Source organism: Kribbella sp. NPDC058245 (genome assembly GCF_042882005.1).
Classification (GTDB): Bacteria; Actinomycetota; Actinomycetes; order Propionibacteriales; family Kribbellaceae; genus Kribbella.
In genome coordinates this window covers 167,420-221,111 of record NZ_JBHVWY010000012.1, presented here as the reverse complement: position 1 = coordinate 221,111, position 53,692 = coordinate 167,420, and the positions used below count along the sequence as shown (strand labels likewise).

63 protein-coding genes and 1 tRNA gene (2 of these 64 cut by a window edge) are annotated in these 53,692 nt (G+C 67.6%); 28 read left to right on the top strand and 36 right to left on the bottom strand.

Annotated features, from left to right (window positions below; translation table 11 throughout):
• Positions 1–813, bottom strand: partial view of an ATP-binding cassette domain-containing protein gene (locus ACFVWG_RS27215; protein WP_391546247.1) — the 5' portion only. The gene continues 108 nt to the left of window position 1, outside the view; the window shows 813 of its 921 coding nt (coding positions 1–813); the start codon lies at positions 811–813; the stop codon falls past the left edge of the window.
• A gap of 62 nt (positions 814–875) precedes the next feature.
• Between ACFVWG_RS27215 and ACFVWG_RS27210 the strand changes: the two genes are divergently transcribed.
• On the top strand, positions 876–1,811 hold the full coding sequence (locus ACFVWG_RS27210; protein WP_391546246.1) for a helix-turn-helix transcriptional regulator: 936 nt from the start codon (positions 876–878) through the stop codon (positions 1,809–1,811).
• Positions 1,812–1,863: 52 nt separating this feature from the next.
• On the opposite strand, the gene ACFVWG_RS27205 is transcribed toward ACFVWG_RS27210, so the two are convergent.
• The 8 genes from ACFVWG_RS27205 to ACFVWG_RS27170 form a co-directional block, all read right to left on the bottom strand.
• A complete protein-coding gene (locus ACFVWG_RS27205; protein WP_391546245.1) occupies positions 1,864–2,388 on the bottom strand; it encodes a PASTA domain-containing protein in 525 nt (174 codons plus the stop codon).
• Positions 2,389–2,458: 70 nt separating this feature from the next.
• Positions 2,459–3,760, bottom strand: coding sequence for a replication-associated recombination protein A (locus tag ACFVWG_RS27200; protein ID WP_391546244.1), 1,302 nt, complete (start codon positions 3,758–3,760; stop codon positions 2,459–2,461).
• The gene (locus tag ACFVWG_RS27195; RefSeq protein ID WP_391546243.1) at positions 3,760–4,110 is read right to left on the bottom strand and encodes an MmcQ/YjbR family DNA-binding protein; all 351 of its coding nucleotides are present in this window, start codon (positions 4,108–4,110) and stop codon (positions 3,760–3,762) included. Before ACFVWG_RS27195 ends, ACFVWG_RS27200 begins: the two co-directional genes overlap by 1 nt.
• Before the next feature lie 76 nt (positions 4,111–4,186).
• Complete coding sequence (locus ACFVWG_RS27190) at positions 4,187–4,879, bottom strand: DUF5984 family protein (protein WP_391546242.1); 693 nt, start codon at positions 4,877–4,879, stop codon at positions 4,187–4,189.
• 58 nt (positions 4,880–4,937) lie between these two features.
• Positions 4,938–5,771 (bottom strand): GSU2403 family nucleotidyltransferase fold protein, encoded by an 834-nt coding sequence (locus ACFVWG_RS27185; protein WP_391546241.1) that lies wholly within the window; start codon positions 5,769–5,771, stop codon positions 4,938–4,940.
• Positions 5,771–6,751 (bottom strand): helix-turn-helix domain-containing protein, encoded by a 981-nt coding sequence (locus ACFVWG_RS27180; RefSeq protein ID WP_391546240.1) that lies wholly within the window; start codon positions 6,749–6,751, stop codon positions 5,771–5,773. The genes ACFVWG_RS27185 and ACFVWG_RS27180 overlap by 1 nt, the downstream gene beginning before the upstream one ends.
• 253 nt (positions 6,752–7,004) lie before the next feature.
• Positions 7,005–8,081: a redox-regulated ATPase YchF gene (gene ychF / locus ACFVWG_RS27175; RefSeq protein ID WP_391546239.1), complete on the bottom strand. Its 1,077-nt coding sequence runs from the start codon at positions 8,079–8,081 to the stop codon at positions 7,005–7,007.
• Positions 8,082–8,143: 62 nt separating this feature from the next.
• The gene (locus tag ACFVWG_RS27170; RefSeq protein WP_391546238.1) at positions 8,144–8,674 is read right to left on the bottom strand and encodes a GNAT family N-acetyltransferase; all 531 of its coding nucleotides are present in this window, start codon (positions 8,672–8,674) and stop codon (positions 8,144–8,146) included.
• 52 nt (positions 8,675–8,726) lie between these two features.
• On the opposite strand from ACFVWG_RS27170, the gene ACFVWG_RS27165 reads away from it, so the two are divergent.
• Together ACFVWG_RS27165 and ACFVWG_RS27160 are read left to right on the top strand one after the other, a co-directional pair.
• Complete coding sequence (locus tag ACFVWG_RS27165) at positions 8,727–9,653, top strand: DUF817 domain-containing protein (RefSeq protein WP_391546237.1); 927 nt, start codon at positions 8,727–8,729, stop codon at positions 9,651–9,653.
• Positions 9,654–9,724: 71 nt separating this feature from the next.
• The gene (locus tag ACFVWG_RS27160; RefSeq protein WP_391546236.1) at positions 9,725–10,531 is read left to right on the top strand and encodes a polysaccharide deacetylase family protein; all 807 of its coding nucleotides are present in this window, start codon (positions 9,725–9,727) and stop codon (positions 10,529–10,531) included.
• A gap of 69 nt (positions 10,532–10,600) precedes the next feature.
• On the opposite strand, the gene ACFVWG_RS27155 is transcribed toward ACFVWG_RS27160, so the two are convergent.
• Both ACFVWG_RS27155 and ACFVWG_RS27150 read right to left on the bottom strand, forming a co-directional pair.
• Positions 10,601–11,797 carry a DNA recombination protein RmuC gene (locus ACFVWG_RS27155; protein ID WP_391546235.1) on the bottom strand — a complete coding sequence of 399 codons (1,197 nt, stop codon included), beginning with the start codon at positions 11,795–11,797 and terminating at the stop codon, positions 10,601–10,603.
• 75 nt (positions 11,798–11,872) lie between these two features.
• On the bottom strand, positions 11,873–12,736 hold the full coding sequence (locus ACFVWG_RS27150; RefSeq protein WP_391546234.1) for a hypothetical protein: 864 nt from the start codon (positions 12,734–12,736) through the stop codon (positions 11,873–11,875).
• Positions 12,737–13,034: 298 nt separating this feature from the next.
• Between ACFVWG_RS27150 and ACFVWG_RS27145 the strand changes: the two genes are divergently transcribed.
• Entirely contained in the window at positions 13,035–14,225 is a 1,191-nt protein-coding gene (locus tag ACFVWG_RS27145; RefSeq protein WP_391546233.1) for a glycoside hydrolase family 64 protein, read from the top strand.
• Positions 14,226–14,290: 65 nt separating this feature from the next.
• Here the strand turns inward: ACFVWG_RS27145 and ACFVWG_RS27140 are convergent, their stop codons facing one another.
• Positions 14,291–14,905, bottom strand: coding sequence for an NAD(P)-dependent oxidoreductase (locus ACFVWG_RS27140; RefSeq protein ID WP_391546232.1), 615 nt, complete (start codon positions 14,903–14,905; stop codon positions 14,291–14,293).
• A gap of 87 nt (positions 14,906–14,992) precedes the next feature.
• On the opposite strand from ACFVWG_RS27140, the gene ACFVWG_RS27135 reads away from it, so the two are divergent.
• A complete protein-coding gene (locus ACFVWG_RS27135) occupies positions 14,993–15,370 on the top strand; it encodes a winged helix-turn-helix transcriptional regulator (protein ID WP_391546231.1) in 378 nt (125 codons plus the stop codon).
• Positions 15,371–15,450: 80 nt separating this feature from the next.
• Positions 15,451–16,224: a class I SAM-dependent methyltransferase gene (locus ACFVWG_RS27130; RefSeq protein WP_391546230.1), complete on the top strand. Its 774-nt coding sequence runs from the start codon at positions 15,451–15,453 to the stop codon at positions 16,222–16,224.
• Here ACFVWG_RS27130 and ACFVWG_RS27125 read toward each other — a convergent pair.
• Genes ACFVWG_RS27125 through ACFVWG_RS27115 form a run of 3 tightly spaced genes read right to left on the bottom strand, consistent with a single transcriptional unit; the run spans position 16,201 to position 18,699 of the window.
• Positions 16,201–17,148, bottom strand: coding sequence for a hypothetical protein (locus tag ACFVWG_RS27125; protein ID WP_391546229.1), 948 nt, complete (start codon positions 17,146–17,148; stop codon positions 16,201–16,203). The genes ACFVWG_RS27130 and ACFVWG_RS27125 overlap by 24 nt on opposite strands.
• Positions 17,076–17,891, bottom strand: coding sequence for a hypothetical protein (locus tag ACFVWG_RS27120; protein WP_391546228.1), 816 nt, complete (start codon positions 17,889–17,891; stop codon positions 17,076–17,078). The genes ACFVWG_RS27125 and ACFVWG_RS27120 overlap by 73 nt, the downstream gene beginning before the upstream one ends.
• Positions 17,869–18,699 (bottom strand): BTAD domain-containing putative transcriptional regulator, encoded by an 831-nt coding sequence (locus tag ACFVWG_RS27115; protein WP_391546227.1) that lies wholly within the window; start codon positions 18,697–18,699, stop codon positions 17,869–17,871. Before ACFVWG_RS27115 ends, ACFVWG_RS27120 begins: the two co-directional genes overlap by 23 nt.
• A gap of 168 nt (positions 18,700–18,867) precedes the next feature.
• Here ACFVWG_RS27115 and ACFVWG_RS27110 point away from each other — a divergent pair, with 168 nt between their 5' ends.
• From ACFVWG_RS27110 to ACFVWG_RS27095, 4 genes are read left to right on the top strand one after another with little or no spacing between them, the layout of a single operon-like run.
• Positions 18,868–19,392, top strand: a complete 525-nt coding sequence (locus ACFVWG_RS27110; protein ID WP_391546226.1) for a SigE family RNA polymerase sigma factor — start codon at positions 18,868–18,870, stop codon at positions 19,390–19,392.
• Positions 19,389–19,991, top strand: coding sequence for a hypothetical protein (locus tag ACFVWG_RS27105; RefSeq protein ID WP_391546225.1), 603 nt, complete (start codon positions 19,389–19,391; stop codon positions 19,989–19,991). Before ACFVWG_RS27110 ends, ACFVWG_RS27105 begins: the two co-directional genes overlap by 4 nt.
• Entirely contained in the window at positions 19,988–20,518 is a 531-nt protein-coding gene (locus ACFVWG_RS27100) for a SigE family RNA polymerase sigma factor (protein ID WP_391546224.1), read from the top strand. Before ACFVWG_RS27105 ends, ACFVWG_RS27100 begins: the two co-directional genes overlap by 4 nt.
• Positions 20,511–21,119: a hypothetical protein gene (locus tag ACFVWG_RS27095; RefSeq protein ID WP_391546223.1), complete on the top strand. Its 609-nt coding sequence runs from the start codon at positions 20,511–20,513 to the stop codon at positions 21,117–21,119. The genes ACFVWG_RS27100 and ACFVWG_RS27095 overlap by 8 nt, the downstream gene beginning before the upstream one ends.
• Positions 21,120–21,147: 28 nt before the next feature.
• Here the strand turns inward: ACFVWG_RS27095 and ACFVWG_RS27090 are convergent, their stop codons facing one another.
• The 4 genes from ACFVWG_RS27090 to ACFVWG_RS27075 all read right to left on the bottom strand — a co-directional run bounded on the left by ACFVWG_RS27090 (position 21,148) and on the right by ACFVWG_RS27075 (position 23,475).
• Positions 21,148–22,179 (bottom strand): 4-hydroxy-3-methylbut-2-enyl diphosphate reductase, encoded by a 1,032-nt coding sequence (locus tag ACFVWG_RS27090; RefSeq protein WP_391546222.1) that lies wholly within the window; start codon positions 22,177–22,179, stop codon positions 21,148–21,150.
• Complete coding sequence (locus ACFVWG_RS27085) at positions 22,176–22,589, bottom strand: hypothetical protein (protein WP_391546221.1); 414 nt, start codon at positions 22,587–22,589, stop codon at positions 22,176–22,178. Before ACFVWG_RS27085 ends, ACFVWG_RS27090 begins: the two co-directional genes overlap by 4 nt.
• A gap of 211 nt (positions 22,590–22,800) precedes the next feature.
• Positions 22,801–22,874 (bottom strand) — tRNA-Met (locus ACFVWG_RS27080).
• 97 nt (positions 22,875–22,971) lie between these two features.
• Positions 22,972–23,475: an HAD domain-containing protein gene (locus tag ACFVWG_RS27075; protein ID WP_391546220.1), complete on the bottom strand. Its 504-nt coding sequence runs from the start codon at positions 23,473–23,475 to the stop codon at positions 22,972–22,974.
• A gap of 74 nt (positions 23,476–23,549) precedes the next feature.
• On the opposite strand from ACFVWG_RS27075, the gene xseA reads away from it, so the two are divergent.
• The 3 genes from xseA to ACFVWG_RS27060 all read left to right on the top strand — a co-directional run bounded on the left by xseA (position 23,550) and on the right by ACFVWG_RS27060 (position 25,489).
• Positions 23,550–24,770, top strand: a complete 1,221-nt coding sequence (xseA, locus tag ACFVWG_RS27070) for an exodeoxyribonuclease VII large subunit (RefSeq protein ID WP_391546219.1) — start codon at positions 23,550–23,552, stop codon at positions 24,768–24,770.
• Between the two features lie 17 nt (positions 24,771–24,787).
• Complete coding sequence (locus ACFVWG_RS27065) at positions 24,788–24,982, top strand: exodeoxyribonuclease VII small subunit (RefSeq protein ID WP_391546337.1); 195 nt, start codon at positions 24,788–24,790, stop codon at positions 24,980–24,982.
• Between the two features lie 63 nt (positions 24,983–25,045).
• Complete coding sequence (locus ACFVWG_RS27060) at positions 25,046–25,489, top strand: GNAT family N-acetyltransferase (protein ID WP_391546218.1); 444 nt, start codon at positions 25,046–25,048, stop codon at positions 25,487–25,489.
• Here ACFVWG_RS27060 and ACFVWG_RS27055 read toward each other — a convergent pair.
• Positions 25,467–26,093, bottom strand: coding sequence for a TetR/AcrR family transcriptional regulator (locus ACFVWG_RS27055; protein WP_391546217.1), 627 nt, complete (start codon positions 26,091–26,093; stop codon positions 25,467–25,469). The two genes, ACFVWG_RS27060 and ACFVWG_RS27055, sit on opposite strands and share 23 nt — an antisense overlap.
• Before the next feature lie 38 nt (positions 26,094–26,131).
• On the opposite strand from ACFVWG_RS27055, the gene ACFVWG_RS27050 reads away from it, so the two are divergent.
• Together ACFVWG_RS27050 and ACFVWG_RS27045 are read left to right on the top strand one after the other, a co-directional pair.
• Entirely contained in the window at positions 26,132–26,731 is a 600-nt protein-coding gene (locus tag ACFVWG_RS27050) for a flavodoxin family protein (protein ID WP_391546216.1), read from the top strand.
• The gene (locus ACFVWG_RS27045; protein ID WP_391546215.1) at positions 26,731–27,051 is read left to right on the top strand and encodes a DMT family transporter; all 321 of its coding nucleotides are present in this window, start codon (positions 26,731–26,733) and stop codon (positions 27,049–27,051) included. Before ACFVWG_RS27050 ends, ACFVWG_RS27045 begins: the two co-directional genes overlap by 1 nt.
• 112 nt (positions 27,052–27,163) lie before the next feature.
• Here the strand turns inward: ACFVWG_RS27045 and ACFVWG_RS27040 are convergent, their stop codons facing one another.
• Both ACFVWG_RS27040 and ACFVWG_RS27035 read right to left on the bottom strand, forming a co-directional pair.
• Complete coding sequence (locus tag ACFVWG_RS27040) at positions 27,164–27,838, bottom strand: NTP transferase domain-containing protein (RefSeq protein WP_391546214.1); 675 nt, start codon at positions 27,836–27,838, stop codon at positions 27,164–27,166.
• A gap of 142 nt (positions 27,839–27,980) precedes the next feature.
• Positions 27,981–28,583 (bottom strand): DUF4245 domain-containing protein, encoded by a 603-nt coding sequence (locus ACFVWG_RS27035; RefSeq protein ID WP_391546213.1) that lies wholly within the window; start codon positions 28,581–28,583, stop codon positions 27,981–27,983.
• An 87-nt stretch (positions 28,584–28,670) separates the two neighbouring features.
• On the opposite strand from ACFVWG_RS27035, the gene glpX reads away from it, so the two are divergent.
• Genes glpX through ACFVWG_RS27020 form a run of 3 tightly spaced genes read left to right on the top strand, consistent with a single transcriptional unit; the run spans position 28,671 to position 31,122 of the window.
• Positions 28,671–29,705 (top strand): class II fructose-bisphosphatase, encoded by a 1,035-nt coding sequence (gene glpX / locus ACFVWG_RS27030; protein ID WP_391546212.1) that lies wholly within the window; start codon positions 28,671–28,673, stop codon positions 29,703–29,705.
• A complete protein-coding gene (locus tag ACFVWG_RS27025) occupies positions 29,702–30,649 on the top strand; it encodes a carbohydrate kinase (RefSeq protein ID WP_391546211.1) in 948 nt (315 codons plus the stop codon). Before glpX ends, ACFVWG_RS27025 begins: the two co-directional genes overlap by 4 nt.
• A complete protein-coding gene (locus tag ACFVWG_RS27020) occupies positions 30,649–31,122 on the top strand; it encodes a hypothetical protein (RefSeq protein WP_391546210.1) in 474 nt (157 codons plus the stop codon). The genes ACFVWG_RS27025 and ACFVWG_RS27020 overlap by 1 nt, the downstream gene beginning before the upstream one ends.
• On the opposite strand, the gene ACFVWG_RS27015 is transcribed toward ACFVWG_RS27020, so the two are convergent.
• A complete protein-coding gene (locus ACFVWG_RS27015; RefSeq protein WP_391546209.1) occupies positions 31,096–31,299 on the bottom strand; it encodes a hypothetical protein in 204 nt (67 codons plus the stop codon). The two genes, ACFVWG_RS27020 and ACFVWG_RS27015, sit on opposite strands and share 27 nt — an antisense overlap.
• Before the next feature lie 60 nt (positions 31,300–31,359).
• On the opposite strand from ACFVWG_RS27015, the gene ACFVWG_RS27010 reads away from it, so the two are divergent.
• Genes ACFVWG_RS27010 through ACFVWG_RS27000 form a run of 3 tightly spaced genes read left to right on the top strand, consistent with a single transcriptional unit; the run spans position 31,360 to position 32,813 of the window.
• Complete coding sequence (locus ACFVWG_RS27010) at positions 31,360–31,848, top strand: hypothetical protein (protein ID WP_391546208.1); 489 nt, start codon at positions 31,360–31,362, stop codon at positions 31,846–31,848.
• Positions 31,832–32,335, top strand: coding sequence for a hypothetical protein (locus ACFVWG_RS27005; protein WP_391546207.1), 504 nt, complete (start codon positions 31,832–31,834; stop codon positions 32,333–32,335). The genes ACFVWG_RS27010 and ACFVWG_RS27005 overlap by 17 nt, the downstream gene beginning before the upstream one ends.
• Complete coding sequence (locus tag ACFVWG_RS27000; protein ID WP_391546206.1) at positions 32,319–32,813, top strand: hypothetical protein; 495 nt, start codon at positions 32,319–32,321, stop codon at positions 32,811–32,813. Before ACFVWG_RS27005 ends, ACFVWG_RS27000 begins: the two co-directional genes overlap by 17 nt.
• On the opposite strand, the gene ACFVWG_RS26995 is transcribed toward ACFVWG_RS27000, so the two are convergent.
• From ACFVWG_RS26995 to ACFVWG_RS26985, 3 genes are read right to left on the bottom strand one after another with little or no spacing between them, the layout of a single operon-like run.
• The gene (locus ACFVWG_RS26995; RefSeq protein WP_391546205.1) at positions 32,810–33,100 is read right to left on the bottom strand and encodes a helix-turn-helix domain-containing protein; all 291 of its coding nucleotides are present in this window, start codon (positions 33,098–33,100) and stop codon (positions 32,810–32,812) included. The two genes, ACFVWG_RS27000 and ACFVWG_RS26995, sit on opposite strands and share 4 nt — an antisense overlap.
• Before the next feature lies 1 nt (position 33,101).
• Positions 33,102–33,452 (bottom strand): type II toxin-antitoxin system RelE/ParE family toxin, encoded by a 351-nt coding sequence (locus ACFVWG_RS26990; RefSeq protein WP_391546204.1) that lies wholly within the window; start codon positions 33,450–33,452, stop codon positions 33,102–33,104.
• Positions 33,453–33,509: 57 nt separating this feature from the next.
• A complete protein-coding gene (locus tag ACFVWG_RS26985; protein WP_391546203.1) occupies positions 33,510–34,181 on the bottom strand; it encodes a DUF1707 domain-containing protein in 672 nt (223 codons plus the stop codon).
• A 120-nt stretch (positions 34,182–34,301) separates the two neighbouring features.
• On the opposite strand from ACFVWG_RS26985, the gene ACFVWG_RS26980 reads away from it, so the two are divergent.
• Positions 34,302–35,963, top strand: a complete 1,662-nt coding sequence (locus ACFVWG_RS26980; RefSeq protein ID WP_391546202.1) for a fumarate hydratase — start codon at positions 34,302–34,304, stop codon at positions 35,961–35,963.
• Between the two features lie 109 nt (positions 35,964–36,072).
• Here the strand turns inward: ACFVWG_RS26980 and ACFVWG_RS26975 are convergent, their stop codons facing one another.
• Genes ACFVWG_RS26975 through ACFVWG_RS26965 form a run of 3 tightly spaced genes read right to left on the bottom strand, consistent with a single transcriptional unit; the run spans position 36,073 to position 38,676 of the window.
• Complete coding sequence (locus ACFVWG_RS26975) at positions 36,073–36,723, bottom strand: DUF402 domain-containing protein (RefSeq protein WP_391546201.1); 651 nt, start codon at positions 36,721–36,723, stop codon at positions 36,073–36,075.
• Positions 36,720–38,120, bottom strand: coding sequence for a class II fumarate hydratase (locus ACFVWG_RS26970; RefSeq protein WP_391546200.1), 1,401 nt, complete (start codon positions 38,118–38,120; stop codon positions 36,720–36,722). The genes ACFVWG_RS26975 and ACFVWG_RS26970 overlap by 4 nt, the downstream gene beginning before the upstream one ends.
• Positions 38,121–38,130: 10 nt before the next feature.
• Positions 38,131–38,676, bottom strand: a complete 546-nt coding sequence (locus ACFVWG_RS26965; protein ID WP_391546199.1) for a spermidine synthase — start codon at positions 38,674–38,676, stop codon at positions 38,131–38,133.
• 375 nt (positions 38,677–39,051) lie between these two features.
• Between ACFVWG_RS26965 and ACFVWG_RS26960 the strand changes: the two genes are divergently transcribed.
• A complete protein-coding gene (locus ACFVWG_RS26960; protein WP_391546198.1) occupies positions 39,052–39,564 on the top strand; it encodes a hypothetical protein in 513 nt (170 codons plus the stop codon).
• A gap of 30 nt (positions 39,565–39,594) precedes the next feature.
• Complete coding sequence (locus ACFVWG_RS26955) at positions 39,595–39,939, top strand: hypothetical protein (protein ID WP_391546197.1); 345 nt, start codon at positions 39,595–39,597, stop codon at positions 39,937–39,939.
• 112 nt (positions 39,940–40,051) lie between these two features.
• Here the strand turns inward: ACFVWG_RS26955 and ACFVWG_RS26950 are convergent, their stop codons facing one another.
• A complete protein-coding gene (locus tag ACFVWG_RS26950) occupies positions 40,052–40,714 on the bottom strand; it encodes a response regulator (protein WP_391546196.1) in 663 nt (220 codons plus the stop codon).
• A 4-nt stretch (positions 40,715–40,718) separates the two neighbouring features.
• Positions 40,719–41,957, bottom strand: a complete 1,239-nt coding sequence (locus ACFVWG_RS26945; RefSeq protein ID WP_391546195.1) for a sensor histidine kinase — start codon at positions 41,955–41,957, stop codon at positions 40,719–40,721.
• Between the two features lie 117 nt (positions 41,958–42,074).
• Here ACFVWG_RS26945 and ACFVWG_RS26940 point away from each other — a divergent pair, with 117 nt between their 5' ends.
• Entirely contained in the window at positions 42,075–43,637 is a 1,563-nt protein-coding gene (locus ACFVWG_RS26940) for an alpha-L-fucosidase (protein ID WP_391546194.1), read from the top strand.
• 49 nt (positions 43,638–43,686) lie between these two features.
• On the opposite strand, the gene ACFVWG_RS26935 is transcribed toward ACFVWG_RS26940, so the two are convergent.
• From ACFVWG_RS26935 to ACFVWG_RS26920, 4 genes are all read right to left on the bottom strand, one after another.
• Positions 43,687–44,370, bottom strand: coding sequence for a hypothetical protein (locus ACFVWG_RS26935; protein WP_391546193.1), 684 nt, complete (start codon positions 44,368–44,370; stop codon positions 43,687–43,689).
• Positions 44,371–44,563: 193 nt separating this feature from the next.
• Positions 44,564–45,898, bottom strand: coding sequence for a PhoH family protein (locus ACFVWG_RS26930; protein WP_391546192.1), 1,335 nt, complete (start codon positions 45,896–45,898; stop codon positions 44,564–44,566).
• A 423-nt stretch (positions 45,899–46,321) separates the two neighbouring features.
• Entirely contained in the window at positions 46,322–49,774 is a 3,453-nt protein-coding gene (locus ACFVWG_RS26925) for a phosphocholine-specific phospholipase C (RefSeq protein ID WP_391546191.1), read from the bottom strand.
• A gap of 152 nt (positions 49,775–49,926) precedes the next feature.
• Positions 49,927–50,706, bottom strand: a complete 780-nt coding sequence (locus ACFVWG_RS26920; RefSeq protein ID WP_391546190.1) for an isoprenyl transferase — start codon at positions 50,704–50,706, stop codon at positions 49,927–49,929.
• Between the two features lie 232 nt (positions 50,707–50,938).
• On the opposite strand from ACFVWG_RS26920, the gene ACFVWG_RS26915 reads away from it, so the two are divergent.
• Genes ACFVWG_RS26915 through ACFVWG_RS26905 form a run of 3 tightly spaced genes read left to right on the top strand, consistent with a single transcriptional unit; the run spans position 50,939 to position 53,378 of the window.
• The gene (locus ACFVWG_RS26915; protein ID WP_391546189.1) at positions 50,939–51,631 is read left to right on the top strand and encodes a hemolysin III family protein; all 693 of its coding nucleotides are present in this window, start codon (positions 50,939–50,941) and stop codon (positions 51,629–51,631) included.
• 48 nt (positions 51,632–51,679) lie between these two features.
• The gene (locus ACFVWG_RS26910; RefSeq protein ID WP_391546188.1) at positions 51,680–52,819 is read left to right on the top strand and encodes a phosphotransferase; all 1,140 of its coding nucleotides are present in this window, start codon (positions 51,680–51,682) and stop codon (positions 52,817–52,819) included.
• A gap of 55 nt (positions 52,820–52,874) precedes the next feature.
• A complete protein-coding gene (locus tag ACFVWG_RS26905) occupies positions 52,875–53,378 on the top strand; it encodes a hypothetical protein (protein ID WP_391546187.1) in 504 nt (167 codons plus the stop codon).
• A gap of 11 nt (positions 53,379–53,389) precedes the next feature.
• Here ACFVWG_RS26905 and ACFVWG_RS26900 read toward each other — a convergent pair whose 3' ends face one another.
• Positions 53,390–53,692: the 3' portion of a M28 family metallopeptidase gene (locus tag ACFVWG_RS26900; protein WP_391546186.1), read on the bottom strand. 1,125 nt of this gene lie beyond the right edge of the window; 303 of the gene's 1,428 nt are visible here — the last part of the coding sequence; its start codon lies off the right edge, out of view — the gene reads right to left on this strand; it ends in the stop codon at positions 53,390–53,392.

Sequence of the window (53,692 nt, the reverse complement as noted above, 5' to 3'; positions counted from 1 at the left end):
GACCTCATCCCGCGGCACCCGCAGATCCCGTACGCCGTCCCGCGTGGTGATCCGGATCAGCTTGTACGGCGACAGCCGGGCGGACAGTTCAGCCAGCGGACCGTCGTACCCGATCCGGCCCTGATCGATCAGGATCAGCCGCGGACAGAGGGACGCGACGTCCGCCATGTAGTGGCTGGTCAGCAACACCGTCGCGCCGGTGGTCCGCACGTAGTTCGCGACGAACTCGCGGATCTGACTGCCCGCGGTGACGTCCAGCCCGATCGACGGCTCGTCGAGGAACAGCACCTCCGGCCGGTAGATCAACGCCATCGCGAGCCCGACCCGCATCCGCTCGCCGAGGCTGAGGGCGCGGAGCTGACGATCCAGCTGGAGGTCGAGGAGCGCTTGCAGCTCGTCGAGAGTACGGCGGAAGTCGGCGCGTGCGACGTCGTACAGGAGCCGTTGGTACTCGAGGCTGTCCATCACGGTCAGCTCCTGCGATCCGCCAACCGGCTGGCTGCCGCGCACGAATGCGATCCGTTTCAGAAATGTGGATCGCCGCTGCCACGGAGTGTCCCCGAGAACGCTGACCCGCCCGGCGGACGGATGCAGGATGCCGGACAGGATTTTCATCGTGGTCGTCTTGCCGGCCCCGTTCGGTCCGATGAAGCCGACCACCTCGCCTTTCTCGATCGTGAACGACACCTGATCGAGTGCCTGCACGGTCTTGTACTCCCGGCGTACCAGCGAACCAAGAGCCGCCCGCAGCCCGCCTTTGCGCACCGGAGCGCGGTAGGACATGGCGAGCTCATCCACCTCGACAACAGTCATCCCGCGACCGTAGAGACAAAACACCACAGCTGGTGTCTTATTTAGGTGGCATAGTTGCCAGCATGCGTGCCGAACGGCTCCTGCGACTCCTCCTGCGCCTGCAAACCCGCGGCCGCTCCACCGTCGCCGAGCTGGCCGCCGCACTCGACGTCTCGCACCGCACGGTCCAGCGCGACCTCGACGCCCTCAGCCTGGCCGGCGTCCCCGTCTACTCCACCCGCGGCCGCGGCGGCGGCTGGTCGCTGCTCCCCGACTACCGCAGTCGCCTCACCGGCCTCACGCCGTCCGAAGTCATGTCCGTCTTCGTCGGCGCCACCGCCCACGTCCTCGCCGACCTGGGCCTCGACGCCTCCGCCGACCAGGCCGTCCTCAAGCTGATCGCCACCCTCCCCGACGCCTCCCGCCGCGACGCCGAGTACGCCCGCCAACGCCTCCTCATCGACCACGCCGGCTGGGACGACCGCCGCGAGACCCCGCGCTGGCTGGACCTCTGCCGCCAAGCCGTCTGGGAAGAACGCAACCTCTCCATCACCTACAACCGCCCCGAGGACCCCTTCACGATCTCCCCGCTCGGCCTAGTCGCCAAGAACCGCACCTGGTACCTGATAGCCGCCCGCACCGACGGCCAAATCCGCACTTACCGCCTAAGCCGCCTGACCTCAGCCACCCTCACCGAGGACCCCTTCACCCGCCCACCCGGCTTCGACCTCACCACCCACTGGTCCCAGTCCCAAGCCGCCTTCCGCGCCACCCGCCCCTCCTACCCCATCACCCTGCGCGTCCACACCGACTCCCTCCCCCGCTTCCGCCCCACCACTCCCCCCATCCCAGCCGACGCCCCCAACTGGTGGATCATCCACACCGACCTGGAAAGCCTCCCCGAAGCCCGAGCCGCCGTCCTGGCCCAAGCCGGCACCGCCATCCCCCTGGACCCACCAGCCCTCATCACCGCAGTACACGAAGCCGCCCAAGCGCTCGCCAACTCCACGGCCAGCTAGCTACGACCCGTCCGCCCGCCCAGAGAGCCACCTGCGCGGCCGGTCTCCCGGATTACTCGGTGAGGAACGTCGTCCGGTCGGGGATGTCCGGCTCGGGCGGGAGGGTCCGGACCCAGATGTTGACGACCGTCGGCGGCAGGTTGAACGAACCGGCGGCTGGGCTCTGATCGGTGACCGTGTTCTCCTCGGCGGAGCTCGTCCACTCCCACACCGTCTTCACGCCGTACCCCTGGGCCCGCAGCGTGTTGAACGCATCGACATGCGTCATCCCCACCACACCCGGTACGCCGAAGAACTCCTCCTTCTTCGCGAAGGTCGCCGCATCGGACCGACGCAGTACAAACCCCTCCGGCAGCACCCCGTTCAGCCGCGCAGCCTCCGCATCCACCACCTCGACAAGCCTTACCTGCAAGGCGGAATCCGTAACCCGCCCCACAACCTCCTGCAGCCCACCCAACTCCTTGACCTGCCCCGTCAGCACCTCACCAAGCCCCGACTCCAACTCGGCGAACAGCTCGTGACAGACCTCCTCGCCGTCAGGGCCGAGATAACAGAACCGCCAGTACGACTCCGGCATGACTCCCCCTACCTTCGAAAGAACGATGCCTCGAGTCTTCTCGGCAAGCTTCAGCCAGCCTTCAGAACGTTCACTTGGTGATACCCGCTCGCAAGGCGGCCCACTGGCGCAGGCGTTCGGTGATCTGGGATTCGTAGCCGTTGCGGGTCGGCTTGTAGTAGGCCTCGCGGTCCATGTCGTCGGGGAAGTAGTTGGCGCCGGAGAAGCCGTCGGTGGTGTCGGGGTCGTACTGGTAGTCCTTGCCGTAGCCGAGTTTCTTCATCAGGCGGGTCGGCGCGTTCAGGATGTGCGCCGGCGGCATCAGCGAGCCGGTCCGCTCGGCGGATCGGTGCGCGGCGCTGAAGCCGCGGTAGACGGCGATCGATTTGGGGGCGGTGGCGAGGTAGACGACAGCCTGCGCGATCGCCAGCTCTCCCTCGGGAGAGCCCAGTCGCTCGTAGACGTCCCACGCCGCGAGTGTCTGCTGGACTGCGTGCGGGTCGGCCATGCCGATGTCCTCGTTGGCGAAGCGGACCAGGCGTCGCGCCACGAACAGCGGGTCCTCGCCGCCGTCGAGCATGCGGGCGAGCCAGTACAGGGCCGCGTCCGGATCCGAGCCGCGCATCGACTTGTGCAGCGCGGAAATCAGGTTGTAGTGGCCCTCCTGCGACTTGTCGTACAGAGGTGCACGCTGCTGGACGAGCCGGGCGAGCGCGGTGGTGTCGAGTGGCTGCTCAGTGGTGGGCAGGGCCTGGAGTTGCTCGACCATGTTGAGCAGGTAGCGGCCGTCGCCGTCTGCCATGGCGGTCAAGGCATGGCGTGCGGTCTCGTCGAGTGGCAGGAGGCGGCCAGTGAGCTCCTCGGCTCGCTCGATGAGTGACTCCAGCGCGGCCTCGTCGAGGCGTCTGAGGACGAAGACCTGGGTGCGGGACAGGAGAGCACCGTTGAGTTCGAAACTCGGGTTCTCCGTGGTGGCTCCGACCAGGACGATCGTGCCGTCCTCGACGTACGGCAGAAAGCTGTCCTGTTGGGCACGGTTGAAGCGATGGATCTCGTCGACGAACAGCAGCGTGCCTTGTCCGACCGTGCGCCGCTGCTGAGCTGCGGCGAACACCTTCCTCAGGTCGGCGACCCCGGCGAAAGTCGCCGAGACAGGCTCGAAGTGGAGGTTGCTGCGATCGGCGAGGAGCCGCGCGATCGTCGTCTTACCGACTCCGGGCGGCCCCCACAGGACCGCGGAGACGAGGCGTTGCTGGGCAACCATCCGGCCGAGCGGAGCTTCGGGAGCGAGGAGATGTTCCTGCCCGACGACCTGGTCGAGCTCCGTCGGCCGCATCCGGTCAGCCAGCGGTCGATGCGGCTCATCGTCGAACAGCGGCAGCGTCGGTTCCATCAGCCGGCGACCACTAGGTCGTAGGAGTGCTGCACCGCATCCGCGACCATGCGCTCGGTGACTCCCTCCCCCGGTCCCACCGAGATCCAATGCCGCTTGTCGAGGTACCGACCCGGCGTGATCGACGCATACCCGCGCTGCAACACCGCGCCGTACTCGGGTTCGCACTTGACCGTGATGATCGGATTGCCCGGATCGTCCGTGACAATCAGAAACACCTTGTTGGAGACCTTGTAGACGTCGAGCGAGTCGACGAACGGCCGGCCCTCGCTGACCCCCGGCAGCGCGCCGGCCGCGTCCCGGGCCGCACGCTGGAGCCGCTCCCCCGCCGTGTGCTTCGATTTCGTCATAATTTCCATCCTGCCCGACACCACCGACAGTCGGTCGGTAAGCACCATCAAGCCAGTTGCTGTTCGACGGCGGCCGTCAGGGCAGTAGTTGGGTGGCTCCGGTTCGTACGGCGTTCCAGTCGGTTGTCTGGGTACGTGAACGGGCGCGGGTGAGCCACTGGGCGCGGTCTTGGTGTTCGCGGCGCAGGTTGGGGAGGTCGATGTCGACGCCCAGCGGTGGGGTGGCCTCGACATCGGTGATGCGGGACTCCATGGCGGCCATCAGGGTGGTGTGGAGCTCGTCGATGGCGGTGACGAAGTCGGCGACGGTGACCGTGGTTCGCAGGGCTCGGGGTTCGGCGAAGTTGGCGGGGGCGTTCCAGTCGAGGGTGAGGTGGTCGCCGATTCGCCAGCAGCGGAGGCTTGGCGATTCGCGGAGGTAGCTGAAATTCAGGCTCCGGTCGGACCAGCAGTCGATGGCGGCGTCGGCCGCTTCGGATTCGACGTCCTTCCAGTCGCTGCCATCGGATTCGAGGAAGCCGAGCAGGTCCGCCGGCACCTCTTCAACCGCAGCCGGCAACAGCGCCAGCAGGTCCTCCCACAACCGTACGACGTAGTAGTCGACGTACGGAATGTCGTAGTCAGCCGCGAACCTCAGCAGCCGCACATCACCCAGCTCGATCCAGTACCACCCATCAGTGAGCCCGAACCAATGCAAAGTCGGCTTGTCCCCACCCCACAACCCCACCTCCCCCAGCGGATGAAACCCGAACCGGAAACGAATCGGCACGGCGGTCAATCTGCGGCCCTCGAGCGCCGATCAGGAAGGTCGAGGGCCTCCACCACCGCTAAGATTCGTCACTCACAACGGACATCGCGGTGAGCAGCTCGCGCACCAGGACAACCAGGCTCGGGGCAACCGTTGGGTCGTCGCCCGAAGCGCGTGCAGCGAGCGCAGGTAGATCGTGAGCTCTCTCGGTAGCGTGGTCACGGAGGATCTGCAACCCGCGAGCTATGTCTGCTTGCGCCGCTGCACCGACATCTCTCGAGGAAAGACCTTCCGTGAATTGACTGAGCGGACAGACCTGCAGCAGGCGAAGGACATCAAGTGCGTCCTTGTCGACCACTCGTCTCGAGTTTCCGCGGCTAGCATCTGCGAGACGGTCGTCGAGCTTGATGGCCTTCGCGACGAGAAGGGCGGCCGGGCCGGCAACGCGAATCTCATGCCAGCGGGAATCTGAAGAATCCAGCGCTGCAATGACCTGCAGCGAGTTGTCAGACAACGCAAGGGCAAGACCAGGCCCGATTCTCGCAACGCTGTTCGCATGCGGGGTCAGTCGAGCAGCACGAGCCGAGGAGGACTGCCTGTTGGACTGATGTGGTGCAACCATCAGGTCGACGGCGATTCCTTGCGAGTTTTCCCAATGCCCCGGCTGTCCGGGCACGAACCCGGCCGCCCGGAGGGTTGCCGCGATCTCGGGGTCGTCAGCGAGAAGATCTGTGTCCAACGCCAGATCCGCATCCGTGGTCATCGGAGGCACATTCGCACCCTGAGTACCAGTGTGGAGGTAGACCGCCTGTGCACCGATGAGGACAAGGCTGGGACGATGCGCCGACAGGGCGTCCAGGGCGTCGAGCAAGGTCCGCCGTGCGGCAACATATTCGAGAGCAGGTTCTGCCATCACGCGCTCCAGGCGGGATCGGATTGAGCAAGCTGGTCCATGAGTTGATCCGCTAGGAGACTCTCGCGCCCAGGAAGGGTGAGGAGGTCTGCGAGGACTTGGGGTAGCGGGGCTAGTGGCAGATGGTTGCGATGTCGGGGAGATTCGATCAACTGCTGGTCGCGCGGTGCAGCGACGATCACGTTGCTCGATTGCCTGTCCACTCTGACCAAGCCGAGCTCGACCGCCAACTCGCGCGGGTCCTGTGCATACAAACTCAGTCTGGTCGCCGGCACGACGGGTACCGTTCCAGCACCCAGGTACTCGTTGCCCGCGAAACTCCCCGTCGCACAGACCTTCGACAAGGACGACAGCTGCGCAAGAACTGGAGGAAGACCCCGAGGCGCCAAGTAGTCCAGGACGACGCCGTTGCCGTTCAGGTAGCTGTAATCCTGGGTCCAACGCTCAAGCAGGGCTCGTTGTCTGATGACCACGATCCGGCCGTGCTGGTCGCGCTCGACCGCACCCGCCGCCACGAGAGTGGGCAACAGCTTGGACACCGACCCCGGGCTCTTGACGGATGCACGCTCGGCCAACTCGCGCACCCCGATGGGCGGTTGAGTCTCCAGGAGCGTTCGCAGGACGCGACCGACCGCGACGCCATTGAGCCGGGTCACCTCGTTGTTGACCCTGGGCTGAGACCGTTCGGCGCCCTCCGTACGAACGAGGATCGGCGGGTCATCCACCTTCAGAAATACCCATCCGGACTCGTCGACGTAGCTGATCCCGAGTTCCTCGCATGCCCGCCGAAGGGGTCCGTTCGTGTAATCCGTCATGAGGAGCAACGGGTTCGTGGCTCTCCGCTGCTCGCCGGCCAGTACCCCGATGACTGCCGAACTCGGGGCCGTGGTCCATCGCTTGACGACTACGTCGAGAACGCCAACGACTTCTCGCGGGCCGCGAAGAGTGATGGTGGCATCCACCGCACCGTCCACCACCATGACGACTTCCACAGCCCACGCAGGGGGCAGCAATTCACGGAGACGCTGGACCAGGGCCTGAACGAGCGTTTCCTCATCGCGCCTGTTTCTCATATCGAGAAACAGACTATTTCAGGAAACACCCTTGCGTCAAGTGACGGATCATTGCGCAGCGTATTCACCGGCCGTCGGACAGACCCCTGGAGCTCAAGCCGCACGACGGGACGCCGAGCCGCCAAAAACTGCGCTGACGCCTGCCGCGGTCTGCGATGAATCAGACGTTGAAGCGGAACTCGACTACGTCGCCGTCTTGCATGATGTAGTCCTTTCCTTCCATGCGGACCTTGCCGGCGGCGCGGGCGGCGGTCATGGTGCCGGCGGCGATGAGGTCGTCGAAGGAGACGATCTCGGCCTTGATGAAGCCGCGCTGGAAGTCGGTGTGGATGACGCCGGCGGCTTCGGGGGCGGTGGCGCCGCGCTTGATGGTCCAGGCGCGGGCTTCTTTGGGGCCGGCGGTGAGGTAGGTCTGGAGGCCGAGGGTGTCGAAGCCGACGCGGGCCAGGACGTCGAGGCCGGGCTCGTCGATGCCCATCTCCTTGAGCATCTCGAGGGCTTCGGCCTCGTCGCCGAGCTCGACGAGTTCGGCTTCGAACTTGGCATCGAGGAAGATCGCTTCGGCGGGGGCGACCAGGTCGCGCATCTGCTGCTTCAGGGGCTCGTCGGAGAGCTCGTCGGCGTCGCAGTTGAAGACGAACAGGTAGGGCTTGGCGGTCATCAGCATGAGTTCGCGGATGGCGTCGCGGTCCACGGTGGTGGCGATGATCGGCGTACCGGCCTCGAGGTGCTTCTGGGCCTCGCGGACGGCTTCGAGGGTGACCGCGGCCTCTTTCTTGAGGCGGGTCTCCTTCTCCAGGCGCGGGATCGCCTTCTCGACGGTCTGCAGGTCGGCGAGGATCAGCTCGGTCTGGATGGTCGAGATGTCGTCGGCGGGCGAGACCTTGCCGTCGACGTGCGTGACGTCGTCGTCGCGGAAGACGCGGGTGACCTGGCAGATCGCGTCGGACTCGCGGATGTGGCTGAGGAACTTGTTGCCCAGGCCCTCACCTTCGGAGGCGCCGCGGACGATGCCGGCGATGTCGACGAACTGCACCGTGGCCGGGATCACCTTGGCGGAGCTGTAGAGCGCCGCGAGCTTGTCCAGCCGCGGGTCCGGTACGCCGACGACCCCGACGTTCGGCTCGATCGTCGCGAACGGGTAGTTCGCCGCGAGCACGTTGTTCTTGGTCAGGGCGTTGAACAGGGTGGACTTGCCCGCGTTGGGGAGCCCGACGATTCCGATGCTGAGTGCCACGGGCGTCAAGAGTACGCGGCTAGGGCGTGCTGACCCCAATTCAGCCCGGGGTTGGCCCCGATTCAGATCAGGAAGGACTCCAACTCGGCGCCGTACCAGCGCGACGTACGGCCCAGTGAACGCATGCCGAGGCGGCGGCAGACGGCGAGTGATGCGCCGTTGTCGGGGCGGACGACAGCGTAGATATGTGACAGCCCCGCCTTGAACCCGTGGCCGATCGCACCGCGCGCCGCCTCGGTGGCGAGCCCGCGTCCCCAGGCGTCCGGGTGGAAGTGCCAGCCGACCTCCACCTCGCCGCGACCGTCGGTCCCGTCAGAAGGATCCGGGAGCGGGACGAGCAGCACCGTGCCGGCGACGGTCGAGGTCGCGCGTTCGTAGACGGCCCAGATCCCGTACGGCGGTTCCTGGTTGCGCTCGTTCCAGCGCTCGATCACGCGGTTCGCGCTGTCGCGATCCGTCATCACCTTCGGGTCGGCGCCGAGCCAGCGCGCCACCTCCCAGCGCCGGTAGATGTCGAACACCCGGTCACCGTCGGCGGCCGCCCAGTCACGCACGACCAACCGGTCCGTCTCGTAGACCACCTTCGGCTCCATTCTGATGATCTATCCGTCCGAACCAGGCAAGAGCAAGCAACGTCTCCAGTCTGTGACCAGTTGGAGAAAGCTCGTCCCGGATCGCTCACGCTTCGTGTTCGGTTGCCTGCAGTTCCTGCGCTTCGGCCTGCTCGAACTGGTCTCCTGCCTCTTCCCCGCGTTCCTCTTCGCCGGCCTCGCGATCTCCAAGTACGTCGAACTTCCGATCGCCCGGTACGACGCTCTGCTGGTCTACTGCCTTGGCCTGACGCTGCTGTTCTGGGTGGTGCGCCTGGAGACGTGGCGCGAGGTCGCGGTGATCTTCGGGTTCCACCTGGTGGGTCTCGGACTCGAACTCTTCAAGGTCCGGATCGGCTCGTGGCAGTACCCGGGTGACGCGGTGACGAAGTTCGCCGGCGTACCGCTCTTCGCCGGATTCATGTACGCCGCGGTCGGCAGCTACATCTGTCAGGCCTGGCGGCGGTTCGATCTGCGGGTCAGCGGCTACCGCCCGATCGCGACGACCGTGCTCGCCGTACTGATCTATGCGAACTTCTTCACCCATCGCTGGATCCCCGATCTGCGGATCCCGATCGCGATCGTGCTGCTCTGGGTGCTGCGCAAGACGTGGGTCTTCTACACCGTCGGCGTACGGCGTTATGGGATGCCGCTCGCGGTGTCGTTCGGGCTGATCGGCTTCTTCCTGTGGATCGCGGAGAACTTCGGCACGTTCCTCGATGCGTGGAACTATCCGGATCAGGTCAGCGTGTGGCGACTCGTCCATCCGGCGAAGTTCGGGGCCTGGGCGTTGCTCGTCAGCATGAGCTTCGTGTTGGTCGCGAGTGTGAAGGCGCTCGAGGGCAGGCTCTATCACCGCGGTGCGGCGGCGACTGTTGCGACACCTCATGCGACTGATGTCACAGCACCCCCGGAATGCAGTGAATATGAAGGCGCTGAGATCTCACCGCAACATCAAGATGCCAACCCTGGCAGGAGTTGAGGCGTCTTCAGGGTGTGAGGCTCCTGAGGGGGAGCAACTGGGGAACATCCGCCTGCTAGAGAGGGAGCATCATGTCCCGAAAGTTCGCCGCATTCATCGCGACCGGGGTGGCGCTGGTCGTCGTTGCCGGTGCGTTGCTGGTCCTGGCGCTGGGACACGAGCGTCAGCCACAACCGGCCGCCGCCACCACACAGACGTCACCACCGCCGCCCGTCAACCCGCCGTCGAACCAGCCGTCGGGTGAGCCGACCGAGACGCCGGGCAACAACGCGCCGCCGTCGACGCCGGGCAAGCCGGCCGACGACCCGACCGCGAACCTGGTGAAGGGCAAGAACAAGAAGGTCATCTTCTTCAGCTTCGACGACGGGCCCGACCCGTACTGGACGCCGAAAATCCTGCAGGTGCTGGCGAATCACGGCGCGCACGCGACGTTCTTCGAGCTCGGTACCATGCAGGCCGCGCACCCCGGACTGCGTGAGCAAGTGCTTGCTGCAGGCAACAGCATCGGCAGCCACTCGATCTCGCACCCGCAGCTGACCGCGATCTCGGCGGCCGAGCGGCACCACCAGATCTTCGACGGACCGCGCTCGACCTGCTTCCGCCCGCCGTACGGCGCGAGCAACCCGAAGGTCCGCGCGGACATCAAGGCGGCCGGTATGGTGCAGGTGCTCTGGGACGTCGACCCGCGCGACTGGGCCCGCCCGGGCGTCAACGCGATCGTGCAGAACATCATGAACAACGCGCACAACCACAACATCATCCTGATGCACGACGGCGGCGGCGACCGCGCGCAGACCGTCGCCGCACTCGACAAGGTGCTGCCGCTGCTGAAGGCGAAGGGCTACTCCTTCCCGGCGATGGACTGCAAGCAGCCCTGACATAGGTGCTCTCGGCAACCGCCTGACCTCTGCTGGGGTCAGGCGGTTCGTCGTTGGGAGGAACCCGCATCAGCCGGTCAGCGGCGGGTGCTGCGGTGAGTCGGGCAGAGGCCAGCGGCGGATCGGTTCCTGATCTTCGGCGACCAGGAACTCCGGTGCGGTCAACGGGCGGACCGAGGCTTCGATGGACTCCATGGCAGCGAGCTCGGACTCGGTGACGTGCAGGTCGCGGAGTTTACGAGCGGTGATGAAGACGCGGCGTTCGAACGAGCCGACCGTGCCGTTGTAGGCCTCGACCGCTGAAGTCAGCGACCGGCCCACGCGGCCGAGGTGGTCACCCATCACCGAGAGGCGGTCGTAGAGCTCGCGGCCGAGCTCGAAGACCTGTTGCGCGGACTCGGTCAGCGCCGACTGGTTCCACGCGTACGCCGCTGCACGCAAAGTTGCGATCAACGTCGTCGGTGTCGCCAGAATGACCCGGCGCTCGGCCGCATACTCCAGCAGCGAAGGCTCGACATCGAGCGCGGCCGACAGGAACGACTCCCCCGGCACGAACAGGATCACGAACTCGGGCGACGGCGACAACCGCGTCCAGTACGCCTTCGCAGCGAGCTGGTCGACATGGATGCGCAGGTGCCGGGCGTGCGCCCGCAGCCGATCCTCCTGGAAGTCCGGATCGTCGGACTCGGCCGCCTCCAAGAACGCTGCCAGCGGCACCTTGGAGTCGACGACCAGGTTCTTGCCTTCAGCCAGCCGTACGACGAGGTCCGGGCGAAGCAGTCCGTCCTCGCCGGAGCCGGAGGTCGTGGTCTGCTCGGTGAAGTCGCAGTGCGCGACCATCCCGGCGAGTTCGACGGTACGGCGTAGGTGCAGCTCACCCCATCGACCGCGGACCTGGGGTTTTCGGAGCGCGGTGGACAGCGAGGCCGTCTCACGGCGGAGCGCTTCGCCGCTGATCCGCACCTCGTTGACCTGTTGGTGCAGCTCGCTCTGCCAGGCGGCCCGGCCGCGCTCCAGCTGATTCAGCTGAGCGTGCAGCCGGTCGAGCGCCTCCTTGACCACGGCCTGGCCGCCCATCTGCTGGCCGACCGACGTCCGCTCCTGGGTCAGCTCGACCACCCGGTCCTCGGCCGCGTCACGCTCGGCCGTGATCCGGGCCAGCGCGGCGCCGTCGCGCCCGCGCACCCAGAGCACCCCGAAGACCGCTCCCAGCAGGAGACCCACCACCAGGAACAACAGCACCAGTAATACCGTCGCGCCACTCATGTCACAGATGGTGCCGGACGCCACCGACAGTTTCCGATGACCTACACGGTGTCGCCCGACAACCCTCTGGAGGGATCACCCGTTTCGGCGGGCGCGGTACTCGAGATCGGCGTCGACGGGCTTCATCACGGCCGCCACGGCCGCGATCGCCTCGGCGAGCGTCTTGCCCGCCTCGATGGCGTCGTCGAACGCCTTGTCGGCGCGGGCCCGCTCGTCCTCGGTCTGGACGCCGTACCGCAGCGACCAGATCGCCTGCCGGCGAACCTCCTGCCGGGTGGCGGCGCCTTCGTTCTTGATCTGCTGCATCAGGTTCTCGTACTGCCCCACGGTGAACAGCTCCTTCGGTGTCGTGCCGGCGGCGGCGAACAATGCGGTGGTACTGATGCCCCCTGGATCCCCGTGGTCGTTCCCGGGGATGTGACTGTGACCGTAGTGGCCACCCCGGTTCAGCCAGATGGTCCGGCTGCGGGGTGACTCGGGCACGTTGTGGGGCGGACTCGCGATGAACCTCGGGGGCGGCCCGGCGGGCCAGACGTCCTTGATTCCCCAGGACCGCACGGCGGCCATGAACGCACGGAAGTTCTTACCCGGTCTCCAGGTGTCGGTGAACGGCTCGGCGGAGCGGCCGATCACCTCGATCTGGATACAGGCGCGGCCGACCCGGTTCGTCAGCGTCGCGCCGTCGTTGCGCAGTGCCCGGCCGCCCACGTTGAGCGGCATGAACTGTCCCAGCCGGTCGGTCAGCGGGTCGTAGAGCACCTGCGGTTCGGCAGATTTGTTCCTGAGTACCCCGACCATCGCGGACCACACCGCCGATGTCCCGGCGTCAGCCTCGGTGGTGTGCCAGACCACGCGCGGCGGTGCTTTCGAGGTGATGGTGCCCCCCGGGGAGGACGGCGTCAGCCGTTCGGCTCCGGGGATCCAGATCGTGCTCGCCATGATTTCCTTCCTCACTGAGATCTGGTCGACCCAAGGCCTGATGATCTCCCGCTGACGGCGACAGCGCATGTCGGGGGGCGGCGGAGGGCGGAGACCTGTGGGCGACGCAGTGTGTTCACAACATCACACCCTGCTATTGGACCAAGTTGGCGGAGATCCGACAACAGTGAGCTGTTGACAGCATGGGGTGAATTGGCGGGACTATGAGAGCGCTCTCAGACCATGGACGGCGCCCTCCCGCCCCTCGCCGTCCGTGCGCTTCGCCTTCCCTCCCTGGGGCACATCTGAGGAGGAAACAGTGCGCAAGAGACTTCATCTCCCGGCGATCGTCGCGGCTCTGGTGACCGCGGCCGGTCTGCTCACGGCGGGCAGCAGCACGCCCGCAGCGGCCGTTCCGGCCACCATTCCGCTGAAAATCAGCAACAACTCGGGCCGTGGCGACGCGGTCTACATCTACAACCTCGGCACCAACCTGGCCACCGGCCAGCAGGGCTGGGCCGACGCGGCCGGCACCTTCCACGCCTGGCCGGCCGGCGGCAATCCACCGACCCCGGCTCCGGACGCGTCGATCGCGGGCCCGGGCAACGGCGGCTCGATCACGATCCAGATGCCGAAGTTCTCCGGCCGGGTCTATTTCTCGTACGGGCAGAAATTGGTGTTCAAACTGACGACCGGAGGTTTGGTCCAGCCGGCCGTCCAGAACCCCTCCGACCCGAACCGGAACATCCTGTTCAGCTGGTCGGAGTACACGCTGAACAACGACGGTCTCTGGATCAACAGCACCCAGGTCGACATGTTCTCGGTCCCGTACGCCGTCGGCGTGCAGCCGGTCGGCGGAGCCACCAAGACGACCGGGCACCTGAAGGCCGGCGGCTACAACAACTTCTTCAACGCACTGCGCGGCCAGCCCGGCGGTTGGGCGAACCTGATCCAGACCGCGCCGAACGGCTCGGTCCTGCGAGCACTGGCTCCCCTGTACGGCGTTGAGACCGGCGCCCTGCCCGCGAACGCGATGGACGACTACGTCAACCGGGTGTGGTCGAAGTACAGCTCGCAGACGCTCACCGTGACGCCGTTCTCCAACGAACCGAACACCAAGTACTTCGGTCGCGTCTCCGGCAACACGATGAACTTCACCAACAGCGCGGGACAGACCGTCACGTCGTTCCAGAAGCCCGACTCGGCCAGCATCTTCGGCTGCTTCAAGCTGCTCGACGCACCGAACGACCTCGTCCGCGGCCCGATCTCGCGCACGCTCTGCGCGGGCTACAACCGGTCGACGCTGCTGACCAACCCCAACCAGCCTGACGCCAACGACTCAGGCTTCTACCTCGACACCGTGACCAATCACTACTCGCGCAAGATCCACGCCCAGATGGCCGACGGCAAGGCCTACGGCTTCGCCTTCGACGACGTCGGTGCCCACGAGGCGCTCGTCCACGACGGCAACCCGCAGACCGCCTATCTGACGCTCGATCCCTTCAACTGACAGACGGGCGGGCAACTGACAAACGAGCGGGCCGGTACGACGTACCGGCCCGCCCGCGCTCGTGGTCAGTAGCCGAGCGTGAACCGCCGCCGGTTGTGGGCCGGCTTCTCGAACTCGTCGAGTACCGCGACCGCGAAGTCCTCGGCGGAGATGTGGTCGCCGACCGGCTCGTCGAGGCCGAGCCGAAAGGTCCCGGTGCGCTCGCCCGGCGCGATCACGTAGGACGGATGCAGCATCGTCCAGTTCACGCTCTCGTCGGTGGCCTGCAGCGTGTCCAGCACCTTGGCGACAGTCAGCGACTCCGCCTTGTACTCGGCCGGGAAGTCCGGCCCGTCGACCACGCGCCGGCCGCCGATGCTCAGTCCGCCGGCACCGCCGACGACGAGCAGCCGGGTGTCCGTGCCCTGCGCGGCCGCGATCAGGTTGTCGACCGCGTCGATGTACTCCTGGTGGTCGCCACCGGTCCGGCTCGGGCCGAGCGCCACGGCGACCACATCCGCGTCGCCGACGATCTCCTTGACCGAGGCGACGTCGTTCGCGCTCGCCTGCACTCCCTGAACCCCCGCGGGCAGCTCGGCGCCGGAGCGGGTCACGCCGGTGACCTCGTGCCCCCGAGCGGCCGCCTCGGCGACGATTCGACTGCCGACCATGCCACTCGCGCCATAGACCGCGACCTTCATGTTCCCGCCTCCAGATGAGTGAACTATCAACTTGTCGCCAATAGTATCGATTGGTAACTGGCTACTTCAACGTGCTATAAGTACCTGGTGGTTACTAATGGGACACACGAGCGCGGCGACCTGTTCAACCCGGCCTGCGGGACCCGGGTGGTTCTGGACCGCATCGGCGACAAGTGGACCGCTCTGGCGGTGCTGCTGCTGCAGCACGGACCACTGCGCTTCACCGAGCTCCGCGACGGCATCGGCAGCGTCGCACCCAAGGTACTCACCCAGACCCTGCGCCGGCTGGAGCGCGACGGCCTGGTCACCCGGGAGGTCTTCGCCGAGGTCCCGCCGCGCGTGGTCTACGCCCTCACCCCGATGGGCCGCTCACTGATCAAGCCGCTGACCGCTGTCAGCGAGTGGGCCGAAGAGCACATCAACGCCATCCACGACGCCCAGAGCCAGTACGACGCCACCGTCTGACCTGAAACCGTCTGAGCTGATACGGGCCTGAAAGGGCCGGCGCCTACCTTCGGAGCATCAACAGCGACGAAGGAGGAGCCGTGGAGATCGACTGGGGACTGGGCGAGTACGAGTGGACCGGCACGGACTTGGCCCCGGCCGCTCAGGTCCTCGTGACCGCAGGACAGGTCGACGGACTGGACGTCGTGGACCTCGGCTGTGGGACCGGCAACGTGACACTGCTGGCCGCGGAACGGGGCGCACGCGTCACCGGAGTCGACCCGGCTGCTCGGCTGCGTGAGGTGACCGCGGCTCGGGCGGCCACGAAGGGTCTGAGCGTGACCCTGGTGGACGGGACCGCTGCGGACATTCCGCTTCCCGACGGCTCCGCTGACGTCGTACTGTCGAACTTCGGCGTGATCATGGCCCCGGACCCCCAGGCCGCCGCCGACGAGATCGCGCGGGTCACTGCACCGGACGGGCGCGTGCTGTTCACAGCTTGGCCGCCGAACCCCGCGCTGGACGGCCTGATCGGCATCTCGGCGCGGGCCGTCGTCAAGATCACCGGCGCCCCGCCGATCCTGGCGAAGCCGGTCTGGGATGACGCCGACACGGTCGCAGACCTGTTCGGGCCGCACGGTTTCAAGGTGTCGCTCACGAGGCATCAGCTGACGTTCGTCGTCAGCTCACCGGCCGAGTACTGGAACACCCGGATGCTCCTGCACCCGGTCGGCGCGAAGACCCTGCCGCTCCTCCAAGAGGCCGGCGTGTACGACGCCGTACAGGCTGAGTCGCTGGCGTACCTGGAGCAGCTGATGCCTGAGTTCAGCGTCGACTACGTGCTGATGTCGCTAGAGCGCGTCCAACGCAGCTAGCAGCGGCCGCATCCCTAGCCGTACGGCGGTCTCCCGCGCTGCGGTGATCAGCTCGACCGAAGGCTCCAACCGGGCCAGGTAGTAGCGGCTCCTCGCAGCGAGTGGTTCGTAGCCGGCCAGGTCATTCGCGCGGACCGCCGCCCGCAGATGCTCGACCGCCCGCTCGCGGTCCGGAGCGGTCACCCCGAGGTAGTGCTGCACCGACCCGAGCACGAGTGCGATCCCAGCGCCAGTCGTCACCTGTAGGTCCGCATACGGAGCCAGTACGGCGTACGCGTGGCGGCAACCGTCCGCGTCACCGAGATCGGCAGCAACCCCGCCACGGACCGCCTCGAACAACAGCCGCAGGAAGATCGGCGTCTGCATCTCATCCGGTCTCGGAAGTGCACGGTAGGCGCGCTCGGCCTCCACCACGCGCCCGTGGGCCAGATGCCAGGGTGCCAGGTGAATGAACATGGAGTTGGCCGCCATCAGCTCGCTGATCCCTGGCGGCACTGCGTACTTGGGCTCGAAGGAGTCACCGGTCAGCGTGCTGAGCTGCATCGGATGCTGGAGCCACATTCCCGCCCCGGCCACCTCATCGGAGGGCGCCGAGGCGCGGACGCGCTCGCCCAGCAGACGACCCTCCGCGAACCGACCGGATGCGATGGTCAGGGCAGCCCGGGCCCGAGTGACATTCCAGGTGAACCCTGCATCGCCCAAGCGGGCCAGCACGTTGCCCAGGTGGTCCAGCTCGGTCCACGCTTCCGCAGTCCGGCCCAACTGCACCATCGCGTCGAAGCGCCAGAGCCTGCCCCACGCCGTACCGTCCAGGTCGACAGTGCGTTGCCCTAGCCCGACCATGCGGTCGCCTAGTGTCCGCCGCTCTGCCGCACCTTCCGGAGTGGAGCAGGCGACCTGCCGGGCCCGCAGTGCGAACCGCATGGCATCGTCATCCGCTCGGCCATGGCCAGAGCCTGCGCGCTCAAGTCGAGCAACCGGCTGGACTCGGGGATGAAGATGTCGGTCAGCGCCAGCTGCGCCAGGACCTGTGCCCGCAATGCACTGTCTGCCTCGGGTAACCCTGCAAGCGCTGACTCGCACCAGGACCGGACCAACGGCAGCCAGCGGACATCCGGCGACTCGGGCAGCGCCAGCGCGGCACGTGCCAGTCGGTCGGCATCACCGGCGCGCTGCGCCAGCTCGGCGGCTTCCACACAACGCTCGATGGCCCGGTCCCGCTGACCGCTCAGAAACCAGGCCCGCCCGGCTCCCAGCAGCAAACGCCCACGATCTACCGACGACTCTGCCACCGCGAGCGCCTGCTCGTACCAGGACGCCGCATCCTCAGCAGCAAGGCCCTGTACGGCGACCACCGCCGCAGCCTCGGCAGCAACCAGGGCGGCCGTCGGGTCGCCCAGGGGCAACGCAGCCAGTCGGTGCCGAGCAATGTCGGACAGCCGATCCGGTGTGGTCGCTTCGCGGTACTGCGCGATCCGCAGGTGCAACGCGGCTCGCTCAACCAGCGGCAGGTCGTCCTCCAGCACCTCGCGGAGCAGGTCATGCCGGAACTCGAACGACGCTCCACGCCGTACCAGCACCTGCAGCGCGAGCGCAGCGTCCAACAGACCCAGTACGTCGGCCGCCGGGCGATTGGTGAGCGCACTAGTCGCCGGTATGTCGATCACGCGCCCCACGACTGCCGCCGCACTCAGCATCCGGCGGCAGTCCTCGGTGAGCGAGTGCAGATGCTGCCGGAGCGCGTCCCGGACCGAGCATGCGGCGTTCCAGATCGCGCAGTACCGGTCCGGGGTCGATGCCGAGCTCCTCGGTCAGCAACGTGCGCACCGTGCGCAGCTCAGCCAGAGCGTCCGCCTGCCGACCACTTCGGTAGAGGGCCGTGGCCAACAGTTCCCAGCGCCGCTCGCGATAGGGGGTCGCCGCAACGGCCTCCCGGAGCGCACCGATCGCGGCTGCGGTCTCACCAGCGGTGAGCTGAGCGGCCGCCGACTCCTCGACGGCAACCGCGTGCAGCTCGTCCAGCCGAGCCTGGAGTCCAGCGATCGCGGGTGATCCGTCCAGCTCCAACCACGGCCGGCCACGCCACAACTCGAGAGCCGCCCGATACCGCCGTACGGCGACTGTGGCCTGGCCGGCGCTCAGAGCCGCGGCTGCGTCGTTGACCATGGCAACGAAGCGCACGTGGTCGAACGCCTCTGTCGGCAGGACCAGGTGGTAGCCGTGCTCAGTACGGACGATGTGGTCGCGCCCACTCGGGCCCAGAGCGGTCCGCAGCCGGGAGACCACCACCCGGAGCGCACTGGCGATGTCGGCCGGCTGCTCGGTGCCCCAGACCAGTTCGGCGAGCTCGTCGTCGGCCAGGGGGCGACTGGTGGTGCTGAGTGCGGTGAGCAACCGCCTCGGGACGGCACCGCCGACCTCAACAACCCGCCCGTCGATCTCGACCTCGACGGGTCCCAGCACGCGGCAGAGCACGTCAGCGATCGTAACCACCGGCGGCCCGAAGCGGACCGGGAACGGAATGATCTGCCCGAAAGGGGAGCCTGACCGTGTTGCGGGCTGAACTCACCCGGATCACGACTCAACCTTTCCGCGCCGCCGGCTCATCACCATGGTGACCAAGATGAGAGGTGGGTTACGGGGATGGACCCAGGACGGGACCAGGAGTTCGCCGAGTTCGTGGACGGGCGGTTCACGGCTCTGCAGCGCTTCGGGTATCTGCTGACCGGTGAGTGGCATCTGGCCGAGGACCTGGTGCAGACCGCACTGACCAAGGTGTGGTTCCACCGGCACTCACTGCGCAGCGCCAACGCTCTGGAGAGCTATACCCGGACCGCCATGGTGAACACCAGTACGCAGTGGTGGCGGCGGAAGTGGAAGGGCGAGACCCCGACCGAGATCCTGCCGGAGCCTGCGGGTGAGTCCGAGTACGGCGTTGTCGACGACCGCGATCTCCTGCTCCGGGCGCTGGCCACGCTGCCTCGCCGTACCCGGGCGACTCTGGTACTGCGGTACTTCGAGGACCTCCCGGAGGCGGAGATCGCCCAGATCATGGGCTGCTCGGTCGGCACGGTGAAGTCCAACGTCTCGCGGGGGCTCGCCAAACTTCGTGAACACCAACTCGTGGCCGGCATCACGGCACCCGCTAGAAAGGGCGTCGAGTCATGAACGACCTGCAGACGCTGTTCAAGGACGTGGCCGCCGACCCACCGCCGCCGACCGAGATCCCGAGCCAGGCGGTCTTCGCCCGGGTGCGGAGGGTACGGCGACGCCGGGCCGCGGGAGGCGCCGTACTGGCTACTGCTGCCGTGGCGGCCGTGGTCGCCGTCGCGGGGAACCTCACCAGCACCAACAGCCAGCCGCCGGTGCTCGGGCCGCCGCCGGCGGTGAAGCTGCCGGTAGGGGCCGTGGGCATCGAAATGGTGCCGACCGTCACCGGCAAGGTCGGGAAGATGGCGGTGACCATGCGCGGGACCGTTCGGGTGCCGATGAGTGGTGGTGAGTACCTGCCGACCGACGGCTCGTTCCTGAACATGTCCACCGGGTTCACAGCGAACTGGGGACAGGGCGAGCCAGACGGCGGCGATGGCGGCGCGATCGACTGCACAGCCTCCACGAAGGAGGTCACCGGCGCGACGACGTACCATCTGGACCCGCATGCCTACCCGAAGCCCGGGACCTATACGGTCGCTTTCGCCGTGAGTTTCTGCGGCCCGAACGGGGACGTGGTGACGAGCAAGAAATCGGTGAATCTGGTGATCAAGTGACGGACAAGGCACGGGACCAGGAGTTCGCCGAGTTCGTGGACGGACGGTTCACGGCTCTGCAGCGCTTCGGGTATCTGCTCACCGGTGAGTGGCATCTGGCCGAGGACCTGGTCCAGACCTCGCTGACCAAGGTGTGGTTCCACCGCAACTCGCTGCGCAGCGGGAACGCGTTGGAGAGCTACACCCGGACGGTGATGGTCAACACCAGCACCCAGTGGTGGCGGCGGAAGTGGAAGGGCGAGACCCCGACCGAGATCCTGCCCGAACCCGCCGGCGAGTCCGAGTACGGCGTCGTCGACGACCGCGATCTGCTCCTCCGAGCGCTGGCCACGCTCCCCCGCCGTACCCGGGCGACCTTGGTCCTGCGGTACTTCGAGGACCTGCCCGAGGCCGAGATCGCGATCATCATGGGTTGCTCGATCGGTACCGTGAAGAGCAACGTCTCGCGCGGGCTCGCCCGGCTCCGCGAACATCACTTGGTAGAAGCCATCTCATCGCCGGAACGGAAGGGGGCCGACCATGAGTGACGACCTGCACGCGCGCATGCAGCGCCTGGCCGCCGATCCGCCCCCACCGACCGGAGTGCCGAGCGTGGCCGTCATGAACCGGGTCCGCAAGGTACGGCGCCGCCGGGCGGCGGGAGTCGCCGTACTGGCCACGGCCGCCGTAGCCGCGGTCGTCGCGATCGCGGGCAACCTCAACGACGTCGACAGCCAGCCGCCGGTGCTCGGTCCGCCGACCACGCCTTCGCAGTCGGCCACGCCCTCGCCGTACAGCGTCAAGATCACGCTGAAGCCGGTCGTAAACGGCCGGACCGTCAGCATGACCATCTCTGGCTCGGGGACGGTACTGCTGCCGATCGCCGAGGGTGGGGAACTGCCTGGTCAGAACCTGATGGCGCTCGGGCAGGGTTCGGCGTACACGTGGGGTGACGGCAGCGATCTCTTCAGCTCGTTCAGCGACGGCGCCGAGTGCGCCAAGGCGAAGACGCCGTTCCACGGCACGGGGTCGATTCCGCCGGACACGCACACGTATCCGGCGGCCGGGACCTACACGTACACCTACCGGGCCAGGTTCTGCGGTGTGAAGCCGGACGCCACCGCGAGTGTGCAGGTGACGATCAGCTAGCCACCCCAGTACGGCGGCGGCTAGCCGGTCAGAGCGTCCAGGCGTGGTCGGAGGTGCCGGTGGTCGGCTTTCCGGCCGCCTTCAGGTCGGCCCGCAGGTCACGCGGCAGCGCGAACGTGAGGCTCTCCTCGGCGGTGGTGACCTCCTGGACATCGGCATACCCACGCTCGGCGAGCCAGCGCAGTACGTCGCGGACCAGGATCTCCGGCACGCTCGCACCGCTGCTCAGGCCGACCGACTCGACGCCCTCGAGCCACTTCTCGTCGATCTCGGCCGCGTAGTCGACCAGGTGGCCGTCCTTGGCGCCGTACTCGATCGCGACCTCGACGAGGCGGACCGAGTTCGAGGAGTTCGTGGAGCCGACGACCAGCATCAGGTCGACCTCGGGCGCCATCTTCTTCACCGCGACCTGGCGGTTCTGGGTGGCGTAGCAGATGTCGTCGCTCGGCGGGTCCTGCAGCAGCGGGAACTTCTCGCGCAGCCGCCGGACCGTCTCCATCGTCTCGTCGACCGACAGCGTGGTCTGCGACAGCCAGACGACCTTCTCCGGGTCACGCACAGTGACATTCGGTACGTCGTCCGGTCCGTCCACGATCGTGGTGTGCTCGGGCGCCTCGCCGCTCGTCCCGACGACCTCTTCGTGGCCCTCGTGACCGATCAGCAGGATGTCGAAGTCGGTCGCGGCGAACCGCTTCGCCTCGTGGTGCACCTTCGTCACCAGCGGGCAGGTCGCGTCGATCGTCTTCAGTTGCCGCGCGGCCGCCTCGGCGTGCACCACCGGGGAGACCCCGTGGGCCGAGAAGATGACGGTCTGACCCTCCGGCACCTCGTCGGTCTCGTCGACGAAGATCGCACCCCGGTTGGTCAGGGTCTCCACGACGTACTTGTTGTGGACGATCTCCTTGCGCACGTAGACCGGCGCGCCGTACAGGTCGAGCGCCTTCTCGACCGCCACGACCGCCCGGTCCACGCCGGCGCAGTACCCCCGCGGCGCAGCGAGCAGCACCCGCTTCGTCCGCACGGCGGTCGTCGTACCAGTGTCTTCAGGCTGGGCAGTCACGGTGCCATCGTACGGGGCCTCGGCGAACGTCTCCTGAGCCGTGTGACGTGCGAAACCGCCAGCACGAAGGTGCAGATCGCCACTGCCACCGCCGCATCCCCGAACGAAGTGAGCTCAGGCTTCTCGTCGCCGGTGCCCGGCCTTGTGAGCAGCATCACGGCGATCAACCCCGAAAGTACGGCGATCGCGGCCGGAATCCACGTCGGCACGTGGGGCCGGAAGCTCGCGTAGCCGAGAAGCAGGATCAGCACGGTCATCAGGACCGCACCCATCGCCGCCGGATTGCCCGAGCCGCGACCGGCCATCTCCCACAACGTCCCGAACTCGTCGGCCGGCAGCAGCGGCTGGAACGACAGCACGATGCACATCACGGCCAGTGGCGCGTACCAGCGCGCAAATCCCTCGTTCACGCCCACCAGCATGGGGCCGCCAAGGGTCTCCCATCCTGCGGCTCCGCGCCACCCCGCCCCCGCGGGGCCAGCCACTCATTTCCCTGGTTAGGCACCGACGTTGGGGGTTGTGCACCCTTAACCACAGTGCAGAACCCCCACTACGCGTGCCTAGCCAGCCAAATCGCATCGCGGAGTGTGGCCTCGGTCGGGCTTGGGGGGCGTCGTGCGGTACCAGGGGCCGGGCTCGAACCGGCGACCTCACCCTTATGAGGGGTGCGCGCTCACCGGCTGCGCCACCCTGGCTCGTTGCTCACGGCAACATTCAGTACGTCGAGGAGCCGTCCGCCCTGTCCGGACGGCTCCCCCGGGAGGTGTTCTTCCCCTCAAGAATGCGGCCGATTCACCTTGTCCGCAAAGGGTTTTCCGCCCACCCCTTCAGGACAGCGAAGTCGGCGGCGGTGAGCCCGACGTGCGGCTCCACCCGATGCGCGAGGTGCGCCGGCCCATGGGCGTTGTCCAGGTAGAACCGGTCGTACCGGTTCACTTCGTCATCCACCCAGGCAAACGCCCGATCCGCTGCCCATTCAGCGATGTACGGCGTCTTCCACGACCCGCGCCGGGTCCGGGTCATCGACTCTCGCGGCGGCCAGATGATCACCGGCAGTTCAGGCAGTCCCAGCAACGGCCCGAGCAGCCGGTTCGCTCCGTGCTCCCAGGTCGTCGCCCACACCAACTCGAACGACCCGGCGAGCGTGTTCAGCTCGACGCCGTGCTGCGGGTTGAGCAGCACCACCCACGTCTTCTCCCCCTCCACGATCTCGTGCCGCACATACCCAGGCGGTATCGCCTTGGCCCGATACGGATTCAGGGGCCCATCGACGTCGAGGAGGAGCAGCGGGCGCATGGTTCATCATTCCCGACGCCCGGGGCAGGAGGGCGTGCGGGGTTTTGTCGGTGCGGGGCCGTAGGGTCTGGGGCGTGGCTTTGGAGACCTCGCCGGATGCGCCTGCAGCCGTTCGCACGATTGCGAACGGCATCGCCAGCTGGATCAATCAGCTGGGTGCGGTGTGGGTCGAGGGACAGCTGACGGATGTGTCGATCGGGCGCGGGACGACGACCGTGTTCGGGACGCTGCGCGACACCGACGCGGACATCTCGTTGCGGTTCACGTGTAACCGCCGGGTGTTCGAGGCGGTGGATCCGCCGGTGACGGACGGTTCGCGGGTGGTCGTCAACGCCAAGCCGAACTTCTTCGCCCGCCGCGGCACGCTCGCGCTCGCGGTCAGCGAGATCCGGCATGTCGGGATCGGCGAGCTGCTGGCGCGGATCGAGCGGCTCAAGCAATTACTGGCGGCCGAGGGGCTGTTCGCAGCGCACCGCAAGAAGCGGCTGCCGTTCCTGCCGCACACGATCGGGCTGATCTGCGGACGCGATTCCGCGGCCGAGCGCGACGTACTGGAGAACGCGAAGCGGCGCTGGCCGGCGGTCGCGTTCCGGGTCGAGTATGCGTCGGTCCAAGGCCCGGCCGCGGCCGGTGAGGTCATGCTCGCGCTGCGGAAGCTGGATGCGGACGAGTCCGTCGAGGTGATCGTGATCGCGCGCGGCGGTGGTTCGCTGGAGGACCTGCTGCCGTTCTCCGACGAAGGACTGATCCGAGCGGTCTCCCAAGCCCATACGCCGATCGTCAGCGCGATCGGGCATGAACCCGACTCACCCCTGCTCGACCTGGTCGCGGACCTGCGCGCCTCGACTCCGACTGACGCCGCCAAGCGGATCGTGCCGGATGTCCGCGAGGAGCTCGACGGTGTCCGCCTACTGCGCGACCGCGGTCTGCGCGCGATCACCAGCTGGCTCGACCGCGAGGCGCATGCGTTGGCCGCCATCCGCAGCCGCCCGGCCCTGGCCGCGCCGGTCTCCGGGATCGAGCGCCGCTCCGACGAGATCAACGCCCTGGTCGACCGCAGCCGCCGTACCCTCACGCACCGTCTCGACCGCGCCGCCGACGACATCGCGCACCGCCTGGCCAGCGTCCGGGCCCTGTCCCCCAAAGCGACCCTCGAGCGCGGCTACTCCGTCCTCCAGCTCGCCGACGGCACCGCCGTACGGGAACTGGCGCAAGTAGCGGCGGGCGACGTCCTGCAAGCCCGAGTCACCGACGGCCGATTCGCCGTAGAAGTCCAGCCCGAGGAGAAGAAGTGAGTAGCGAACGACCTGAGATGTCCTACGAGGCGGCCCGCGAGGAGCTCGTCGAGGTCGTCCGCAAACTCGAAGCCGGCGGCACCACCCTCGAAGAGTCCCTGGCCCTCTGGGAGCGCGGCGAGTCCCTCGCCACCACCTGCCAGTCCTGGCTCGAAGGCGCCCGCGAACGCCTGGCCAAAGCCCAAGAAGCCACCGCCGAGAAGTCCAAGTAGGCCGAGCGGTTGCTGGTCCGGGCAGCCTTGGCTGGGGATTTGCTGGGGGCTGCTGAGGCTCGGGTGGCTAGTTGGCGGACGGCGTTTGCCGGGCTCGTTCCGCAGGATTTCCTCGACACGATGGACGCCGGGGCGATCGCGTCGTCGTGGGTGAAGAGCATCGCGGCCGGGCGGTCGCGGATCTACGTCGCGGTCGTCGACGACTGCGTGATCGGATACGCCGGGGTCGGGCCGGAGCGAGATCCACAGGCACCCGCGAACACCGGTGAGCTGTATGCGCTCTTCGTGCACCCGGATCACTGGAGCACCGGGGCTGGACGTGCACTGACGGACGCCGCGTTGGCGGACCTTCGCCGTACCGGCTGCACCGCAGTGTGGTTGTGGGTGCTGGAGGCGAACGCGCGCGGGCGGCGGTTCTACGCGCGCTACGGATTCACGGAGACGATGGACCGGACCCACTCGTCGCTGGGCAACCTGCCGGAGATCAGGTTGTCAGTAGGGTTCTAGCGATCGTTTCCGTGCCGGACTTCAGGCGCGGGAGGTCGAAGCCTCGGTCGCGGAGGGACTGGTGGAGGTCGGCGGCGAGCGGGGCCAGGAGGACGTGGGCGGTGTGGTCGGCGTCGAGGTCGGGGCGGGACTGTTCGACGAGGTGGGCCAGGTGGCGGTGCCAGAGGTTGTAGGAGCCGATGCGGTAGCGGGCGCCGTCGGAGGCGTTCTCGCTGTCCATGAAGAGCTCGACGTGACGGTCGAGCAAGTCCAGGTACGACGTCAGGAACGCGGCGACGCGGTCGACCGCGGGAGCGCCCGGGCCTAGCGGCGGGGGGCCGGTCAGGATCTTGGCCTGGAGCTCTTGCTCGCGTTCATCCAGGAGCGCGACCGCCAGACCAGCGCGGTCACCGAAGCGGCGGAAGACGGTGCCCTTGCCGACGCCGGCCTCGGCGGCGATCGCGTCGACCGAGACGTTCTTGACGCCGTGCTCGGTGAACAACCGCTCGGCCGCCTCCAGGACCCGGAGCCGGTTGCGCCGGGCATCGGCGCGTTCGGGGCGCGGGGTCCCGACGACCGGCAGCTCCCGTTGTGAACCGGACTGCGGTCCGCTACTGTCGTTCATAAGACGGACTGTAGTCCGCTAGAGCCTCTGGAGGAAGCATGAGCATGACGTCCGCCCGGATCGCGATCGCGTACCACTCGGGATATGGGCACACCGCGAAACAAGCCGAGGCAGTCGCGGCCGGCGCGCTCTCAGTACCAGGCGCCACCGCGGAGCTGGTCGCACTCGACGAGCTGACCGACGACGTGTGGGCCAGCCTCGCCGCGGCTGATGCGATCGTGTTCGGCGCCCCGACGTACATGGGTAGTCCGAGTGCGGTCTTCAAGGCGTTCGCCGAGGCGAGCTCGAAGGTGTGGGGCGCGAACCTCGGCTGGCGGGACAAGATCGCGGCTGGATTCACGAACTCGAAGGCGATGTCCGGTGACAAGCTGAACAGCCTGGTCGACATCGCGGTGTTCGCGGCGCAGCACGGGATGATCTGGGTCGGCCTGGACATCTATCCCGGCTGGAGCGAGAGCACCGCGAGCATCGAGGACCTGAACCGGCTGGGCAGCTGGCTCGGCGCGATGGCGCAGTCCGATGCGGATCTCTCCGCCGAGAAGGCACCCCCGGCGACCGACCTGCGCACGGCCCACGCCCTCGGCGCGCGCGTCGCGACCATCACCCAGCGCCACCTGCGCGGAGCCCTGGCGGCCTGATGGCGTGGCTCGTACTCCTCGCGGCGGCCGCGTTCGAGATCGCCTTCGCGCTCAGCATGAAACCCAGCGAAGGTTTCACCCGCCTCTGGCCGACTCTCGGCGTCCTCGTCTTCGGCATCACCTCGGTCTACCTGCTCGGCCGAACCCTCGACCGCCTCCCGATCGGTACCGCCTACGCCATCTGGACCGGCCTCGGCTCCGTCGGCGTGGTCACCCTCGGCATTGTCCTCTTCCACGAGCAGGTCACCCCGGCTCGCCTCGCCTGCATAGCCCTCATCGTCGCCGGCGTCATCGGCCTCCGCCTCGCCGGCGCCGAGTAAAGCGGACGCCCATCACCCACCAACTCTCCCTCCACCCCACCCCGCACGCTCAGCTCGGCGCCCAAAACCCGCCCCAACCGAAGTTGGACGGTGATGGCGGTCCGCCCGGGGGTCAGTGGGTGGTGCGGCGTCGGCGGCGGGGGTGGGTGGGGAGGGGGATGTGAGGCGCCGGGTCTTCGAGGGCGCCGGGGGCGAAGGGGCCGGGGCTGGGAGTGTGGCCGGAGACGGTACGGCGGTAGTCGTCCCAGGTGCGGATCCGGGGCGGAAGGTTGCCGATGGCATCTACTTGGGTGATCGGGTGCTGGTCGGTGAGGTGCCAGAGGTCGTCGTCGGAGCGCAGTTGACCGAGGTCACCGAAGACTTCGCGGGCGCACCAGACCGGGTGGCCGGGGCCGTCGTCGTAGTGGCTGATCCCGAGCGGCGTCGCGGGGCCGGCGACCTCGGCGACGAGCGACCAGACCGTCGCCGACGTGATGCCGGGCTGGTCGCCGAGCAGGACGACGACTCCGTCGGTACGGCGGTCAACCGCGTCGAGGGCGGGCACGATCGACGAACTCCCCGTGTCGGCGTGCGGTGAATCGACCACGCGCACGCCGTCCAGATCTACATGATCGCGCACCTGTGAGGACCCGCTCCCGAGCGTGACGATCAGCTGGTCGAACCCACACTCCCGAGCGGTTTCCAGCGTGGAACCGAGCAGCGGCTCACCGTGATAGGCCAGCAACTGCCACGGTACGCCGAGGTGTGGGGAACTCTCGGCGGCCAGCAGCAACCCCGTGACGAACATGGGCGGATCAACTGCGCAACCGGGGAACGGCGGGCACGACAGGGCTCCTTCTCGCTGTCCCCGAGTGGCAAGCCGAAGCTTCGATGGAACCCCGGTCCCGGCGACCGTGTCAACGCGCGTCCGGAGACTGGTCAGTACGCAATCACTTCAGCGACGAAGCAAACGCTTCGAGGGCCGGGTAGCCGGCGTTCCCAGTGACGATCGTGGTGACGCCGGAACCGACCAGTACCAAGGCGTTCTCGTCCTTGCGATCGAGCAGCACCTTGCGCTGCCACGTGACGCCACCGACTGTCGCCGTACCGTCGTCGGAGGTTCGGCCGAGCTCGTCGGACTGGTACTTGGCGCCGGTCACGTTGGACTGTTCGAGCCCCACGTACTTCTTCGCGTCCGTGACCACACCGAGGTGCCACGTCATCGGCGCCTGCTCGGCTGCCTTGAACTCGACACTGGTCGCCTGCCAGCCACCCGGCATCGGCGACGGACCGCGGACCCAGGGTGCGACCTTGCGGGCGTCTTCCAGCTGGGCGCTGTACTCGACCGCGCGGACCTTCTCCTCCTTCGGCCGCCAGGTGACGATCATCAGGAACGCGACCACGATGAAGCACGCCAGCAGCGCCCAGACCATGTTCGGCAGCGTGCGCGCCTTCGCCCGGTCTTTCGTGTTCTGCTCGCGGTAGGCGATCGCCTCCGCCCGCGCCCGGGCCTTCTCCCGCGCCGCCGCCTCATCCTGATCAGTCGAACTCATGACACGAGTGTCGCATCCGGCCGGAGATGCCCTGGCCGAGGTCCTGGCTGAGAGGTCCGATCACCGGGTTGGCTACGATCCGTTGACATGACGGACCCGACCTTGCCCCCCGCCCACCTGGAGGTCGAGGCGCATGCGCCTGACCGCAACCTCGCGCTCGAGCTGGTCCGGGTCACCGAGGCGGCCGCGATGGCGGCCGGCCGCTGGGTCGGTCGCGGCGACAAGAACGGTGCCGACGGCGCGGCGGTGAACGCGATGCGCACCCTGATCGGCACGGTCGGGATGAACGGCGTGGTGGTGATCGGCGAGGGCGAGAAGGACAACGCCCCGATGCTCTACAACGGTGAGCACGTCGGCTCCGGCGAGGGTCCCGAGTGTGACGTCGCGGTCGACCCGGTCGACGGTACGACGCTGGTCGCGAAGGGCATGAACAACGGCATCGCCGTGATGGCGGTCTCGCCGCGCAACTCGATGTACGACCCGTCCGCGGTCTTCTACATGGAGAAACTCGTGGTCGGTCCGGAGGCGGCCGACGTGGTCGACATCCGGCTCCCGGTCGCGGAGAACATCCGCCGGGTCGCGAAGGCGAAGGGCTCCACGGTCGACGACGTCACCGTCGTACTGCTGGACCGGCCGCGGCACGACGAGCTGGCCACGCAGATCCGGGCGACCGGTGCGCGGATCAAGTTCATCAGCGACGGTGACGTGGCCGGTGCGCTCGAGGCGGCCCGGCCGGACACCGGCCTGGACATGCTGCTCGGCATCGGCGGTACGCCGGAGGGCATCATCGCCGCCTGCGCGATGAAGTGCCTCGGCGGCAAGATCCAGGGCCGGCTCTGGCCGACGGACGACGACGAGCGGCAGAAGGCGATCGACGCGGGGCACGACCTCGACCGCGTCCTCGACACCGACGACCTGGTCAGCGGCGACGACTGCTTCTTCGTCGCGACCGGCATCACCGACGGCGAGCTCCTCCGCGGCGTCCGCTACGGCCGCTCGACCGCGCGCACGCACTCGCTGGTGATGCGCTCGCGCAGCGGCACCATCCGCAGCATCGAGAGCGTTCACCAACTGGAGAAGCTCCGCGCCTACTCCGCCATCGACTTCGAGCACGCCCGATGAGTGCACCTACCCTAGTCATCGGCGAGGCACTGGTCGACATCGTCAGCACCGGTCCGAAGACCACCCGCAACGGCAACGGGAAGCCCAAGGCGACGCCTGGCGGTTCCCCGGCGAACGTGGCGGTCGGGCTCGCGCGACTCGGCGTACCGACTGAGCTGGTGACGCGCTTCGGGACCGACCCGTACGGCGATCAACTCGGAGCGCACCTCTTTGGGAACGGCGTCCAGCTCGCACCGGGCTCGGTGGACCCGGCCTTCCGGACCAGTACGGCGACCGCAACGCTCGACGCGGCCGGAGTCGCGTCGTACCAGTTCGACATCACCTGGGAACCGCCGTCGCTCTCGCTGTCGCGGGGTTGTCCCGCAGTGCACACCGGGTCGATCGCGACGGTCCTCGAACCGGGGGCTTCGGCGATTCGGGACTTCCTGAAGTCGTTGGTGGATCAGCCGGTCACGGTGACGCTCGACCCGAATGCGCGACCGACGATCACTCCGGATCCGGTCGCCACGTGGGCCGCCGTACGGGAGTTGGCTGCGCTGTCGGATCTGGTGAAGCTGAGTGACGAGGACTGCGAGTTCCTGCAGCCCGGGCAGTCGCCCGAGTCGATCGCGGTCGACCTGCTGAGCGCGCCGCGAACGCAGTGTGTCGTGATCACTCGCGGCGGCGAAGGTGCGCTCGGGATCAGCCGGGACGGGCGGATCGACGTGACCGCGCCGAAGATCGATGTCGTCGACACCGTCGGTGCGGGCGACTCGTTCATGGCTGCACTCATTGCTGGGCTGAATTCGCAGGGCCTGCTGGGCGAGACCCGGTTGGCCGGGTTGACGTCGGAGAGCCTCGAGAGCGTGGTCGACTACGCGGTCAAGGCCGCCGCGATCACCTGCACCCGGCACGGCGCCGACCCGCCGACCGCGGCCGAGCACGCGGCGACCTGGGGTGCCTGATGCCTCCGGCTGACGCTTGGAACACTCAGCTGGAGGAAGACGGCCGCGTGGTGTTCCCACCGCGCCGCGGCCGTGTCTTGCTCCGGCTGATCGCGTTCGGCGCGCTGATGCTGCTCGCGTCGACCAATCTTGACCATCACGGATCTGGAGGCACCCTTGGCCCACTGCGTGTCACGGCCCTGGCCGCCTTCGTCTACGGGACCAGTCTGTCGGCGTACCAGCTGATCAAGAAGCGCCCGCTCGTCATCGTCGACGGCACGGGCGTCACCCGTGTCACCTTCGATGGCCGCACCCTGACCTGGTCCGACATCGCGGCGATCGGCCAACCCACCGGCTTGCCCGGCGCCCGCACGATCCAGATCCACCCCGTCGACCGCCGTACCAGGCCGTTGCGGATCTCGCTCGACAATGTCGAGGAGCTGGACGCGTTCGCGCACTGGTTGCGGTCAGTCCAGACGCGTTACCTGGCTTAGCTTTCGGCGGCGTCCGACGACCCAGCCCACCCCGCTGATCAGGCCGAGCCCACCGAGACTGCCGGCGGCGATCCGCAGGAACTTCGCGTCCCCGCGGCTGGAGCCTTGGTTGGCCTCGGCGAATTCGTAGAACGCGGCTGGTCCACGGACGAACATCCAGCTCAGGACCCGGCGCATGGAATCTAGTGTGCCCCTTCCTGCACTACAGTTGCGCTTCCTGGGGAGGGGATGGGGTGCATGACGAAGACCATGGGTGAAGCCTCGGCGGAGGTGTGGACAGCCGAGTACGGGCGGACCAGTCGAGTCGAGTTCACGCGCCGGACTGCGCCGTACCAGCGGGAGATGTTCATCCTGCAAGGGCTGACGGCCGTACTCCTGCTGTTGATCGTCGTCGTAGTACCCGACGACAGCGACGTTTGGGTGTTGCTGATCCTGGTCATGCTGGCCGCCTTCGGGCGTAGCGTCTGGGCGGCCGCGCAGCTCGTCGGCAATCGGCTCCTGCTGCTCGTCGACGCCAACGGCATCCGGTACGGCGGCACTCGGCTGGAGTGGACCCAGATCGGCGCCATCGGCATCCCGCACCAGAAGACGCTCGAGATCATCCCCGTGACCGGAAAGCCGTTGACCATCAGGCATTGGGCCGTGCGCGACATGACCGCACTCTCGGGCTGGCTCGAGGGCGTCCTTCACCAGCACCGGGGAGTGTCTGATGCCGACCATGGGTGAGCTGACGGCTGCTGATTGGACCGCGGAGTTCGAGCGCAACGGGCGCGTGGTGTTCCCGCTGCGGCGTCGGCCGTATCTGCTCCGCGGGGTTGTCATCCTGCTCGTGTTCGGGCCGAGCCGGGTGTTGAACCTGATCGAGATCGCGGACCAGAGCGATTATCGCCGGGTGGCGACGGTGATCGGTGCGACCTTCCTGCTGCTCCTCATCGGCCTCGGAACCTGGCAGCTGATCACGCGCCGGCCGATCCTGGTCGTCGACACCGAGGGCATCCACTACGGACGCAAGTTCATGGGATGGGACGCCGTCGGCACCGCCGGGATCCCCAGGGGACCGGGGTTCTTCCGCGTCCTGCCGGTGCTTCCCGCGAACGTCTGGGCCAAGGAGCTGCAGATCCATCGGGACAACGTCCACGACCTCAGCGCCTTCTCCGACTGGCTCAACAGCCTTCGCCCCGCCTATAAGGAGTCTCGTGGCGACAACGCCTAGTTTGATGGGCGAGGTCGGCCCCGAGCAGTGGGACGCCGAGTACCGCCGTACCGGCCGGGTGGTCTTCCGGCCGCGCCGCCGAGCCCTGCTCAGCCGACGGGTGCTGCTCTCGTGGGCGGTGACGATCGTGCCGGCGATCGGAACCTTCGACGAATGGGACACCCGCGGGACCTGGTTCTACATCCGGGTCGTCGGCATCCTGTTCCTGCTCGGCGTGGCGGTCGCGGAAACCACCCGGATCCTCCGCGGACAGCCCCTGCTCCTCGTCGACACCACCGGCATCCGCCTCGGCAAGGCCTACGTCCAGTGGTCCTCGATCGCCACCATCGGCACCCCGGTCAAGTCATTCTGGTCCGACCACATCCCGGTCCACCTGACCGCCGAGGACGCCGACGACCTCGACATCCCCCGCGAGATCGTCGACGACCTGCCAGCCTTCGCCGCCTGGCTCACCCACCTCCACACCGAACACCCCTAAGCCGCCGAGTGCCCTTCATCGAAGCGGACGACCAGCCGGGCCTCGAATGCCTGCGCGATCCGCTCGAGCAGAACGAGGGTGGGGACCGTACCGCCGGCTTCGAACCGGGCGAGCGCGGACTGCGTCATCCCCGCCGCCTCGGCGAGCCTCGTCTGCGTCCAGCCGCGGTCTTCCCGCATCTTCCGCACAGCCGCGCCCAACTCGAACGCTCGCCGCGCAGCGTCATACGCCTCGCCGGCCCCCGGCTCCCCCATCCGTCGCCCACGCACCTCATCCCAACCCGTCACGTCACTCCTCCTCCGTCGGCACACTGTGCGCCCGCTCCACACACCGCCGATAGGCCCTCCGTGCCCGGCCCATCTCCTGCGTCTCCCGCATCCGGCTCTTCCTGAACACCGTCAACAAGATGATCCGCCGGTCCGTGGCGATCCAGTAACTGATCCGCATCGCGTCCTGATCGATCCAGAAACGCAACTCACGCAGCTTGCCGTCGATCTGCTTCGTGTACGGCTCACCCAGCAACGGCCCCCGATCGGCGAGCAGGTCGACGTAGAAGGCAGCGCGCGCGAAAAGCTCGGTCGGCAGCGCCTCCAGCCAGTCACGCACTTCGGCTTCGAGTTCAACGGTACCCCAGGACATAGCACGAATGCTATATCGAATCCGTCACTCTCCGTCGCCGTTGTCCACAGGTCTTGATCAGGTGAGACCGAGGCGTTTGGTGAGGCGGGGGCCGCGTTTGATCTTGATCTCGCCGAGGATGGCGGTGCCGCGGATGTGGAAGGTTTTCGGGCGGGTGGGGGTGTTCGGGTCCGGGGCCGGGAGCAGGGTGGCGGCTTGTTCGGAGACGGAGCCGAGGATGGGGTTGGAGTCGAGGAGGACGACAGCGTTGGCGGGGACGCGGATCTTCACGTCGGCCAGGATGGACTTCACGTCGATGTAGACCTCGTCGTACGGGACATGGGCCTCGGTGTAGTCGAGGGTGACGTCGCCGAGGACCGCGTTCACTTCCTGGCGTTGCGGGGCGACCCAGGTGCCGAGGCGTTTGGTGTCGGAGAGGAAGACGTTGATGGTCGGGCCGGCCTGGACCAGCGCGCCGACGGGCTGCTGCGGTGCCGCGGGTTGCGCCAGCCCGTTGGGGAGATCGGCGGTGAGGGGGACGAGTTCGCCGTACGTCTTCGAGGTGTAGAGCGTCTCGAGTCGCTCCTCGAGCTCGGTGTAGGACAGCCGGCCCTCGCCCGCGGCGTCGCGCAGGATGTCCGCGACCTGCTCGCGCTCGGCGTCGGAGACGCGGCGACGCAGCGCCGGATCCACCGGAGCCGGTACGGCGTCCTGGGGGCGATCGTGCTGGGGAACCTCATCCTGGGCCACGAGCAAAACCTTACGCTCGCCGCAGTCCGCCTGCCCTCCGAAACCTCCCCTACCAACCCCTGACCTGAGCCCTGAGATTAGGCTGGATCAGTCCAGTCCACTGTCCATGGAGGTCTGCCGGTGTCCGCCGACTTCACGTACTCCGATCTGCTCCCGTTAGGTCCTGACGACACGGAGTACCGGCTGCTCACCACTGAAGGTGTCAGCACGTTCACCGCGGGCGACCGCACGTTCCTCCAGGTCGCGCCCGAGGTGCTGCAGCAGCTCACCTCCGAGGCGATGCACGACATCTCGCACTACCTGCGGACCGCGCACCTCGCGCAGCTGCGCCGGATCATCGACGACCCCGAGGCCTCCGGGAACGACCGGTTCGTCGCGCTCGACCTGCTGAAGAACGCGAACATCTCGGCCGGCGGGGTGCTCCCGATGTGCCAGGACACCGGTACGGCGATCGTGATGGGCAAGAAGTCCGAGGGCGTACTGACCGGCGCGGTCGACGAGGAGTGGATCAGCCGCGGCGTGTACGACGCCTACACGAAGCTGAACCTGCGCTACTCGCAGATGGCCCCGCTGACCATGTGGGACGAGAAGAACACCGGCTCCAACCTCCCCGCGCAGATCGAGCTCTACTCGACGCCGGGCGACGGCGATCCGGCGTACAAGTTCCTCTTCATGGCCAAGGGCGGCGGGTCGGCGAACAAGTCGTTCCTGTTCCAGGAGACCAAGGCCGTGCTCAACCCGGCCGGCATGATGAAGTTCCTGGACGAGAAGATCCGCTCTCTCGGTACGGCGGCCTGTCCGCCGTACCACCTGGCGATCGTCGTCGGTGGTACCTCGGCCGAGTTCGCGCTGAAGACCGCGAAGTACGCCTCGGCGCACTACCTGGACGCGCTCCCGACGACCGGTTCGCCGGTCGGGCACGGGTTCCGGGACGTGGAGCTGGAGGAGGAGGTCTTCAAGCTCACGCAGGACTTCGGGATCGGAGCGCAGTTCGGCGGCAAGTACTTCTGCCACGACGTGCGCGTGATCCGCCTCCCCCGGCACGGCGCGTCCTGCCCGGTCGCGATCGCGGTCTCCTGCTCGGCCGACCGCCAGGCGCGGGCGAAGATCACGCCGGAAGGTGTGTTCCTCGAGCAGCTCGAACGCGACCCGGCCCGCTTCCTCCCGGAGACGACCGACGAGCACCTGGACGACGACGCTGACGTCGTACGGATCGATCTGAACCGGCCGATGTCGGAGATCCGCGCCGAACTCACGAAGCTGCCCGTGAAGACGCGGCTCTCGCTGAGCGGACCGCTGGTGGTCGCCCGCGACATCGCGCACGCCAAGATCAAGGAGCGCCTGGACGCCGGCGAACCGATGCCTTCTTATCTCCGCGATCACGCGGTGTACTACGCGGGCCCCGCCAAAACCCCCGAGGGCTACGCCTCCGGCTCCTTCGGCCCGACCACCGCGGGCCGGATGGACGCGTACGTCGACCAGTTCCAGGCCGCCGGCGGTTCCTTCGTCATGCTTGCCAAGGGCAACCGCTCGGCCCAGGTCACGAACGCCTGCAAGGCCCACGGCGGTTTCTACCTAGGCTCCATCGGCGGCCCCGCGGCGCGTTTGGCTCAGGACTGCATCAAGTCCGTCGACGTCCTCGAGTACGCCGAACTCGGCATGGAAGCGGTCTGGAAGATCGAGGTCGAAGACTTCCCCGCCTTCGTCGTCGTCGATGACAAAGGCAACGACTTCTTCACCGACACCCGCAAGCCGGTCCCGCTGACGACGCGTCCCAGGTAGGGACCCGGACCGCTCCCACTCACTAACTTCGTCGACCGCCCGGCTCCCGCGCTCAGCGCAGTAGCTGGGTGGGTCTCTCCTGGGGGTTGGTGAGTGGTGGCGGTCCGCTTCAGCTGGCTAGCTCGTCGGCGATGATGGTGGGTTGGTGTCCGGCGGGAGCGGCTGGGAGGGGCCAGTCGGCCGGCGGGGTCCAGGACTGCCAGTTGTCGCTGAACGGGGCGGTCCAGGCGTGGATCTCGGCTATGGCGTCGTGGGCGGTGGCGATGATCGCGTCAGCTTCGGCCTGGGTGAACCGGCCGGCGGTGACGGCGCCTTCGAGTTCGTCCTCGTCCTTCCAGTGGATGCCGCGGTCGGGGGTGATCCACAGGTCGAGGACGCGGTCCTCGGTGATGGTACGGCGATCCTCCCGGACGTGGGGTGCCTCAAGGTTGACGTACCAGCCGTTGAAGGAGCCGGTGGCCGACCAGAAGTACCAGATGGACCAGGGCTTGCCGGCCGGCGCGACCTTGAGGATGCCGGTGCCGTGCCAGACGTCCAGCTTCAGCACCCGAGGCTCGGTGAACATGCCGATCGGGCCGGCCTCACGGAGTTCCCGGCCGTCAGTCAGGACTGTTTTGAGGATCGGGGTCTGCGGGGCCAGCCAGGCGACCAGGCCGTCGGCATCGTCGCGGACGACCGTCATCGGGCGCACGGTGGGCTGATCGGTCAGGCGGTTGGCGTATTCCCACTCGATGACGGTTCCGGGTGTCCAGTAGCTCACGACGCCGCCGGGCGGGTCATGGACAGGACGTCGAGGGCCGCGTCCAACTGCTCTTCGGTCAGATCGCCCTTCTCCACATGGCCGTTCTCGATGACGACCTCGCGGATCGTCTTGCCCTGCTTGAGGGCGCTCTTCGCGACGGCGGCCGCGTTCTCGTAGCCGATGTAGCGGTTCAGCGGTGTCACGATCGACGGGGACGACTCGGCCAGCGCCCGGGCGTGGTCGACGTTCGCCGTGATGCCGTCGACGCAGCGCTCAGCGAGCAGGCGGGAGGCGTTGCTGAGCAGGGTGATCGACTCGAGCAGGTTGCGCGCGATCACCGGCAGCATCACGTTCAGCTCGAAGTTGCCGCCGGCACCGGCCACGGTGATCGTGGTGTCGTTGCCGATCACCTGGGCGGCGACCATCAATGTGGCCTCGCAGATCACCGGGTTCACCTTGCCCGGCATGATGCTCGACCCCGGCTGCAGGTCCGGCAGCGCGATCTCGCCGAGCCCGGCGCGCGGCCCGGAACCCATCCAGCGCAGGTCGTTACAGATCTTCGTCAGGCTGACCGCGATCGTCTTCAGCTGCCCCGACAGCTCAACCAGCCCGTCCCGAGCGCCCTGCGCTTCAAAGTGATCTTCAGCCTCGGTCAACGACAGCCCGGTACGACGGTTCAGCTCCGTGATCACCAGACCGGCGAACCCAGGCGGCGTGTTGATCCCGGTCCCGACCGCGGTACCACCCAGCGGCAGCTCGGACACCCGTGACAGGGACGACCGCACGCGCTCCGCGCCCCGCCGTACCTGCTGGGCATAGCCGTTGAACTCCTGCCCGAGCGTCACCGGCGTCGCGTCCATCAGGTGCGTGCGTCCCGACTTCACCACCTCGGCGAACTCGGTGCCCTTACGCGACAGCGATTCCACCAGTACGTCGAGCGCCGGCAGCAGCTCGTGGACGACACCGGCCGTCGCCGCGACGTGGATCGCCGACGGGAAGGTGTCGTTGCTCGACTGCGAGGCGTTGACGTGGTCGTTCGGGTGGACGTCCACCCCCGCCTGGGTCGCCAGCGTGGCCAGGACCTCGTTCACGTTCATGTTGGTCGACGTACCGGAGCCGGTCTGGAACACGTCGATCGGGAACTCCGCGTCGTACTCCCCCGCGGTCACCCGATCGGCGGCGGCCACGATCGCCGCGGCCCGCTCCGCGTCCAGTACGCCGAGCTCGGCGTTCACCACGGCCGCCGAGGCCTTGATCTGCGCGAGGGCGTGCACCAGCTCCGGAGCCAGCGGCCGGCCGGAGATCGGGAAGTTCTCCACCGCGCGCTGGGTCTGTGCCCGCCACAGCGCGTTCTTGGGGACCTTGACCTCGCCCATCGTGTCGTGCTCGATCCGGTATTCCACGTCTTCACCCATACCAGCCAGCCTACGTCGCCCCTTGGTAGACGTAGTAGAGCTCCTCCCGCCCCTGCAGCTTGACCGGTACAGGCGTCACCTGGCATGCCCCGAAGACCACTTCCACCGCACCGGCCAGCGCGGGTGATTCCGACGACGACCACACCGTCAACACTCCGCCGGTCCTTAGCCGATCCCGGCAGACGCTCAGGAAGTCAGCGGCATAGATGGCCGAATTCTCGTTGTACACAAGGAAGTCCGGCCCGTTGTCCACATCCAGCAAGATCGCGTCGTACGACGCCAACTCGGCCGCCGCGATCACCGCCCGCACGTCCCCCACCTCAACCGACACCCGCGGATCGTCCAGCACCGACGGCACCAACCCGGCCCGCGTCCACTCCACCAGGTCCGGCTCGATCTCCGCCACCACCACCGCGCCGAGACGAACATCACGCAACAACGCCCGCACCGTGTACCCGAGCCCCAACCCACCCACGAGCACCCGCTCCGGCCGCCGTACCGCCGCCAACGCCGCCGACGCCAGCAGCTCCTCGCTAGACGTCTCCACGTCATCCATCACAAACACCCCGTTGACCCGCAGCTCCAGCGCCCCATCCCCCCGCCGCCGCAACACCAACTCCCCCCGCTCACTAACCGCCCGCGCAATCTCCACCCCCACATCATCCCAACGTCCGAAAGACCGCAGTACGTGGTCGGCGTGTATTCGGACGCTAAATGCGGTGATCCCCCAACGTCCGAACGCGCGCAGTGCATGGTCGGCGAGTTTTCGGACGTTGGAGATATCCACAGGTGGAAAGTGGGCGCGGCGCAGGGGGTGCGTTCGCTGCATGTTGAAGGTATGAGTGGCATGACGAGGTGTGCGGGGGTTGAGCGGTGTGGGCGGTGCGCGGAGTGCAGGAGGTGGTTGCGGCGGAGGTGGTGGGAGCCTGAGGTGGGAGCGGTTGCCACCCGGCAGGGCGGTGTGGTGTCCCGGGCTCAGTTGGCGGCGCTGGGCATGCGGCGGTGGGAGGTCGTGGCCGAACTGCGGGCTCGGCGATGGGCGCGGTTCGGTCGGCAAACCATCTCGACCACCACCGGATCGTTGGGCGAATGCGCGCTCTGGTGGTCGGCCACGTTCGAGGTCGGCTCTGGCGCAGCTCTCGACGGCTCGACAGCCTTACAAGCGGCGGGATTGCGCGGGTTCGACGACGTACTCCACGTCTCGGTACCGAAGTCCGCGCAGCCACGTCGGCCGTCAGGCGTGGTCGTCCACGAGACTCGCCGACGGCGACCGGACGACCTCGTCGAGGGTGGGTTGCCACGCACCCGACCACCGGTAGCCGCCGTCCGGGCTGCACTGTGGGCGCGTTCGGATCGGCAGGCCGCGTTTGTGCTTGCGGCGACTGTCCAACAGCGCCTGGCCACCAGTGAGTCCATCGCCGAGGCCTTCTCGACCGTACGCTGACATCCCCGCCGCACGTTCATCGCGACGACCTTGCGCGATGTTTCGGCCGGTGCGCAGTCGGTCGGAGAGCTCGACTTCGCCAGGCTCTGCCGAGAGTACGGTCTGCCGGAACCAGATCGGCAGACACGGCGACGTGGACCGGACGGCGTCTGGTACCTCGACAACGAGTGGACGCCGTACAACGCGGTGGTCGAGATCGAAGGTCTGCACCACCTGGAAGCCGCACAAGCCCTGGCCGATGCCAGCCGCCAGAACGAGCTCACCATCGACCGCTCTCGCGTTCTCCGGATCCCCGTGATCGGCCTCCGGCTGTCCCCCGACCACTACATGTCCCAGGTCGCGCGCCTCCTCCGGTCCGCCGGATGGCGCGGCTGATTCCTTGCGTCCGAATACACGCCGACCACGTACTGCTCCTGTTCGGACGCTGGTGAACAACTTCTCCTTGCGTCCGAATACACGCCGACGAGGTACTGCATCCGTTCGGACGTTAGGGGTGGGGGTTGGCGTCGTGGGCTAGGAGGGCTAGCTGGATTCGGTTGGTGAGGTGGAGCTTCACCAGCGCGTTGGCCAGGTGGGTTTTTACGGTGGCTACGCCCAGGTGGAGGGCGTCGGCGATCTCGGCGTTGGACTTGCCTTCGGCGATGGCTTGTACGACGTCGCGCTCGCGATCGGTCAAGGCGTTGAGAGCCGCAAGGGCCGTCGTACGGCGGGTGTCGTGGTCGGTGTCGGCTGCGTGGGACATGAGTTGGCGGGTGGATCGGGGGGAGAGGACGGGTTCGCCGGCGGCGACCTTGAGGATCGCGGTCACGATCTCTACGGGGGCGGCGTCCTTCAGCAAATATCCAGCGGCGCCGGCGCGGAGGGCGCGGAGGAGGTAGTCGTCGGAGCCGAACGTGGTGAGCATGATGACTTCGGGCGCGGGTGAGTCGGCGCGGATGGCGGCGGTGGCGGCGACTCCGTCGAGGACGGGCATGCCGATGTCCATCAGTACGACGTCCGGGTGCAGGTCGCGGACCGCGTCGACCGCTTCCCGGCCGTTGCTGGCCTGGCCGACGAGGTCCAGCGAGGGAGTTCCGCCCAGCATGCTGGCCAGGCCGGCGCGGACAAGCGGGTCGTCGTCCACCAGGAGCAGCCGGACGGGAGAACTCACGCGGTCATCGTAGGGTCCACGGCAGCCAGGCCGCCAACCGGAAGTCACCCTCGGCGGTCGACCCGTACTCGATCCGCCCACCCGCCAGCGCCGCTCGTTCGGTCAGCCCGATCAGGCCGACCCGCGACCCCGGCCCACCGGCACCGGGCTCGAGCCGGTTGACCAGCTCGACCGTCAGCCCATCCCCCGGCCCACCGCTGACCGTGAGTCGGACGGGCTGGTGCGGTGCATGCTTACGGGCGTTCGTGAGCCCCTCCTGGACGATCCGATAAGCGTGCCGACCAATCACATCCGGTACGTCGGCCAGCTGCACGTGGACGGTCAGGTTCAGCACCATCCCCGCCTCCTGGGATTCGGTCACCAGCTCATCCAGTTCGGCGATGCCGCGACGCGGGCCGTCCAAGACGTCGTGCGAGCGCAGTACGCCGACGATCTCGCGCAGGTCTTCGACGCAGTCGCGGGCGCTGGTCCGGATCACCCCGGCCGCCCGCGACAGCTCGTCGGCCGGCATGTCCGGACGGAACTCCAGCGCACCGGCATGGACGCTCAGCAACGACAATCGGTGCCCGAGCGCGTCGTGCATCTCCCGGGCGATCCGCTCGCGCTCCTGCCGCTGTCCCTGCTCAACCCGCAACTGCTGCTCAGTCTCCGCCCGAACCGCCCGCTCGGTCAGGGAAGCCATCAACTGCCGACGAGTCCGTACGACGATGCCCCAGGCAACGATCGCGAGACAGGCCAGCCCAGTCAGGGCGACCGCGATCGGGTAAGCGTTCGGAGCCTTCAGCACCGGATAGAGCCAGAACTGCACCAGGCCCGAGGCCACCGCGACCGCGCCGAGCGACAGGCTGACCGCTGGCCGACGATGGACGGCAACGCTGAACAATGCGATTCCGGCCGAACCACCCACGGACGGAATCGCCGTCGAGACCACGATCATCACCAGCATCAACGCGACCGGCCAACGCCGCCGTAACAGCAGCGCGAGCGCTCCGGCGAGCGCGAACCCGAGTTCCAGCCAGACCGGCAACGGACCGAAGCGTGGCGGCGGGCCGGTGCTGGCGAGGCCCAGATCGAACCAGCCCAGGTGCGACGTGCCCCCGAGCGTGAACAGACTCAGCAGGAACCCGAGCAGCACCACCACGACATCGACCACGCGGTCGCGCGGCGTGCGTCGTCCGTACCCGGGAGCGGCCCGCGACCCCGGCGCGATCAGCGTGGCAAGGAACCCCGGCGTACTCTGCACCCGACCGACGGTATCCCGTCAGCGACTTTCGGTGGAGGTTGCGATCCACCGGCAGTCTCGACAAAGGCTGCTACCGACGGATCCGCCGTACCGGGTGATCCGGGCAGAGTTGGCGGCATGAAGCGGCTCGGGAAGTTCGTCCTGCGGTTTGTTGCCTTGGTCATCGTGCTGGTGCTGGCGTTCGTGGTGTCGTCGAAGGTCTGGACGTGGCAGGACGACCGCAAGGCGGAGCTGACGACGACGGGTCCCTACACGGCCGATCTCGAGTCGCTGAAGAAGCATCCGTTGCCGAAGTGGTTCCAGGACGCGAAATTCGGGGTGATGATCCACTGGGGGCTCTACTCGGTTCCTGGGTTCGCACCGAAGGGCAAGACGTTTCCGCAGCTGCTCGCGACCGAGTACGGGCATGCGATGACGCACAACCCGTACGCCGAGGATTACGCGAACTCGATGAAGGACCCAGAGTCGCCGACCGGGGTCTATCACCGCGAGCACTACGGAGATGCGCCGTACAGCGACTTCACCAAGCAGTTCGATGCCGGACTCGCCCAGTGGGACCCCGATCGGTGGGCTGCACAGTTCAAGGCGGCCGGGGCGTCGTACATCGTGGTGACGGCGAAGTACGCCGATGGGTACTCGATGTGGCCGACGCAGGTGCGCAATCCGCACGCACCGGACTTCCACGCGCAGCGGGATCTCATGGGTGAGCTGGCGACCGCCGTACGCAAGCAGGGGCTGAAGTTCGGCATGTACTACTCCGGTGGGGTCGATTGGACCTTCCAGACCAAGCGGGTCAACACACTGGGCGACTACTCGTTCCTGCACTACGGCGAGGACTACCGCCAGTACGCCGTCGCCCAGGTGCGCGAGCTGATCAACAGGTACAAGCCGGACATCCTCTGGAACGACATCTCCTGGCCGACCGGTTCCAAGCGCCTGTACGCCGTGATCGCGGACTACTACAACACCGTCCCTGAGGGCGTCATCGACGATCGGCTGACCACGGCGTCGCTCGGCCGGCAATTCATGAGTCCGAAGCCGATGCGCTGGGTGTTCGATCAGCTGATGCACGGGCTGCTCAAGCTCCCGGATGCGGCCGACAGCATCAGTACGCCGCAGGAGGTGCCGCACAGCGACTTCAGGACTCCGGAGTACGCCGGCTTCGACTCGATCCAGACCAAGTTCTGGCAGCAGGACCGCGGGATCGGCGGGTCGTTCGGCTACAACCGCAACGAGGGCGAGGCCGATTACACCAAGTCGCCCGAGCTGATCGGCGAACTGGCGAAGGCAAGTGCCAACAACGGTGCGTTCCTGCTGAACGTCGGACCGAGCGGCGGCGCGGGCGAGATCGTACCGGCGCAGCTGAGCCGGCTGACCGACATCGGCGCCTGGCTCAAGACGAACCGGGAGGCGTACGACGGGACGCGGCCGTGGACGCAGTCGTCCGCCAAGACGGCGGCCGGTGACACCGTGACGTTCACACAGCGCGGTGGTGACCTCTACGCCACCGTCCTCGGAAAGCCGAAGGGCGACATCGTCATCCAGGGGGTCACGCTCAAGGGCCCGGCCACGCACCTCGGCGTACCGGCTGCTGTTGCAGTCACAGCAACCGGCGGCAACACCACACTGAAAGGTGCAGACGGCTCCTACGCGCCCGTCTACCGGCTGAAAATCTCCTAGCGTCCGAAAACACGCCGACCACGTACTGCGGGTGTTCGGACGTTAGGGGTTAGTACCAGCCCTTGGCCTGGGAGTGGCTCCAGGCGGAGCAGGGGGAGCCGTAGCGGACCTCGATGTAGTCGAGGCCCCACTTGATCTGGACGACAGGGTTGGTCCGCCAGTCGGCGCCGTAGGCGGCCATCCGGTTGCCCGGGAGGGCCTGGGCGATGCCGTACGCCGAGGAGGTCGGGTTGTCGGCGCGGGGGTTCCAGCGCGACTCCTTGTTCCACAGCTTCTCCAGGCAGCTGAACTGGCCCTGGCTCCAGCCGTGGTCGGGCAGCAGGTTCATCGCGATCTGCTTGGGGGTGCCCTCGAACTTCTTCCGCTCGGCGTCCCGGCTGGCGCGCTCCTCGCGCGAACTGCGGTCCGTCTTCTGCAGCGCCTGGTAGCGCTTGAGGGCAGCGTTCTTGGCCACCAGCTCGCGCTCAGCGGCATCCTGGGAAGCCTTCATCTCCTGCGCCTGGGCCTCGACCTGGTTCCGGATCCGGATGGCCTCTTCGGCCTGTTCCTGCGCGGTCAGGATCTTCTGCGTCGGCTGCTTGACCGCCTGGGCCTTCTCGCTGTTCATCACGGCGAGCTCGGCGCGGCCGGAGGCCGAACTGCTGCCGGCGCTGAAGAGGTCGATCCCTGCTACCACGGTGACCACGGCGATCCCTGCCACTGAGAGAGCCGCGACGGAGCGCTTCGCTTTCATCTTTCCTTCCGAGAAACCCGACCCCCGTCGGCTGCAACAGAACCATACTTTGGCCTAAACCGAGCGTGATCACAAGCAGGTCACGAGCGACGGCGCGGCCGCCGCAGGGGCGACCGCGCCGTGGCGGACGAAGTCTTACGCGTGCTTTACAGATAGTGATGAGCGAAGCTCACCATGACTCCTTACACGTCAGTCAGATCTGCAGGTCGTCGAGCATCTCGGTGACCAGCGCGGCGATCGGCGAGCGCTCCGAGCGGGTGAGCGTGACGTGCGCGAACAGCGGGTGGCCCTTGAGCTGCTCGACCACCGCCACCACGCCGTCGTGCCGGCCGACCCGGAGGTTGTCCCGCTGGGCCACGTCGTGGGTGAGCACGACTCGCGAGTTCGCGCCGACCCGGGACAGCACGGTGAGGAGCACGTTGCGCTCCAGCGACTGCGCCTCGTCGACGATCACGAACGCGTCGTGCAGTGACCGGCCGCGGATGTGGGTCAGCGGCAGCACCTCGAGCATGCCGCGGTCCAGCACCTCGTCGATCACGTCACCACCGGCCAACGCGCCCAGCGTGTCGAAGACCGCCTGTGCCCACGGCTGCATCTTCTCCGACTCGCTGCCCGGCAGGTAGCCGAGCTCCTGGCCGCCGACCGCGAAGAGCGGCCGGAAGACAACCACCTTCTTGTGCTGGCGGCGCTCCATCACCGCCTCCAGACCGGCGCACAGCGCGAGCGCTGACTTGCCCGTCCCCGCGCGACCGCCGAGCGAGACGATCCCGACGTCCGGGTCGAGCAGGAGGTCGAGCGCGACCCGCTGCTCGGCCGACCGGCCGCGGATCCCGAAGGCCTCGCGATCGCCGCGGACCAGCCGGACCCGCTTGTCCGGCATCACCCGGCCGAGCGCACTGCCCCGGTCGGACAGCAGCACCAGCCCGGTGTGGGTCGGGAACTCACCGGCCTGCTGAAGCTCCAGCACGCCTTCCTCGTACAGGTCGTCGACCACCGCGGTCTCGACCTCGAGCTCGGCCATCCCGGTCCAGCCGGACTCGAACGTGATCTCCGCGCGGTACTCCTCGGCCACCAGACCGCAGGCCGAGGCCTTCACGCGCATCGGCAGGTCCTTGGAGACCAGCGTGACGTCGCGGCCCTCGGCCTTGAAGTTGCACGCGACCGCGAGGATGCGGCTGTCGTTGTCGCCGAGCCGGAAACCGGCCGGCAGGCTTTCGGGGTCGGTGTGGTTCAGTTCGACCCGCAGGCTTCCACCGTTCTCCCCCACTGGCAGGGGTGCGTCCAGACGTCCGTGCTGAATCCTGAGCTCGTCGAGCAGGCGTAATGCGGTGCGAGCGAAGTAGCCGAGCTCGGGATGATGCCGTTTGGCCTCCAATTCGGTGACGACGACCACCGGGACGACCACCTCGTGCTCGTCGAACCGCAGCATCGCGTGCGGGTCCGACAGAAGCACCGAAGTGTCCAGCACAAAAGTGCGCTGTTCCGGTGTGGATGAGGTACTTGACGCCTTGGCGTGGGTGGCAGCCATGTCGCACGTCCTCTCGGGCCGCGACGTGCACCACGCCCGGCCCACCAGTGTTAGGTGTTGGACCGGGAGTCGGGGATCAGCCGGATCGAGACAGAGCGTCTCGGGTACTCCGTTCTACCCCTGCAAGGGGCATCCGGCTGGCGAACGATTCTCAAGCTGATCGCACCTCCCGTAACAGCCGGCTTCCCCTCCGACTGTCTCTGTCAGAGTAGGAGGGTCCTGCAAACCCCGCAGCCCGACACGCCCGTCCCCGGGGTTAACAGGGTGTTACACCTTCCCCACACCCGGGGGAGCCGGTTCACCCCGCCGAGTGATCCGCTGCGACGGTGTCGCGGCCGACCCTCGTGACATGCGGAAGAACTGGCCGGTCCTGGTGGGCTGCGCAACAGCCTTGTGGTCGTTTCTGTACGACGGTGTGGACGCTCAGCTGATCGGTCGCCCGTCCAGCCTGATGTTGTCGACCGCCCAGTACCAGTTGTTGCGCGCGTCATAAATCCGGAACCGTAGGGTCACGGCAGTCGCACCAGCCGGTACGGCGAACTCCTTGCGGATCTCCTTGTTCTCCACATCCCCACCAGCGTTGTCGTTGCCAGTGGCGTCGCTGCTGTACCGCAGGAGATCCACCGGGGTACCGGTGTCGAAGGTGGCCGTCACCAGCACCTTCTGCGGCGCCTCCTGGCGGTAGTGCGAGTCGAAGACCAGGTACAGCTTCGACGTAACCGCCGGGAGTGCGACGGCCGGCGACACCAGCGTCGAGTCGAACGCACCGCGCCCGGACGCACCATCGAGGTCGTCCCAGTCGTCAGGATCCGCAACAGCCAGTACGCCGAGACCTAGCTTGAACAGGTCGCGGTCCTGACCACCTGTGCTGTGCATCCGCTTGGTCATGAACGTCCAGCCCTGCAGGTCCTTCGGACCCTGCGGCATGCCCGGAGCGTTCACCACAGACCACCCGCTCGGCGGAGTCAGCGTCCACCCGAGCAGGCCAGCCGGTGCGGGACGCTGAGCAGCAACCTGCAGCTTGTCGGCCAACGACTCGAAGTCCTCGTCCAGCAGGTGCCCAGTCATCACCGGAGCCACCAGCGGAGTGACCGTCGCCTCGGCCGTGACCTGCTGATGCACTGTGCCCCGTACGGCGACCTTCAGCGTCCGCGGGTCCGCACTGGTCAGCCCGGCCGGTGCAGTCACCTCCCACGACGCAGTAGCGCTCTGACCGACACTCATCGACGCAGGTGCCGCAGTGAGCACCTTCACCGCCCAACCAGCCGGTACGTCGAGTGCTGCCGTCACTGCGGTGAGGTCGTCGGCTGCAGTGAGCTTCGCGGTCAGCGTGGTGGCCTTACCCGGCAGGATCACGGCGTCGTCGATCGTGGGCGACGGCTTGGCGAGCGCGAGCGCGATTCCCACCACCGGCGCGACCCGCGGAATCGCGGCACCCTCGGTGATCACCAACCGATCGCCTGAACGTCCTTGCAGCAGGACGCGGACCCGCCGTACATCCTGATCCGTCGTACCGGCCGGAGCGGTCACCAGCCAGGTCGCAGTCGTCGTCTGACCGGCCGTGAGCGTTGCCGGTGTCGCGTCGACCACCTGTGCCGTCCAGCCAGCCGGTGCATCGAGCACCGCGTGCAGGCCGGTCACCTTCGACTCGGCGGCCAGGTGGGCCGTCAGCAAGGTCGGGCGACCGGGGACGATACTCAGCCGGTCTCCGGTCGGCGGCGCGGGCAGGGTGATCCAGGTGAGCAGCGGCTCGGGCAGTCCGAGTGCCGGGTCGGTCTTGCCGGCTCGGAGCGACGGAACACGACCGGCGCGACGGCGCAGGAAGTACGCGTCCGCGCCGGCCGTGACTGCGACGTCGTACCAGCCGTGGGTGTTGATGCGGACCGGCACCTCGCGGAACTGACCCGCAGGGACGTGGACCTCGCGGATGCCTTCGCCGTACGCGAGGTCGCCGACCTGGAAGGTCTGGCTGCGGCGCGTGCCGTTGGTGAGCTTCACGAGCATCACGCTGGCTTTGGCGTTCAGCTCAGCGTTCAGGTCGCCGTCACGACCACGCAGGTGCCAGAGCGTTCCAGCAGGGCCGTGGATGCGCAGGTCGAAGCCTGCGCTGCCGTACGACCACTCGTCGGAGACGTGCTCGCGGGAGCCGATCGTGTAGTTGCGCGGCGCGACACCGGGCTCCGGGTAGACCGACAGCACCGCAGCCTGCGCACCGTCGTTGCCGAGGCCGAGCTGTACCGAGCCACGGCGGATCCGGCTGGTCAGCGAGACGGCGTACGGGAGCGGCCGCATGGTCTTGGTACCGCGCTGCTGTCGCGGCAGCACCTGCGGCTCGGGCACAGTCGGCGCAGGTCGCGTCGCAGCGTCGTCGGCCTTCTTGCGGTTGCCACTGGTGTCCGGCAGTTCCGGCCAGGCCGGCTCCTCACCGGAGAAGTCGAACGCCGACACCAGGTCACCGGTGATCGCCCGGCGCCACGCGCTGATGTTGGGTTCTTGAACGCCGAACCGCCGTTCCAGGAACTGGATGACCGACGTGTGGTCGTAGACGGTCGAGTCGACCGCACCGCCGCGACTCCACGGCGACACCACGATCATCGGCACTCGGATGCCGAGTCCGAGTGAGGACGGGCCCGATGCCTTGGTCTCACCGGCAGGGAGCGTGTCCGACCAGCTGAGTCGACCGTCCGCGCCCCTCACGCGGTACTGGCCGCGCTGGTTGACCAGCCGATAGCCCGTGCCGCCGTTGGCGGTAGTGATGCGGACAACGAGCTCACCGTCGGTGCTCACCGTGCTCTTGCCCCGGCCGTTGGCCAGTGGCGGCACGGGCGGCAGGTCGTGGTCGAAGAAGCCACCGTGCTCGTCGTAGTTCAGGATGAACGCCGTCTTGGCCCAGACCGCCGGGTTGTCCGCCAGCGTGGACAGCAGCTGTGCGGTCAGGTGCTCACCGTTCGGCGGTGCGTAGTTGGCGTGCTCGGACAGCGCGGCCGGTGCGACCAGCCAGGACACCTGCGGCAGGCGGTCGGCCTTGACGTCAGCGGCGAACTCCTTGACCAGGGCGTCGCCCATGGCGAACGGGTCGCCTTCCTGACTGCCGTCGCCGACCATCCGCATCCCGCGCTCGTACAGCGACGAGCCCGGCTTCGCCTGCGCGAACGGCTTGAACCAGGCCAGGGCGTTGTCGTCGAAGTTGTCCAGCGCCTGGTAGGTCTTCCAGCTGATCCCGGCGGCCTCGAGACGCTCGGCGTACGTCGTCCATTCGTACCCGCCGGTGATCTCGGTGTTGTCGAAGACCGGCAGGTCGCGGACGGTACCGCCGCTGGTGCCGGTCATGAAGTGCTCGCGGTTCGGGTTGGTGCTGGTCTCCATCGAGCAGTGGTAGGCGTCGCAGACGGTGAACGTCGAGGTCAGCGCGTTGTAGAACGGCATGTCAGCAGGCTCGTAGTACCCCTGACCGAGCCAGCCACCGCTGCGCCGGGTCACGTACCCGTCGGCGATGCCGTCCGCGCGGGCGCCCATCGAGGTCGCGTAGCCGAAGTCGGGCGCACCCTGACGGTAGGCGTTGGTGTGCGCGGCGTTCATGCTGAACGGCGCCAGCCAGCCCTCGGGCCGCGACGGGTCCGGCTGGAAGCCGACCGGCAGGCCGTTGACACCGCGGACGGCGGTGCGGTCACCGAAACCGCGCACCCCGGCGGCGGTTCCGAAGTAGTGGTCGAACGCGCGGTTCTCCTGCATGAAGATCACCACGTGCTCGATGTCCTGAAGCCGGCCGGGCCGCGCGGGGGCGGCGAGGGCCTGCTGGAGGCTGGGCGGCAGGGCAGCCAGTACGGCGGCGCCGACGGCACCCCCGAGCACCGTACGGCGGGAAACGGTGGTCATCCGGGCTTCTCCGATCTCTGGACAGATCTGTGGTTCCGTCCGGAGCGTGAGCAGCGCAGGCGAACCTGCCGTGAACAGCAGGGGGCCACGGCAGGGAAATTGGTCCGGACAACTCGTTAAATGGTCCGGACCAATGTCAGTTTTGTCTAGTCCTAGGTCCCGAAGCGGCGCTCGCGCTGGGCGTAGCTGCGGACCGCGCGCAGGAAGTCGACGTGCCGGAAGTCCGGCCAGAGGGCTTCACAGAAGTAGAACTCGCTCAGCGCGCTCTGCCAGAGCAGGAAGCCACCGAGGCGCTGCTCCCCCGACGTCCGGATGACCAGGTCCGGGTCCGGCTGGCCCTTCGTGTAGAGGTGCCGGGCGATGTGCTCGACATCGACGCGCTCGGCCAGCTCCTCGATCGAGATGCCCTGGGCGGCCTCCTCGAGCAACAGCGAGCGGACGGCATCGGCGAGTTCGCGGCGGCCGCCGTACCCGACTGCGACGTTGACGAGCATGCCGTCGACGTCCTGGGTGGCGGTCTCGGCCCGCTTGAGCGTCTCGGCGGTCGCGCTCGGCAGCAGGTCCAGGGCGCCGACCGGGTGGATCCGCCAGCGGCCGATCGCCTTCAGCTCGTCGACCGCCTGCTCGATGATCCGCAGCAACGGCTCCAGCTCGTCGGCCGGCCGGGTCAGGTTGTCGGTGGACAGCATCCAGACCGTGACGACCTTGACGCCGACGTCGTCACACCAGTGCAGGAACTCGGTGATCTTGCTCGCCCCGGCCTCGTGGCCGTGCGACACGGGGTTGCCGGCCGAGCGGGCCCACCGCCGATTCCCGTCGATGATGACGCCGATATGCCGCGGAATTCGCTCCGGCGGCAGCGAACGCTGCACACGGCGTTCATAGATCATCATCAGCGCGTCGCGCAGCTTTTGCTTGCCGGGTGTCTGCATGAGCAGGTCTTCGCCTCCAACTTCCTCACCCCGAGGCTAGCCCAGAACCCGCACCGAAAGAGAGGCCCAACTTTTCACTTGCCGGTGGCATCGTAGACACGGGAGGAAGTGCGCGGAGGTGGTGACTTCGCCTACATTTCATTCTTCGGGAGGATTGGACCTACGGTTCCGTAGGTTACGGTTGCGTAGGTAAGCTCATACGCAGACCGCCCAGCACCAGGAGAGGACGGCGATGACCACTTCCAGCACACAGCCCCAGGAAGCCGGTCACGGCCTGTCCGGCCGGCTCGGCCCCCTCAAACCGAAGCTGCGCGGCTGGCTGCACGCCGGCACCTTCCCGCTGGCCACGGCCGGCGGCATCGTGCTGATCTGCCTGGCACCGCACGCGAACGCGCGCTGGGCCGCCGCCGTCTACACGGTCGGCGCGATGCTGCTGTTCGGCATCTCCGCGCTCTACCACCGCTTCTACTGGGGTGCGACCGGTGAGGCGATCCTGCGCCGGCTGGATCACAGCAACATCTTCCTGCTGATCGCCGGCACCTACACGCCGCTGGGCATGCTGCTGCTGAGCGGCAAGGACCGCATCCTGATGCTCAGTCTGGTCTGGGGCGGCGCCACGCTGGGCATCCTGTTCCGGGTCTTCTGGGTCGGCGCACCGCGCTGGCTCTACACCCCGATCTACCTGGCCATGGGCTGGGTCGCGGTGTTCTGGATGGGCGACATCTACCACCAGGGCGGTGCGGCGGTCGTCACGCTGATCGCGGTCGGTGGCCTGCTCTACTCGGTCGGCGCGGTGATCTACGGCACCAAGCGCCCGAACCCGTCCCCGCGCTGGTTCGGCTTCCACGAGATCTTCCACGCGTTGACCGTGGCCGCGTTCATCTGCCACTACATCGCCGTCAGCATCGTGACGTACCAGTCCTGATTGTGCGCGTCTGAAGGCTGGCTGAAGGGTCGCGCGCGACTCTGAGGTATGAGCATTCTGGACGCACTGACCGCTGACGAGCTGACCGAACTGGGCCGGACCGTCGCCGGAGTACCCACCGCACGCATCGAGGACGTGCGGGTCGAGGTCGTCGACTACCCGATCGGCACTCCGAGCACCGAGGGCCTGTACCGCGTCTTCGGTACGGCGGACGGTGCCACCTGGTCCTGTTTCGTGAAGAAACTCCAGTCCGCCCGGCACTGGGCCCACATGGCGATGGTGCCGGAGGCGTTCCGGGAGGCGTTCGTCCAGAACCTCCCCTGGGAGCTGGAGATCGCCGTCCACCGCAGTGGCGTCGCGAGCCTGCTCCCGGACGGTATGCGCCTTCCGAAGCTCTACCGCGTCGACCTGTACGACGACGATCGCGGCACCCTGTGGATGGAGAACGTCACCCCGGAGCCGGGGCCATGGCCGATCTCGCGGTTCGAGCGAGCGGCGTACCTGCTCGGCCGGCTGTCGGCCCGTCGCCAGACGCATCTGGTCGAGCCGCTACTCCCCCGCGGCAATGTGAGCACGCCGGGCATCGCGCTGCGGTACTACACCGGCGGGCGCGTGATGATGAACGCCGTACCGGCCATTGCCGATCCGGAGACGTGGAAACACCCCATGCTCGCGGCTGCGGTCAGCAACCTGGGTGATCACACCCTGCGGGAGGATCTCCTGGCGCTGAGCGCGCGACTGCCCGCCGTACTGGATGCACTCGACGCACTGCCGCAGTGCTATCAGCACGGGGATGCGAGTCCGCAGAACCTTCTGGTACCGCAGGGCTCGCCAGATGAGTTCGTGGTGATCGACTGGGGCTTCGACTGCCCACAAGCGGTCGGCTTCGACCTGGGACAGCTGCTGATCGGTTTGGCGCACGCAGGTGAGCTCTCACCAGAGGCGGTACCGGCCGTGCACAAGGTGATCCTCAAGGCGTTTCTGGCGGGTATCGCCGAGGAAGGCCTTGAGGTGAGCGAGGAGCAGGTGCTGTACGGCTACCTGGGCTCACTGTGCGCGCGGGCGACGTTCACCGCGTTGCCACTGGAGGAGATCACCAAGCCGACTGATCCCGTCACCCAGGAGCTCTTCGAGCAGCGCGTACGCCTCACCCGAGTACTCGTAGACCTGGTCTCAACAGTCGTTTAGATCTCAGTCGTGTTTCGGGTGCAACGAACCGAGGGCGATCGGGTATCCCTGTTACGTGAAGAACCTACTGAGGTACACAGCGGTCGCCGCCCTCGCTGGACTGGTTCTGAGCGGATGCGGTGACGAGTCCAGCGCCGGTGGTGCACCGGCGACCACACCCACGCCCAGTACGCCGTCGGTGACCGAGTCGACGCCGGTCGGAGTCGGACTGCCGATGACGGTCACTCGCAAGGGCGGCTTCGCCGGCTTCGACGACCAGGTGCTGGTCGACGCCGACGGCAACGCCACGGTGAGTTCACGCGGCAAGGAGACGGTCCGCTGCAAGCTCGACCCGACACTGCTGACACCCCTCGCGTCAGCAGCTCAGCAGGTCGATTGGGCCAGCCTGGCCGTGGTCAAGCCGACCGCGCGGCACCCTGACGACATGGTCATCGCGGTCACCGCGAACGGCAAGGTCGCCCGGCTCGACGACCCGTTGCTCCAGCCGCTGGTGGCCCCGGTGGGCAAGCTGCTCACCGAGGCCAAGATTCCCCCCGGGAATCTCTGCAAGCCGCTATAGAGAAGACACAGTTAGGGAACGGTGACGGCGGTGTCGTCGACAACGAAGCTGGTCTGCAGCGACGAGTCTTCGGCACCGAGGAACTTCACGGTGACCGTCTTCCCCTTGTAGGCAAGGAGGTTGAAGGTCTTCTCCGTGTACGTCGTGTTCTTGTTCAGGTTCGAGTACGTCGCCAGCGTGGTCGTCGTGCTGCCGTCGACCACCTGCACCTTCAACGTGTCGTAGACCGTCGAGGTGGTGGTCTCGGCGGTGTCGATCCGGACCCAGAACGACAGCGTCGCCGCCGTCGCCGCGGCCGGGATCGCCACCGACTG

Coding starts and splice junctions, on each gene's coding strand:
- ACFVWG_RS27210 (WP_391546246.1), top strand. CDS start 876: ATGCGTGCCGAACGGCTCCTGCGACTCCTCCTGCGCCTGCAAACCCGC.
- ACFVWG_RS27205 (WP_391546245.1), bottom strand. CDS start 2,388: ATGCCGGAGTCGTACTGGCGGTTCTGTTATCTCGGCCCTGACGGCGAG.
- ACFVWG_RS27200 (WP_391546244.1), bottom strand. CDS start 3,760: ATGGAACCGACGCTGCCGCTGTTCGACGATGAGCCGCATCGACCGCTG.
- ACFVWG_RS27195 (WP_391546243.1), bottom strand. CDS start 4,110: ATGACGAAATCGAAGCACACGGCGGGGGAGCGGCTCCAGCGTGCGGCC.
- ACFVWG_RS27185 (WP_391546241.1), bottom strand. CDS start 5,771: ATGGCAGAACCTGCTCTCGAATATGTTGCCGCACGGCGGACCTTGCTC.
- ACFVWG_RS27180 (WP_391546240.1), bottom strand. CDS start 6,751: ATGGTGGTGGACGGTGCGGTGGATGCCACCATCACTCTTCGCGGCCCG.
- ACFVWG_RS27170 (WP_391546238.1), bottom strand. CDS start 8,674: ATGGAGCCGAAGGTGGTCTACGAGACGGACCGGTTGGTCGTGCGTGAC.
- ACFVWG_RS27160 (WP_391546236.1), top strand. CDS start 9,725: ATGTCCCGAAAGTTCGCCGCATTCATCGCGACCGGGGTGGCGCTGGTC.
- ACFVWG_RS27155 (WP_391546235.1), bottom strand. CDS start 11,797: ATGAGTGGCGCGACGGTATTACTGGTGCTGTTGTTCCTGGTGGTGGGT.
- ACFVWG_RS27150 (WP_391546234.1), bottom strand. CDS start 12,736: ATGGCGAGCACGATCTGGATCCCCGGAGCCGAACGGCTGACGCCGTCC.
- ACFVWG_RS27140 (WP_391546232.1), bottom strand. CDS start 14,905: ATGAAGGTCGCGGTCTATGGCGCGAGTGGCATGGTCGGCAGTCGAATC.
- ACFVWG_RS27125 (WP_391546229.1), bottom strand. CDS start 17,148: ATGCGGTTCGCACTGCGGGCCCGGCAGGTCGCCTGCTCCACTCCGGAA.
- ACFVWG_RS27110 (WP_391546226.1), top strand. CDS start 18,868: ATGGACCCAGGACGGGACCAGGAGTTCGCCGAGTTCGTGGACGGGCGG.
- ACFVWG_RS27105 (WP_391546225.1), top strand. CDS start 19,389: ATGAACGACCTGCAGACGCTGTTCAAGGACGTGGCCGCCGACCCACCG.
- ACFVWG_RS27095 (WP_391546223.1), top strand. CDS start 20,511: ATGAGTGACGACCTGCACGCGCGCATGCAGCGCCTGGCCGCCGATCCG.
- ACFVWG_RS27075 (WP_391546220.1), bottom strand. CDS start 23,475: ATGCGCCCGCTGCTCCTCCTCGACGTCGATGGGCCCCTGAATCCGTAT.
- ACFVWG_RS27065 (WP_391546337.1), top strand. CDS start 24,788: ATGTCCTACGAGGCGGCCCGCGAGGAGCTCGTCGAGGTCGTCCGCAAA.
- ACFVWG_RS27055 (WP_391546217.1), bottom strand. CDS start 26,093: ATGAACGACAGTAGCGGACCGCAGTCCGGTTCACAACGGGAGCTGCCG.
- ACFVWG_RS27050 (WP_391546216.1), top strand. CDS start 26,132: ATGAGCATGACGTCCGCCCGGATCGCGATCGCGTACCACTCGGGATAT.
- ACFVWG_RS27045 (WP_391546215.1), top strand. CDS start 26,731: ATGGCGTGGCTCGTACTCCTCGCGGCGGCCGCGTTCGAGATCGCCTTC.
- ACFVWG_RS27040 (WP_391546214.1), bottom strand. CDS start 27,838: ATGTTCGTCACGGGGTTGCTGCTGGCCGCCGAGAGTTCCCCACACCTC.
- ACFVWG_RS27035 (WP_391546213.1), bottom strand. CDS start 28,583: ATGAGTTCGACTGATCAGGATGAGGCGGCGGCGCGGGAGAAGGCCCGG.
- glpX (WP_391546212.1), top strand. CDS start 28,671: ATGACGGACCCGACCTTGCCCCCCGCCCACCTGGAGGTCGAGGCGCAT.
- ACFVWG_RS27025 (WP_391546211.1), top strand. CDS start 29,702: ATGAGTGCACCTACCCTAGTCATCGGCGAGGCACTGGTCGACATCGTC.
- ACFVWG_RS27020 (WP_391546210.1), top strand. CDS start 30,649: ATGCCTCCGGCTGACGCTTGGAACACTCAGCTGGAGGAAGACGGCCGC.
- ACFVWG_RS27015 (WP_391546209.1), bottom strand. CDS start 31,299: ATGCGCCGGGTCCTGAGCTGGATGTTCGTCCGTGGACCAGCCGCGTTC.
- ACFVWG_RS27010 (WP_391546208.1), top strand. CDS start 31,360: ATGACGAAGACCATGGGTGAAGCCTCGGCGGAGGTGTGGACAGCCGAG.
- ACFVWG_RS27005 (WP_391546207.1), top strand. CDS start 31,832: ATGCCGACCATGGGTGAGCTGACGGCTGCTGATTGGACCGCGGAGTTC.
- ACFVWG_RS26990 (WP_391546204.1), bottom strand. CDS start 33,452: ATGTCCTGGGGTACCGTTGAACTCGAAGCCGAAGTGCGTGACTGGCTG.
- ACFVWG_RS26970 (WP_391546200.1), bottom strand. CDS start 38,120: ATGGGTGAAGACGTGGAATACCGGATCGAGCACGACACGATGGGCGAG.
- ACFVWG_RS26965 (WP_391546199.1), bottom strand. CDS start 38,676: ATGGATGACGTGGAGACGTCTAGCGAGGAGCTGCTGGCGTCGGCGGCG.
- ACFVWG_RS26940 (WP_391546194.1), top strand. CDS start 42,075: ATGAAGCGGCTCGGGAAGTTCGTCCTGCGGTTTGTTGCCTTGGTCATC.
- ACFVWG_RS26935 (WP_391546193.1), bottom strand. CDS start 44,370: ATGAAAGCGAAGCGCTCCGTCGCGGCTCTCTCAGTGGCAGGGATCGCC.
- ACFVWG_RS26930 (WP_391546192.1), bottom strand. CDS start 45,898: ATGGCTGCCACCCACGCCAAGGCGTCAAGTACCTCATCCACACCGGAA.
- ACFVWG_RS26925 (WP_391546191.1), bottom strand. CDS start 49,774: ATGACCACCGTTTCCCGCCGTACGGTGCTCGGGGGTGCCGTCGGCGCC.
- ACFVWG_RS26920 (WP_391546190.1), bottom strand. CDS start 50,706: ATGCAGACACCCGGCAAGCAAAAGCTGCGCGACGCGCTGATGATGATC.
- ACFVWG_RS26915 (WP_391546189.1), top strand. CDS start 50,939: ATGACCACTTCCAGCACACAGCCCCAGGAAGCCGGTCACGGCCTGTCC.
- ACFVWG_RS26910 (WP_391546188.1), top strand. CDS start 51,680: ATGAGCATTCTGGACGCACTGACCGCTGACGAGCTGACCGAACTGGGC.